Source organism: Rhodococcus sp. 05-2254-5 (assembly GCF_002258575.1).
Taxonomy (GTDB): domain Bacteria; phylum Actinomycetota; class Actinomycetes; order Mycobacteriales; family Mycobacteriaceae; genus Rhodococcoides; species Rhodococcoides fascians.
In genome coordinates this window covers 115,344-173,014 of sequence record NZ_NOZG01000033.1, presented here as the reverse complement: position 1 = coordinate 173,014, position 57,671 = coordinate 115,344, and the positions used below count along the sequence as shown (strand labels likewise).

Sequence of the window (57,671 nt, the reverse complement as noted above, 5' to 3'; positions counted from 1 at the left end):
GCATCGGGCCAGCCGGACCAGGTGGAGTTCGGGTGGTCGGGCACTGCGCGGTTGCGGACGCAGCTATCGAGCACGCCAAGAGTCTTGGCGACAGGGTTCTCGTCGGGTCGGCTGAGGTGTGGGTTCATGACGTCGGGGAATCGCCGCATCGCTCTGCGGTGGCGATGGCTGCCCTGCCACGCCGCGCAGAGAAACAGCAGTCCGAGCGAATCATGTTCGCCTACAGTCAGATCGGTGCCGATTCTAAGATCGTTGCGCTGCACGGTGGCACCGCCGTACTCGACGATTTCTCCGTCGAGGTTGCGGCCACGCAGCCGAAGATCGTGGCCTGCGCGGTCGAGGTGGCCGTTCCACCAATCCAGGTCCACCTCCACACCGTCGTCGAGGACGTGCAGGTCGTAGCTGCGGTGCTGACACCACTGCACACAGGCCGTGGGAGGCGGAAACCCCTCGTCGAGTCGTGACATACCGCCATCGAAGCATCGGGTACCGACAGATCGAAGGCTGCTGTCACTCGGTGCGGGTCCCGGCTGGCTTGTCGTGGTGATCAGTTTCCTTCGGTCCGATCATTGCCAGTAGCGCCAATTTGTCGGCATCGGGGCTGCCGGCAGCGGCGGTATACAGGATCAGGTGTTGGTCGAGTTCGACGAGTTTCAGCGAATCGCAGTCCACCGTGATCTCTCCAACGGGGGTGTTCCGAAAGGTCTTTCGCAGGGCGGGGGAGACTGCGACGTCGTGTCGTTCCCACAGTCGCGCGAAGTCGGGGCTGCCCTCGCGCAGTTCGGTGACGAGGTTGTGCACAGTCTCGTCTGTGGGATATCGGGTGAGTGCGGTGCGGAGTTCGTTGACGGCGCTGTGGCGGAAGTGGACGTCGTCGGAGATGCCGTAGAGCCGCTCGTCCGGCTGCTCGGTGCCGAGGAAAGCTTTGCGAGCAAGGTTGCGATCACGAGGGGCCAGCGCACCGAAATCCTCCATGAGCGCTGCTGCGAGATCGTTCCAGGCGAGTACCTCGAACGCGGCCGACATGACGATGCCGGCGGTCTGCGGTAGCCGTTCCAGAAGCGTGAGAATGCTGGGCCGAACATCGCGCCGGTGCACACCTGATCTCGCGGGTGCGGTGCCCGCCAGCGCGTGCAGATGGTCGGACTCGGTGTCGTCGAGGTACAGGGCAGCCGCGATGCCTGCCAGCACTTCTGCCGACGGGCGTGGTGCGCGGCCTTGTTCGAGGCGCACGTAGTACTCCGTGGAAATATGCGCGAGCACGGCTAGTTCTTCACGGCGAAGACCCGGGGTCCGGCGGCGAGGGCCGGACGGAAGACCCACATCCTGCGGTTGAAGCTTTTCGCGGCGGCTACGGAGAAACGCCCCGAGTTCCTGCTTGTCCATGAGCTCGATTGTGCCCCGATTTGGGCGTCGGACCCTAGTACCGTTTGTGCCTGTATCCGGTGTCGATGCGCCTTGATGCTTGCATCATGACCATCGAAACAGCTTCCAGTACAGCCGGCCTTCTGGCCGGAAAAATCATGTTCATCACCGGTGCAAGTCGAGGAATCGGTGCTGCTGCGGCTCAACTCTTCTCGGCTGAGGGTGCTGCTGTTGTGCTCGCCGCCCGCAACATCGATGCGCTCGATCAGCTCGTGACGACAATCCGAACTGCCGGGGGTACCGCCGACGCGGTCTCCATGGACCTCGCTGACTCTGGCAGCATCCGTGCCGCCGTCGCCCGCGTCGAGCAGCTGCATGGACGACTCGACGGCGCGTTCAACAACGGTGGCGTCAACCAGCAGCAGATAGGTCCGCTCGACACCACCACCGAAGACGACCTCGACGAGCAGTTCACCGTTAACTTCCGCGCTCACTGGACCGCGATGAAGGCCGAAGCCGCCTTTATGCGTCGGAGTGGCGGCGGTGCCATCGTGAACACTTCGAGCATCGGCAGCCGCCGTGCAGTTCCGCCGCTTCCGGCGTACGGGGCGATGAAGCGGGCGCTCAACAGCATCACCGAAACCGCAGCGGTCACCTGGGCCCCTGAGGGGATCCGCGTCAACGGTCTGATGCCCGGAGGCACTGCGACAGAAATGATGGACGAATGGGAGGCAAAGACACCCGGTGTCATCGCAGCCAGTAGCGCTGCGTCACCGATGGGTCGCATGGCCGAAGCCCGCGAAGTTGCAGAGGCCGCCGCGTGGCTGCTCAGTGACAGGGCTTCCGCGGTGACCGGGGCGATCGTGCCCGTCGACTGCGGTTCGGGGGCCTGATCCTGATTGCCACGCTCCGCTGCCGACAGGCCAGTTCGAACGGTAGATGCATCCGCGAGCGCGATCAGCTGTCGTCTATCGAAGCATCTCCGCGACCTGTGCGATAGCGGACTCAAAACGCTCCCGTCCGCCGCCCGTGTTCAACCCCCGTGCTGAACAGTGAGGAATCTTCCCTGGGACGACATAGAAATCCCGGTCGATTCCTGAGCGCGTCCAACCGTCACGAGCTGCGGCACCGAGCAAGAGAACGATCTCTATTCGTGGGCACAACTTAACGAAAGCCTTTGTCCATTGCACGGATCGAGTTCGCTCGGCAGGGGTGGAACCGCCATTCTTGATGCCTGCGACGGGGAAGGGAACTACATTCCAGTGGACCACGTCGGCATGTGAGACACCGTGGCGTTCATATGCTTCACGGCAATTGCGAGCCGTTCGGTCGTTGTTGTCCAGGCTCAGCATGCCCGATCCAGTGCCGCTCTCAGCTTTTGTGGAAGGGTTGTCGAGCAGCACCAACATTCGGGCGTCAATACCGCCCTGGTCTGGATCGACGTAGGGAACGTGGCCGTGCGGGAGACCGACGGAATCTGCGATGACGTCAGCCAGTAAGTTCAGCGGTCGAACGTGCGGATCTCTGATACGAGCAATTTTCTCGGCGACTACATCAGGGTCGGCGTTGCGTCCGTTCGGCATGCGGTAAGGATGACACGCCCATCCGACAGAAGCAGTGTTCTTCAATAGTTGAGAAGTCTGGGGGCTCGGGCAGCGCTCCTTTCGCACTGTTGTACCAAGCCGGTCGGCGTGTGCAGTTATGGTTGCAGCATCCAATTCGGCTGAGCAGCCTACAGGCGGATGTTGCGATCGAAATCGCGCGCAGGTCCGACGGTTCGATCCCGGTGCTTCCAGCGGACTCCGCCTGACCGGCTACCCATCCCTCCAAGTCACATCGCTCGAGGAGTGGAAATCAAACCATGAGCACGCTTCTCCGACCAGAGCCATCTGCTTCGACGGCTGTTGAGAATCGCCACACGACCGCTATGTCGAGAATTGGGGCTGTTTTAATTGATGAATGTGCAGATCAAAGACCTGTAGCCAACAAGCGTGAGGCATCGTGATATGACCAGATTTCGACTGCGCGACGATGCGCTCGACGTGCTCCTACGTGCCAATACGAACAGTTTTTCCTATGCCTTTCTTGATGGTGGGGTTGCCGAGTCCTCACCTGACTTCCTCATACGATGGGCAGAGTTAGGCGACGTCATCAGACGAATCGTCGAGCATCGGCACGACACTTTCGCGCACCACGAAGACATCATGGATGCTCTTTGCGATGGTTCAGGTGGCGGACTCGGGATACCGATAGTCGTGAGCGAGTTCGTGGCACGCGAACTAGTGGTTGCCGAAGAGTGATTGTCACTTTATTTTCTTCGATCTGAGGGTCTGGCCCAATCCATCGACAATGCACAAAGCTGAAGACGCGAACGAATGGTGAGCTTGTAAAGCTCACCGATCACTGTCGCCGAATGACCTCCGGGCAACGGGCGATCCTGAGAGTTCAGCGCGGAGACATTGATGTACCTGCGAACTGTCGGTCCCGTATGGAACTGTTGGGTCTGGTTAGCCATCAGAACGAACAGGGGAGTGCCGGTGACCATTGCCGACAATGCTGTCGACAGGCCACTCGTCGACGTCGTGATCGATGCCATCGACGCGGATGCCGAGCTGTCCGAGGAGGTCAAGTACTTTATTTTGGCCGCACTCGAAGGGCCGACAGCACTACAAGAGCTGCTCGACGGCATCTCGACCCCGCACGTTCCGGAGCCAGCGGGTAGCAAGCTCGTCGAAGAGCCGGTCGGTGCATTTCTGACCTCGATCACTGTCGCGGGGTTCCGCGGTATCGGGCCGAAGGCAGCGCTGGAGCTACACCCCGCGCCGGGGATCACGATCGTCAGTGGCCGCAACGGATCGGGAAAGTCGAGCTTTGCCGAGGCACTCGAATTCGCGATTACCGGTTCGAGTTACCGCTGGGAGAACAAGGCCAAGCTGTGGGCCGATACCTGGCGCAATCTGCATCAGGGAGACCCGTGTGAGGTGCGGGTGGGGCTCACGATCGAAGGGTCCGAACCGACGATTGTCGGTGTCGACTGGACTTCCGATGCCGCGCTGAAGGGATGCTCCACCTGGACTCAGGTCGGAAAACAGAAGCGCAGCAACGGTACCGATGCACTTGGGTGGAAGTCTGCCGTCGAACTACATCGCCCGATCCTGTCTTACGACGAAATCGGTGGACTGTTCGACGCGACGCCGTCCACCCTGCACGACGCCCTGGCCAAACTCCTCGGACTCGACGAGATCACCGATGCCGAGAAGCGACTGGCAGCGGTACTCAAGGAGATCAAGGGGCCCCGGCAACGAGCAGCGGAGAGCCTGCGCCAGCTCAAGAACTCGTTGTCGGATGCGACGGATGATCGTGCGAAAACTGCTGCAGACCTTGTCAAGAAGCGGGTTGCGGATATCGACGCGGTGCTGGCGCTCGCCACCGGATCCGACGCATCGGCATCGCCTGCGCTCATTGGTTTGAAGCGGCTCGCAGCGTTGAGCGCCCCGACACAGCAGCGTGTCGACGAGGTGGTGGCGGAGCTCCGGGCAGCTGCGGCCGATACAGCGGATTCGGCTGATGAGGCACTGTCGGCGGTGGAGCAGCGCAACGATCTGCTCGATGCGGCCCTGCGACTCCACAGCGAGACGGGCACTATCGAGTGCCCGGTCTGCGCGACGGGGACACTCGACGATGCGTGGGCCGAGCACTCGCGGGCACAGCTTGCCGAGCAGAGCCAGAAACTGGCCGCCTACAAGAACAGTCGCCGCCGACTCGACCAAGCACAACGTGCCGCAGTCGAACTGGGGAACGGAATCGCCGACGCCACCGCGGTGGAGGGCGTCGACCTGCCTTCCTTATCCGAGTATCGAAAGTCCGTCGCCGTGGCGCGAGAGCAACCGTCGAGTTCTTCCGGTGTGGCGGACCACTTGGCTACGACGATCCCCGCGGTTATCGAGTCTGCTGAGGCGCTGCGCAACGAGGCCAGGGAGGCGGCGGCTCAGCGTGAGGACACCTGGGCACCGATTGCTGGACGTCTGGCCGCGTGGGCCACCCTCGAATCCGCGGCGCGAGAGGCGGATGAGGCCGTCAAGAACGTCGACGCGGCCAAGAAGTGGATTGCCTCGCATGCCAAGCAATTGAGGGATCAGCGGCTTGCTCCGATTGCCGAGCAGGCACGCGACATCTGGGCGGAGTTGCGGCAGGAAAGCAATGTCGACATCGGTGCCATCAACTTGGTGGGCCACAACACCAGCAGGCGAGTGGTGATGACCGGCTCGGTCGATGGCGTGGAGTCCGAGGCACTGTCGGTCATGAGTCAGGGCGAGCTGCATGCGTTGGCATTGGCACTGTTCATACCGAGAGCGACTACGCCAAACAGTCCGTTTCGATTCATCGTGCTGGACGACCCGATCCAGGCTATGGATCCAGCGAAGATCGACGGCTTCATCAAGGTGCTGTCGACGCTCGCGAAGACCAGGCAGGTCATCGTGTTCTCGCACGACGACCGATTGGCCACTGCGATCAGGCAACTCGCCGTCGACGCTCAGCTCCTCGAGGTGATGCGCGAACCTGGTTCCAACATCAGCGTTTCCGAGACACAGAATCAAGCGACCCGCTATTTCAACGATGTGCGGGCATTGGTGTTGGACGAGAATGTCCCCGAGGACGTCAAGCGGCGAGTTGCGCCGGGCTTGTTCCGGTTGGCGCTGGAATCTGCTGCGCAGCAGGTGTTCTACGCAAAGCAACACCGGGCGGGGGAGTCGCGGATGGTGACCGAAGAGCGGTGGTCGTCAGTGCACAAGACGCGCAACAAGATTGCGCTGGCCGTGCACCAGGATTCCGAACGCGACTTATCGCAGTGGCTGGGTTTCCGCACCGAACGCTTCCCGACGCTCCACATCGCCAACGCCGGCAGCCACAACGGTGCCGATCGACCGATCACCTGGGAAGTGGTGAACGACCTGAAGAAGATGGTCGACGGGATCCTCGCAGAATGACTACGACCACGTCACCGGCAGTAGCGCTGAGAAATGCCGAACTGCTGCTCGACGGAAGTCATGGTGCTGCAGGCGGTTCGGCGCGTCTGGCTGCGTTCCTCGCTCGCCAGGCGTTGGAGGAGTTGGTGATCGAGCGTTGCGTGGCGCTGGGCGTGGACATCGACCGGCCGAGTATGCGATCGCGCTTGGTGATTCTGCGGTCCCTCGACACAGCCGAGAACGCCGACGCTGCTGCGATGGCGTGGAACAGGTTGAGCAACGCATGCCACCACCATGCCTATGAACTTGCACCGACAGTGGATGAGGTGCGGCATCTGTGTGGAGTGGTTGCCGTGCTGTTGAAGGAAACATGATCGAGCACGATCGAAAGGTTGAAATATGGAAATGAAGAAGAGCTTCTTCGTCCTCTGGAACGGAAGCGACGAAGGTCTCGATCCGGACGAGCGCCGTGACATGATTGATGAAACGACCAATGGAATTTCCTACCAGGGTAATTGGAGCTTCGGTCGCGGATATGGGAATCCCCTGAACGGAGATCGGGTCTACATGCTTCGGACCGGGAAGAACCGCGGCGTGGTGGCGAGCGGTGAACTCATCGCCGATGGCGCGCACCCTGACGAGCATTGGGATGAGGGGGGAGGAACTGCAATGTACGTCGACGTCAGCTGGGATGTGATGCTCAACGACGATGATCGCCTGCCCGTCGAGGAAGTGCAGCGGGCATTGACCGACTTCAAGTTTCCTGTTCAGAATTCCGGGCGGTTGGTCAGAGAACCGTCAGCGTCAATTCTGGCGAAGCTGTGGTCCGGTCACCTCGACAACCTCAGACGAAAGAACGCCAACCCATGGCTCGGTGGAGGTGGGAGTGGCGGTGGTGAGCGAGTCGCCCGGCGAATCCCGTTGGAAATGAATCGCATCAAGGAGTACTACGTCGAGTCCTTCGCGTCCTATCGAGCGACGCGGGCAGAGAGCGCGATGGTCCACCGCTTCGCGGACACACTGAAGGCGGATGGCGTGGACGTGAGCAGTTTCCAGATGCCATTGAAGAATGCCAGGCGGACATTGATCGCCGACTTGTTCGACAACACCAACGGCGTTCTGTACGAGGCGAAGGCATCAGCTTCGCGGGAGGCGGTGCGGATGGCTTTGGGGCAGTTGCTCGACTACCGAAGGCACTTTGAGACTCCGCCTGCCCTCTCTGTGCTCTTGCCGGAGCCACCGGTCGGCGACCTCATCGAGTTGTTGAGAGAGCACGGGATCGGATGCGTTCATGATAGCGACGAAGGCTTTATGTATCCGACGCTTCCGGAAGGACGGTAACGATGGGTGCCTTGTGGCTTTGGACGACTGCTGGATGCACGCGAAACGTCGGTTTGAAAGCGCACACCCGCTCCTGGTGTTCGATCAGCGACTCCAAGCGGCTAAGCCCTGGGCAAGAACGCCTTCCAGAACATCGGAGGCGTGGTTCGAGCGATGACTGCCAGGGCGCTGATTTCGACGAAGAACCTACGTGGTTACAGGCCACCGATCTCTTCGATCACGACGTTGTTCGCGTTTGCGCGTGCCGCGAACTCGGGATTCAGGTCGAGGTCGTCGTCGAATTCGCCAGTCAGATTTCTGACAAGAGTGTCGGCTAGTCGGTGTCCCATGGGGCGAAAAGTCACATACGTCAGCCCGCCGGACACTATCCCGCCGACCACGGGTACGGCCTTGGTGATCGTCTTCTCTACGGTCTTCTTCGTGATCTTCTGCCCGATGATCGCGCCGACCTTCTTGACGAGGGGGTACCAGGTGGTTTTCGTCAGTGCCTGCGCTGCGACCTTCTTGCCGATGTTCGCGCCGGCGACTTTCGAAGTGCTCGCCACCAGCGCCGATGCCCCGGCCGCTCCGAACATTGCGCCGAGGTAGCCAATCACTCGAATTTGAGCCGACTCGGACAGTTCGTTGCCGTCGAAGAGGTCATCTTCCCCGAACATGTATGCGATCTGTTGAGCAAGGTTGATGGCGAAGCCGAAATATTGCGCCACGTCCGCTCCACCTGCGGCAACCATGATCGCGGGGTTGCCGGGCAGGCCGCTGGCAAACGATACAGCCGAGGTCTTCGCTGCACTGTTTTTGATAAGTGTGTTGCATTTTTTGCGAAGTGATTCTACTGAGTAAACGACCTGTGGCCCCTCGGCGAGGATGACATCGAGATACGAGGAATCTTTGAACTGCTTCCGGAGAAAAGAGTCTCTGTCCACGTGGACGACGGGTAGCTTCGCGATGGCACCGATTGTCTGCAGTGTGGTCGCGTAGAGCTTGTCCTGGGAAGGTTCTGCCATGTTGGACACCATATCCGGTCGTGTTGACACGAGGCTCTGCGCCCGTCGGATTCAGTCGGGCTGGCTCGTGCTGTGACGGCACCGGGTTTCAATGTTGATCTATGTGCCGTCACCGGAATCTGCTGAACGGTGGACACGAGATCGAAGTCGTGGAACAAACGACGAATACTGCAGCACGACAGCACACTCATCGACCGAAACCCATGCTCCTCTCACGTCGAGTCGGTGAACCCAGGCTAGAAGAGCGTCGGGTCTTCGGGGACGAGTCGGTCGGCGAATCGATAGTTGCAGCCAATGTCGATCTTCTCATTCGGGTCCTGCTTGTCCCGGAACCAGGTGACGCAGGTTTCCGCGGCCAGGCGACGATCCTTGGTGAACAAGTAGCCGTCGGTGCAGTCGTCGAAGTGTTCCTGCAGGTACCACTTGTCGAGAGTGATTGCCGCAGTCGAGTAGTCGGCGAGCAGTAGATGCCCGAGCTCTGTACGGGAGCGGCGAACAAGGAATACCTCGTCCTCCATCACTTGGAGTTGAGCACACGGGACGTCGTCGGACTCGTGCTCGCTGGGGATGTAGTCGTTGGGGCCGAGGTCGATGATGAGTGCCACCGGTTTCGCGAGTAGCGATTCGGCCAACCATTCTCGCGTGTAGACCCATGGATCGACCGCGAGACGGGTGCCCGTAGGTGTGTGAAACGCGGTCAGCAGTGCCCCGCCTTCGACAGGTGCGACCCATCCGTCCACCGAGTTTCCGTGACCGTACAGATTGACGTCGGTCTCGTCGTCACGCCACAGGGTTTTCGACACGACCTGTCCGATCTCTATCTCTCCTTCCTGTTCGATTTCCACCGACCATCCGGTGTAGTCATGATCGAGGTCGGTGATCACGGCATACCGATCTCCATCGATGGTCGATGCGAAATGCCACTCTGGAGCGACGTAGTCGAATTGCTTCATGTATGTCTCCAAGTCTTTTGTCGTGTCGGCCTTAATCGCTGTACGGAGGGCTCGAGGTCGGACGCGAGGGTCTGCCATTCCGTCGCCAGACGTTGGTACCCGTCTTGGGGGCAGGCCGAGTGCACTGTGTTGAGCGTGGGCTACGGCTACGAAGACAGGCGCGAGCGGGGTGTACATGGTGCGCAACCCGTTTCGCTCTCCCCGGGTCTCGGCACTATGCGACTGACTGTATCGAACGGGCCTGACACAGCTCACGGCGACGCGATCGGTCGCGAATGAGCTTGTCGTAGGCGTGTGCGATGATCGAAATGCAAAACGGATCAAGTTCTGCATCTCCCGCGGTGTCGATTTTCCCCGCGACTCTTACCTGACATTGCACCGCGACGGTGCACGACGAAAGGTGCCCGATGGCCAAGAAAATTCTGTACGTAGACCTCGACAACACGCTCGTGAATTTCCAGTCGGGCATCGACCGGGCAGACCCGGCCGATATCGCGAAATACCCCAACGACCTCGACGAGGTACCGCACATCTTTTCGCTGATGGATCCCATCGACGGCGCGCTCGACGCTTACCGCACGTTGGCGGCCGTGTTCGACACCTACATCCTCTCCACCGCCCCCTGGAAGAACCCCAGCGCCTGGCACGACAAGGTGCTGTGGGTGCAGAAGCACCTCGGATTCGACGAGGGATCCGTCGCGTACAAGAGGCTGATCCTGTCCCACCACAAGAACCTGAATCGCGGGGACTTCCTCGTAGATGACCGACGCAATAACGGTGCCAGCGAATTCGAGGGGGAATGGCTGCGGTACGGGGAAGAACCATTCAAGACGTGGGACCAGGTGACAGCCCACCTGCTGGAACGGGCTTAGTTGTCGTAGCGCCGTTCTTGTCGGTACCCCTCGGTATGGTTCGGCAACTATCTTCACCGCGTCCATTCGGCGCACTTTTCATCAGGAGGTTCTTTTGACCAATCCACAGCTCACTCTCGTTGCTGCTCTGCTCGACCGTTCGGGTTCGATGAATGCCATCGCCGACGACACCCGCGGCGGGTTCGATTCGTTCATCGCCAAGGAGCGTGAGTCTGACGGCAATACCGTCGTCACCCTGGCGCAGTTCGACGATCGTTACGAGTCGGTCTACAGCTCGAAGCCGATCGCGGAAGTACCGAACCTCGTGCTAGAGCCACGCGGGATGACTGCCCTTTACGACGCCGTCGGCCGGCTCGTCACCGAGGTTGGTGTCGAGCTCAGTGCTTTACCCGAGGACGACCGCCCTGGCTCGGTCACCGTCCTGGTGATGACCGACGGGCACGAGAACGCGAGCAAGGAGTGGACCAATACTGCTGTGCGCGAACTGATTGCGAAGCAAGAGCGGGATTATCAGTGGGACTTCGTTTTCCTGGGTTCCAACATCGACGCTGTCGAAGTGGGCGCTGATCTCGGCTTCGCGCGGGAGAAGTCGATGACGTACGTATCGACAACGGTCGGCGTCACGGCTGCCTTCGATTCGGTGGCGAGCTACCAGGACCGCAAGCGTGCTCAGGTGCACGGAGCGCCTCTGGCCCAGGGTTTCTCCGAAGCCGACCGGCGCAGGGCGCGCGGCGAATGAGTAAGAAAGGCGGCAGCGGTACGGCAGAAGGTGCAATCGAGCTGATCTTCTTCCTCTGTATCGTTGCCGCAGTCATTGGTTGGGCGTTCAGCTGAGTCCGCACATAGTTACACGTCGAGCCAACTGATTGAGAGGGCGGTCTGATGGTCAATGATGAGACGGCAAGATTTCTAGTCCGTGAGTTGGGATCCGAGGGCGGTTGGGCATCTCCGGAGATGTCGGCGTACGACAATGAGGACCATCTTCAGCGGATCATTGCTGCCGCGCCGGAGCATGTGCCGGGTGTTTCCGACTCTGCACTCACGGTACGGGAGCTGGCCACGTCTGCCGGGCCAGCGGATGTATGCATCGTCGACCGTGATGGTTCGGTCACCGTCGTCGAATGCAAGCTGGCCTCGAACACAGAGCGACGGCGAATGGTGATTGGGCAGGTCTTGGACTATGCCTCTGCGATTTCGTTGGGTGGCGAAGCCTCGTTCAGGAGACAGTGGGCCAGGCGCGGTGGCGTCGACCTAGGTGTTCTCGAGGAGGAGGCGGTTGAGCGGCTTGCCGAGAACATCGCCACCGGGCGTGTACACCTTTGCCTCGCTGTAGATCGCATCGATGCGGATCTCCGGAGACTGGTCGAGTACTTGAATCGAATTACACGCGTCGAGATCCGCGCGACGGCATTGCAACTCGCGTACGCCCGGCACGGTGGTCTCGAAATCTTGGTGCCGTCGACCTACGGGGGTGAGTTGGCCGATGCGAAAGCGCAATCGTCCGGCGGCTCTGCGGGACCTGTTTGGACGAAAGAGTCCTTCCTGGAGGCCGTACTGTCTGACGGCGATCGGGCGTTAGCGGAAGAGTTGTTCGATCTGCAGGAAGCCCTCGACGTCTCCTACGGGACTCACGACGATTTCTGGTTCGGCACTCCACCACGTGGAGCGGTGTTCTTTCATCCTTTCGGGTATCGGTACCCGCCGATATCGCTGTGGATCAATAAGTCCGGTCAGTTGATGGCTTCCGGTTCGTGGACGAAGTATCCGCACATCGCCACGCATGATGGGTTTGCCGAGCTCGCTATCTTTCTGGGTCAGGACCACAGGGCCTCGGCACCCGGTCGCAGGGTATCCGATCTGGACCTCGAACTATTCTGGAGCGTTGTCCTGGATTGCGCCCAGCAAATCAATGCCTAGGTCAGTCGTGCCGCGTTAATGTGCTCCGAACTGCTACCACCGGAACTCCCACGCTCGTTGTGATCGTGTGCGAATGTGATCTTGATTATCGACACTGCGACGGCGTGAAAGGACATTCGGCGTGAGCGATCCGGAGCTGGAGCGTCCTTCAGAGATGTTCGATGCCCTATTTGCGGAGGGTGAAGCAGCAACGCAGGCCGCCGTAAGTTTGCGTGCATCGATCAGGGGCACCGTCTACGCAGTCCTCGACGCGCAAGCCGACGACATCCTCCGTAAGGCGCCTGCAGCCGGTCTGAAACAGTCCTTGCCCAGGGGAACTCGCCTGGGCAGTCTCGAGCAAACGCGGCTACGAACCGTATTGGATCTCGCGAAGTCATCACCGGCTGAGATCGGTGCCGTTCCGGGAATCGGGCCGCAGTCTGCCCAAGCGATCCATGGCGCCGCAGTCGCGCAGCGTAAGCGCATCCGGGCCGGCGAACGGGTGCGTCTCGATCCGCAACGAAAGCCCAAGCTCGAGGCTCAGCTGCTCGAGTCCCTCACAGCGCTGCGACGGGTGGAACGAGAAGTCCAAGGACTGCCAGTTGAAATCGCGCATCTGCGCACGCTGGTGGATCCCTGGCAGTCGGCTGCGTCCAGGTCTGATAGCTGGATTTCACGCATTTTCACCAGTAGAGCCAAGAAGCTCGAGTCGCAGAAAGCTGTGTACCAGCTCAACGCAGTCGCCAAATCGCCGGAGACGCAATCGATCCGCGAACACATCGCGCGGATCGTCGCTGCAGGTAGTCCAGCGGGTAATGTATGGACCGAGTACGAACGGGACGCGGCGTCGCTCAATGCACTGTTGAGCCAGTTCACGTCGCTCGGCGCGGCGGAGGTAGATGCGTCGCATGGCTTCGTCGGCTCCACCATTGCGAGCGAAACGCAGAAGGTGGTGCTGGACCGCACACACCTTCGGTCATATTTGCGGGCGTATCAGGCATTCGGGGCGCAATACATCCTCTCTCGGGGCAAGGCAATTCTTGGCGACGAGATGGGTCTGGGTAAAACCATTCAAGCATTGGCGGTAGCGGCACATCTTGCAGCGAAGGGGGACAAATACTTTCTTGTCGTCTGTCCCGCGAGCGTGCTGATCAACTGGTCCAACGAGACACGAAAGCATACGAAGCTGCGTCCACTTCAGTTGCACGGAGCAGAACGGGAGTCCGCAACCCAGAATTGGATTCGGCAAGGTGGAGTTGCTATCACCACCTTCAACACCCTTCAACGACTCGACATCTCGGTGACCCCAGCGTTGGTTGTCATCGACGAGGCGCACTACATCAAAAACAAAGCAGCGCAACGATCTATCGCGTCACACAAGCTGATCGGAAAGGCCAAGCGAGCAGTTCTTCTCAGTGGAACCCCCATGGAGAACCGCGTGGTCGAGTTTCGCAATCTCGTGGAGTATGTACAACCTGACACCGCTCGCCGAATCAACGCCTCGGACTGTCTCGGTGGCGGTGACCTTTTCCGGAAGGCCGTGGCTCCGGCGTATCTGCGACGCAATCAGGTGGACGTCCTCAAGGAACTACCGGAACTCATCGAAGTCGAGGACTGGTGCAAACCGACGGCCGACGACAACTCGCGGTATCGGGACGCGGTGGCATCACGAAATTTCATGGCGATGCGACAGTCGGCATACGCAGGTTCGGGGCAGACGAAGTCGGCCAAGATGGAACGGTTGCGGGAAATCGTGGAGGAGGCCGAGGACAACGGCGTCAAGATCATCGTGTTCTCGTTTTTCAAGTCAGTGCTCGACGCAGTCCGCCGTGAGGTGCCAGGCGTCGTATTCGGCCCACTGACTGGTGCAACGTCATCGACCCAACGGCAGCAGATGGTCGACGACTTCACGTCGCACAATGGTCGGGCAGTGTTGGTCAGCCAGATTGAAGCCGGCGGCGTGGGCTTGAACATCCAGGCCGCCTCGGTGGTGATCCTGACTGAGCCCCAATGGAAGCCGAGCACTGAGGTCCAGGCGATTGCAAGGGCGCATCGGATGGGCCAGATACGTACCGTGCAGGTGCATCGATTGCTGGCGAAGGACACCGTCGACGAGCGGATGCGCGAAGTGCTCGAGCGAAAGACTCAGCTGTTCGACGAATACGCGCGACGTAGTCAGGCGAAGGAAGCTGATCGAGCATCGGTGGACGACGGGTGGGACCAAGGCGTAGCTCCGGCAGAGAATTCGATCATCGAGTTGGAACGCAAGAGGTTAGGGCTGGCATGACGTGCTGTCTGACTGCTGCGGCGCTCCAAACCTGTCGGTCCGTTCGGTTAGGGTGAGCGTCAACAACCTCAGGAGGGCCCAGTATGACCGAGAGCGCGTATGACGTCCCGGTTTGGACTTTGGCGACCGAAGAAATGGTGTCGCCGTTGGTGATGACCGAAGACGCGTTGACGAGCGCGCGGCTCAACGAGTTGCGAACGGTCCTGGCAGCCTTGGTCGATGCCCCACTGGCCACTCTTGAAGCTCATCCACTTCCGAAAACTGCTGATTTGTCCGGGGGAATACACCTGGAGAGTGCGAGCCCCCTGGCAAGTCATCTTTCCCAGTTGATCAGTCATACGTCAAAGACGGGTGCGGCGAAAGTCGTTCACAATGGTGGTGAGACGCTCTACCGGATGGTGGTGCCGGCAAAGGTAGCTACCCAGATGGGTAGCGGCGTGCTGAAGTCGATGACCTCGAAGGTTGCGACCGGTGGCGTGCATAGTGCGCTTGTGGGTTCATCCGGTATCGCAGCACAGGCCACTTTCGTCCCCGTGGCCGGTTCGGCCGCCAACGCTGCGACTGGTGCTGTCGGTGGATCTGCTGCTACTGCCGGGGCTGCTGTCGTAGGTGCCAGCGCGTTGACTGTTGCGGCACCGTTAGTCCTGATGGCTGTTGCTGTGGGACTGAACGCGCGTGCGGAGCGCAATCGTCAACAGGCTTTGGACACCATTACCGAGATGCTCGGTGAACTCAAGGACAACGCTTTGACGGGTGAGCGTTCAGCGCTGAACGCATGTATTCCGATTATCGACAGTGCTTCGGCCATCCTCTTGGATGAGGGCAAGATCGGAGCCTCGCTGGGGTTGGACACCGCGGTCTTTCACATCAACGTCGGTCTTGCGAACGCCGAAACACGGCTGGCGGCATGGGAGGTATCTCTGAGCAAGTTCGAGGACGGCCGGGTCGAAGTTGCTGCTTTGGAAAAGGCGTTCAAAGGTATCGGCGGTGACGGCGGTGAGTTCCGGACTCATCTCGAGTTGGCGAAACTCTCGATTGACCTACAGCAACGAGTAGCAGTCCTGCAGGCGGTCGAGCACGCTCAGCTCGACCCGACAAGACTCTTCGAGGGATTCACCCAAGCATTGAAGCGGCGGGCTCAGCGTGTGGTGGAGTTGCATCACCGAATCTCCACCGTTCTTGGTCGCCTGTCGAGTCTCGAGATCGACCGCACACACGGTGTCCGTGACTTTGTCTTCAAATCGAGTGAGGTCGATACGCTACTTCGGACCTCCCGCCGCGTGCGCGCGTTGAGCGAATCGATCGAGCTGTCGGGTCCGCAGCCTGACGTTGCCATCGAGATCGCGCGCAAGGCAGATGGGTCACTGGTCGTCCTTCCCGCACAATCTGCATTCGCGCAGAGCTGAAAATTCCATTGATCAGCCCCGAAGAAAGAGACTGAACGTTGTCGATCATCGCTCCGCAGCACAGAGTAGTGCTCATCAGGCTGACGAAGTCTTACCCGATATCTGACGAATCTTCCCCGGAATTCCGTGGGCAGCTGTACGCCGCAACCAGTAAATGGTGGAAAATTGCTGCCAGCCGGACCGTGCAGGGTCCGGGAGCACCGGAATTCGCCTTCGCCGTTCATCGTGGTGTCGTCAAAGCCGTCTACAAGATCGAGAGCTGGCGGCGTTCCCCGGACAATACGCGTTTCGGCTTCTCTGGTACATCTAGCAATGAGCTTGACGGCATCTACGGCGGATTGGATGCGTCGCAATTCTTTCCGAACGGAGCCGCCAACCCGGTTCGGTTCGTCAATTGCAGTCCCGCTGCGGCAACAGCGGTCACGCCTGATGAATTGGTCGGAGCGCCTCAGATGTCAGAGGTCGATCGAGTCGAGCTCATTACCGAACTAGCGCGGAAACTGGATCGAGAACCCCTGGCCCACATCATGCTCGGCGGCCGCGAGCTCTTTCACACCAACCTGCTGGCATGGTTTTGCCGCGAGATGCCACAACAAGCCAGCGACGTATTCGATGCGCTGGTCCCATCCCCGGATTCTGCGGACCCGAAACCTCAGGGCTATATACGCAGGGTCGAACGCGAACGAGGTCACTTGGACTTGTCGATCTGGTGGGACGATCACCGAACTCCGCTGGTGATCGAGAACAAGGTCTTCAGCTTGCCCGATCCCGATCAGCTGGATGGCTACTCAGCGCGCATCCTCAACGACACCGAACTCGATCGGCCCACCCAAATAATTCTGAGCCTGCAAGATCCGCAATGGACCGAGGATACCTTTGACACCACTGAACGCGTACCGGGAGGCGCGTCCTGGGTGAGGGTCTCATATGGCAGGTTGTCTGAGCTGATCTTGCACGCGCTCGACGGTGTGAGCCTGTCCTACGAGGTTGAAATCATCCGTCACTACGCGGAGATGATCAAAATCCTTCAGGAACTCGCCGACGCGGTCACAGTCCGGTCGGACGACGAACCTGTGCTGCTCACCGACAGCCTGGCAGGTGCCCACATCGAACAGCGGCTTCTATGGTCGCTCGCCAAGCTTCGGGCGCGATCGGTATCCCAGATTATTCAGTCAGATCTGGACGCAGGCAGCTTTGATTGCACGGTTGACTCGGGATTCTCCAATGGAACACCAGTAATTACTGCTTTCCACTACCTGCAGCCGAATAGAGCGAAAGGCGCCTCAGTTGGTTGGCAGCTGCAAGGTCGAGAGTTTCGACTGTGTGCCGTGCTACCTGGGCTGGCAGGCGCAAGCGACGCTGATGCCCAGTCTCGGCTCGAATGGGGGAAATCGAACTGTCACTACTTCGACTTCGGAGTTGTTGACCCGGCACTGAACTCGGCTGCTCTTCAGGAATATCCAAAGGGCGACGCTGCCAGCGGAGCGTTCAACAAGTTCAATCCGGACTTCATTTACAGATCGAAGAAACTTGACTCACTGACTGTTGCACAACTGCTCCATGCTGCGCGCTTGGCTGCCCGCTCGAAGTCGAAAGAATGATCAATGTCTGCAGAATGAATCTAGCCAACGGGGAGCGAGCTTCGGCATTCACACTAACTGGCTGATCGCCCACCCATTGGAGCATAACTCTACGACGCACCTCTAACTTCGATCCTGATCGTCGTCAGATCCCAAGGGCAGGGCATTACTCAGTCAAACGGACTTCGACCGAGCGTTGGGCAGTCCAAGAAATGTCAGGTTCAACGTATTCATAGAACTCGCCTCAACGCCGTTAGCAAAGTAGATCGTCTCTATCAAAATCAAGGGAGGCGGCCGGGATGGTCGGTGCTGTTGGAGCCGTGGGCCGAGGTTCTGCCTTTAGTGTGAGGGTCTGACTCGTTCAATCCGGTCTGTGACGAGGCTCAGCGAAATTCCCCAACCGCGCTCACCGAAATTCCCCACTCGTGAGCGGTCTTCACTGTAGTGGTTGGCGGGTTCCGGTGGTGGCTTTGCGGAGCTTCTCCGATCTGGCGTTGTGGTCCCGTAACCGGTAGGAATCGCCGTCGAGGTTGAGCACGACGGAGCGATGCAGGAGCCGGTCGAGCATGGCTGCGGCGACGGTGTTGTCACCGAGCACTTCACCCCAGGATCCGACACCGCGGTTGGTGGTCATCACGATCGATGTCTTCATATACCGTTGCGAGACAACCTGAAACAGCGCCGACGCTGCCTCACCGGGTAGCGGTAGGTAGCCGAGCTCGTCGATCACCAGCAGCGTCGGGCCGGCGTAGAAACGCATTGTGGTCGCCCACCGCCCCTCCAGTGCTGCCCGGTGGCAGCGGGCAGCGAGATCGGCAGCGGTGGTGAAATACGTCCGATACCCGGCATGCGCAGCAGCCCTCGCGAGCCCGACCGACAGATGCGTCTTGCCGACCCCGGGAGGGCCGATGAGCAGCACATTCGTCGCCGTCTCCAAGTAGCGGCAGGTCGCGAGCTCGTCGATGAGCTTGCGGTCGATACCGGCCGCGGCGTCGTAGTCGAAGTCGAAGTCCTCGAGCGATGCCGGCGTCGGCAAACACGCGAACCGCAAGCGTCCGGTCAAACGCCGTGCCTCGGTGGCCTCGACTTCGATCGAAAGCAACCGATCCAACGCCGCGGTCATCGACAGCTCCTCGGCCGCTGCTTGGTCGAGGACCGAAGGCAACGCTTCGGCGGCGTCGTGCAATTTCAGGACCGCCAGATGCCCACGCAGACGTTGATAGAGACTCGCCGCTTCGGCCGTGTTCGGTGCCGGCATCCGGTCACCTGTTTTCTTGTCGACAATCAGAGGGTGTTCCTTCCGTGTGCGGCCCGTTCGTAGACCGACAGGTCGTAGATGACCGCGCCGGTGCCAGTGGATTCGGTTGCATGACTGCCGATTTCGCGCTGACCATCCCCGGAGGACAGTGTCGATTCGGCCGACGCTCGGAGCTTCTCGGCAGCAGCGAGAGCGTCGGGTCCGGGTGGGATCCGTTCTTTCCGGCGGTGCGGGCGGCCGGTGTTCGCACCCGACATCGCTGCTTGTTCGAGAGCGTAGACATGTCCGTGATCGCGGACCATCGCCCCAGTCCCATCGGAAGCGAGATGGTGCCGGGCAATGGTGATGCCCGATGTGGTGACGATGTCGATGACATCGGCGCCCAGAACATGCGTCACTGTCACAGCGGCACAGGCGAGTTCGGGTGGGACCGAATACCGGTTACCGCGATAGGACACCAACGCTTGGCGCGAGACGACCCGGTCGGTGCTCATGATCGCCGGATACGCAGCCGCCGGCAACGGATGCAACCCCTCGGTGGTGGCGATCGTCCCCACCGACGCCCTCCCGTCCTTCGTCGGTCGCAGCCGGGTGTCACCGCGCAGGCTGCAGAACCGGTCGAGGCTTGCTTGGGCTTGTTCGACGGTCAGATCGTCGGCGACTGTGCGCCACCACCGTTGCGCTGCAGTGTGATTGGACTTCTCCACCGCGCCTTTGCGGTTGCCTCGGCGGGGTGGGCAGATGGCGACGGAGACACCGTAATATTTGGCGACGCCGGCGAAGCTGGCCGTGATGCGGCCGGAGTCGGGGTGGCAGACTGTCGCCATCCGATCGAACCGCCACACGCGGCTGACGCCGCCGAGGCCTCGGCAGATGCGGTCGAGTCCGTCGACGACATGGGGTTGGGTCATGTCCGGGGCGAGGATCCCGCGCCATTTGCCCGAGCAGGCCAGCGTTCCGACGAACAGATGTGCCATCGAGCCCCATCCCCAGGAGTCGGGTGGGTTCGGTAGATCGACCCAATCCCATTGTGTCTCTTCACCGGGCGGGTGATCGATGACTGCGTTGGGTCTTTCGGTTGCGGTGAGGCAGGCTTTGCAGATCGGGCGAAGTTTCAGTTCTCGGATCTTGCGGTGCAGCGTTTGATACGACATCGAATATCCGAGGTCTTCGAGCTCGTCGCAGAGGGTGCGGACCCACAGGTGTGGGTCTTCGGACAGGCGTGCGGTGACGTAGGCGAGGAACACCTCGAAGGGGTCCGGGATGCTGCGTTTACGCACTCCGGGTGTGGTGGTCCCGTTGAGGTAGGACCGGATGGTCTTGCGGTCGCGGCCGGTGTGCCGTGCGATGTCGGCGATCTTCCAGCCTCGTTGATGCAGGGCGTGTATTTCCACGTCTTCCTCCCGTGTAAGCATGAGGAGCGGGTCTCCTTCGGGTAGCTGGTGTGTGGTCAGAGACCATCAGCATCCGGGGAGACCCGCCCTCGTTGGCGGTGCCACACGGGTGGGGAATTTCAGTGAGCGTCAGTGGGGAATTTCGATGAGCGCCGTCATCTGCTCCTAGTCGGCAAAAGCGCCTCGAGCTCAGGGGTTCCGTAGGTGAGCAGTGTGATGCCTTCACGGCTGTTGTCGCTGATGTTGCGGTTGAAGGTGACGAGGACTTCGGCGTTCTTTCGTGGACCTTGGAGGTAATCAGTCACGGTGCGCGTTCCCGAGTTTGTGTCAAATGAGTACGACGCCACCGGCACCGGCGGCCTGAGCAAATACACTCCAGGTGTCCCATCTACCGTAGATAGGTGTGGCCCGGTCAGCGGGTTGGCGGTTAGCATCGTTTCTAAGTCGTCGAGATCGATCTCGCCGCGCAGCTCAGGCGGCTGTTCGATGTGCCCGATTATTTCTGGCGAGTCTCCGAGGTCTGCGGCTTTAATAGCGTTGTTGTTAAGGTTCTCGACCTCAACCTTCAGCACGTTGACCTGCTTTTCGATCGCCTCCTCGCTGCTATCGCCGAGAGCGAGTTGCTCGATCGCCTTTTCGAGATTAGCGAGCACGGGGGCGGCTTCACCGACGATGTCGGTGAAGTCGCCATAGTCTTCGGCAATTCCCTCGTAGACGCGCTGCTCGACGGTATCTGCGTAGAAGTAGTTCGTCACTGCGATGTCTTTGTAGGACGCGTTAATGCGGTCGACGCGGCCGATGCGCTGTTCGACGCGCATCAGGTTCCACGGCATGTCGTAGTTAATGAGCCTGCCGGATGTTTGTAGGTTGAGGCCCTCGCTCATGGAGTCCGTGCCGATGAGCACGGTCAGCTCACCGCCGCGGAACTGGTCTTTGATCTCGGCCTTGGTGACTTCGGACCAGGTCTTGTCGGTGTCGTTGTAGATTTGTCCACCGCGGCCGGAGTAGCAGCCGATCTTGGTGATTCCGGCCGCGATCAGGCGTTCGCGGACGTAGTCCATCGTATCGGTGTATTGAGTGAATACGACCAGGGTGTTGTAGGTGAGCAGCGACTTGTTTACGTCGGTTACCAGTTGTGTGGCCTTGGTGTCCTCACCTGTGATCTTGTTCAGGTCGTTGAGGAACAACCGGAGTTCGAAGATCTCGTCTTGTAGGCGGCTAGCCGACCCTTCGAGGGTTTCGGGTTCGAATAGCGAGTCTTCGACATCGATGTTGTCGTCGTCCGAGAGCAGGTCGGTCAGACTCTTTCCCTGTTCTAGGACGTCGAGGCGGCGCGTGAGGGATTTCTTGATTGCTTCGAACGACGAGGTAAGTCGACGCCGGTAGATGGTCATAATGAATCCGAGCGCCTGGCTGGACTGATCCGTCTTGTACGAGTTGTAGTGGCGGCGAATGTATTCTTCGATCCGGTTGTATAGCTTTCGTTCATCCGGTGCGAGCTGGATGAACGCGTCGTTGACATGTCGGGTGGGGATAATGACGTCGTCGTCGATAATTCCCGCGGCCTGGTATTCCCTCAGGGTGGTGCGGGTGTTTCGGAACACCCGGTCCCTCATCGGGTTGTGGCGGCGCAGCCACTTATCCATCCATTCCGAAGTGCTGTTCGGCATCTGTGATCGTGCTTCCGCCGACGGTGGATTCGCGTGCAGTGCGGACACCGCCCAGGCACCGACGAACCCGAGCGCCGTACTGACCTGTTCATCGAGATGCTGGTCCCGTTCCGCGTCCGGGTCCGCGAAGTAGTCGGCCAACATCTCACACTGGAGTTTCCAGCCGCGAGCTCGGGGATCTTGGCGGAACCGCTCGAAGTACTCAAGGAAGTCGGCTGCGGATTCCGCCCATCTCCCGTTCAAGCCGAGCAGTGAGATGAGGTCCCATGCCTCGTGCGGGTTCATCTGCATCGGGGTGGCCGACGCGAGGTACAGCGCCTGCCACATCTCCTTGTCCTGCATTTCCAGGAGCAGGCTTAGCAGCGAGTTTGGGGTATCGCTCGGCTTCGATCCTCTCCTCCGGGCATGGTGTGCCTCGTCGACGAGGACGATGTCCCAAGGGCCCGCGGCGAGAATGTCTCGGCGGCGGTCCTTGCGGCGCGCGAGGTGGCTCGACGCGAGCACGATCGGGAATGCCGACCATGGGTTCACGCTAGCGGGAACCGGTATCAGTTCGTCGTTCCGGTCGAAAAAATCGCCCTTCTCGAGCCGGGGAACATCGAGGTTCATCTTCTCGTGCAGCTCTTCTTGCCACTGCCGAATGACTGACGCCGGGACAAGCAATAGCGCCTTCCGCGCTTTGCCCGCCAGGAACAGCTCCCGGAGCACGAGTCCCGCTTCGACTGTCTTGCCCAGACCCACTTCGTCGGCAAGCAGGTAACCGCGCGGGTACGTAGCTACGACCCGGTCGATCAGGCGGGCTTGGTGTGGCAGCGGGTCGACCTGCGCGGTGCCCACCGCAGTGTATGGCGACAGTGTAGGCCGGGCCGCGAGGTCGACAAGCTCGGCCCACGCGTTCTTCGCGTCCGGAGGCTCGACTTTCGGTTCGCCCCCCTCGTAGCCCGTGGAAGATGTTTCTTTGGGCATTGGCGGCGCTGTGGGTGCGTGCTCTATGAGGTGCTCGCGGACCGCCTGAGGCAGCGGCACCACAGCCCATCCCTCATCTGGCTGGTCATTCCAGTGTCGGTCAAAGTCCCGGACTGCTTCTTGTCCGTTCCATTCCCATACGTCAGACCTCCACGACGGGTATACATCGAAGGTTTCGTGATTCGCCGCCCACGCGCGAACGGAAGCGTTGTTCGATCCGTTGAAGGCGAGCCTGTTGCCGTACCTGTCGGTGAAAATCCCATACTTGGTATGAAAGTACTTCCCAGATTCCTGGTAGGACAGAAGCCTTCCACCGGATTTCGGCACCCCGACTCTGATCTCGAGTCGGTCGTGGGCGACCATCCATGCGAGCACACTCAGGTGCTCGGACGCAACGATCTTCGTTCCCTCAAGAGCGGGCTCTGCCAACATTCGGGCGGCAACAACGTCACTCAGCGGACGACCTGACAACACCGCATGGACGTCAGCGTCGATCAGCTGCGCGCCCACAATGAGGCGCATCCGGCCACCGTTCGCCAAGAACTGCGCAGTCCCCTGCGCTGCGAACTGCAGCTCAGCGGCCGACCAGTAACCGACAGCCCGGTCGTAGGCGATCGCCCTCGACAGCATGGGTACGTAGAACGAGCCCAGCGGGTGATCGTTAGGACTGTAGCGGGGCTTCACCTCGATGCCGACAAACGAGTCGGCGGCCTCGGGGCGTTTAATCAACGCTTCCTGTTGGGCGTGCCTGGCATCGGGCACGCCCAGCAGCAGCGATTTTTGCGGATCCAGATTCATCGGTCAGTCGTCCCCGAATAAGGATTCCTGCACTGTCGGCGCAGCCAGATCTTCTGCCTCCGGCAAAGCGACGGTCGGGAAATACAGCGTGCACAGCGTGTCCAGTAGGCCGGCCTCCGGGACGACCCACGTCCCCTTCGCTCTCGTCCGCGGGATCGCGTTGACGAGCCCCTGCAATGTAGAGATGAACGTGGAGTCGTCGATGAACCCGTGCCGGTCGAGGAACCGCTTAGCGGCCGGCATCCCGTCGACATCGGCGATGTACAGGGCGGTGTCGACTGCGTCGATCGTGAACTCAAACTTCGAGGCTTCCGGTCTTACACCGGGCAGCTCGCTGTCTGCATCGCGCCGTAGCCGCTCACTCGGCTTGAGCAAGCTGACACTGCCGGCCTTCTTTCTCACGATCTTGGCGCGCTCAAGGTTATCCACGTCCAACCCGCCGACGGCGAGCGCGAGTAGTCGTGCTGTGTCGTAGGGGAACTCACGAGCCCCGAAAATGTCCCACGACAGGAGGACGAAGTCAGTCATGTCGTCGATGTGCGCTGCCTTGCCTACTAGCCGAGCGCGGCGCAACTGAACGACCTCTTCACGGGCAAGGTCGAGGGCATCCTCGGGGCGCAGTAGCTGGTCCTTTCCATCCGCGTCCGGGACGGATGAGTACACCGGCCAGTTCTGCGAGATCACCGACAGGGTCGGCCCGTAGGTGGACAGCAGCAGGTCCACACCGTCGATCCCGTCATGCTGGAACCGCTGCGCCGCGGTCCGAGCGGCGTCGCGGATGTCCTGCTCGATGTCGTCGAGATACCTGTGCGTGGGTCCACCATCCGTGTCGTGCTTGCGGCATACCAGCATGATGGTCGATGAGGCGGCATTCATATTCGCCTGGTGCAGGGACTGCTCGGACTCGGTGTTGACCGGCCATGAGGTCTCGATGGTGAAACCTGCTTGCAACAGTCCCATACCAAGGGTGTCCCATGCCTCGGCACGTTTGTGGGTGAACATCACAGAGAGGACACCGTCGTCGCGGAGGACACGGCGAGCCTCGGCGAAGATAGCGGTCATCTTTGCCTGGTAGTCGAGGTCGGCGAGCTCGTTCTTGCGCTTTCCCATCGCCTGGAACCGCGCAACGTTGGCGACCGCCTCGTTCTCCTTGTCGGTTAGATTACCGTCGAAATAGTCCGGGATGAGACGGCCGAGGGTGCGTTTTTCCCAGACGTAAAAGTAGTCGGCGAGCTCCGCGTACATCACGCTGTTGTAATAGGGCGGGTCCATGCAGATGTGCGCCACGGAGCCGTCCTGTATAGATGGCATATCGGCACCGCTGCCCTGCATTACCGCCACCGGTCGACTGAGAGGTGGTTCGCCTGCCATTCCGGGTGATCCGGTCTCATCAAGTAGACGCGCGATTCCCCCGTAGGCGTCAGTCAGCTGATCTAGGCACCACGAGTAGAGGGCAGTCGCGCCCTCGAACTCGGCGAAGGTCCACTTGAATGCGAAGTCGTGCCGATCGAACACGCTCCGCATTTTCTGTCGGGATACATCCCATGAGGAGAGGCGCGAGTTCCAGTTCAGTGCCTTGCCTTGCATGAGCGCCAGCTCGAACAGCACGTCGGCTGCTTTCTCGGCGAGAGCAGCTTCCACCTCGGGGATCAGCTTGGCAAACTCTTCGCCAAATGTCCCGTGCACCAATGCCTGTCGAGGACTGAAAAAATCGACCCAGTGCTCCAAACCGTAGTGCTTCGGCCTCATGTCGTTGCCGTCAGGAAATTCCTCAGTAGGAAGTATGCCCCGCGCCTGCCAAAGATCTTTGACCTCAGTAAACTTCGCTTCGGCAGTCTGGATAGCGGCAAGATCTGTTTCGGTGGGGGCCCTGAAGGTTCGCTCACCCGAGCCCGTACGGATTGCGACCGCGTACAGGACCTGCGACATTCGACCGGCTTGCGCTTCGGCCTTGATATAGGCACCTTCGATGACGAGATCGTCATACGGCGAGATCGCCCTACCTCGCCCCGAAGTGCCTACCGCTGCAGCGCCGCTGTCTACGTCGGGACCGAGCACAACCTCAAATCGTGGCGCGTCCAAGACCGCGCCGCCGGCCTCCGTGTGCATTCTCACAGCGGCCTCTTTCCCCTTAGTCTTGCGGAGCCACTTGTCTGGCATTAGAGGCACCAGGCGGCCTGTACGCGGGCAAGCGACTGCGTTAGCGAACAAATACGTTGCGACTTGTTCACCCGGTCCGTGCGGAAAATACTCAGCAAGGCGTTCGTCGACGCGCCTGACCAAATCCCCACCCCATTTGCTCAGTTCCGCGACGAGCGCCGCGCCGCGCCGCGCCGGGATCTCGACTCCCGCCCGCAGTGTGCTCGCGGCAACGCCATTGAGGTCGTTTGCGAAGACTGGGAGTCCTAGCCGGGTGGCAGCCCAGGGAATACTGCCTCCGCCGGCAGTAGGATCCCCGACGAGCGGCATCTCTCCCCACGTCCGGACAAGAACCTGGTGAAGCAGATCGATGTCGGTACGCGGGATCGCGTTCCGGAATGCCTGTTTGTACGAGTACGGGTTCGGGATGCGAATACCGCTGGCCACAGCGCCGTCGTATGCACGCCTAGCGGTGATCGGATCGCCCCAGATCCCGACGAGGTGGAGAAGCCAGCGCCGGTATGCGGCTTCGTCCTGGAGGTCCGGTGCGTCGGGGAACGCATCGGCGAGATCCTTCGTCCATGCGGGCATGAGCCCGCCGAGGACCACCGCGGTAGACGCAACCACTGGTCGCCGGGCCCACCACACGTGGAGGAATGACAAGGGTGGGAGGGCAGATGCTGCCGCGCGTTCGCGGCGGGACTCGATGCCGAGTTCAGCGACAGGGAGCCAGTCTTCGATCAGGACGCGGGGATGGGTTTTGGTCATGTCCGGCTTTCGGTCAGTCGTCGGCGAGGAGTGTGCGGAGTGCCTTGCGGGCACGGGCGGCTTCGGTACCTATGCATTTGGAGTACCAGTAGTAGGTTTCCTCGACGCTCATGCTGTTGATGCCAGCCACGATTGCGCGCACCCTCAAATGCTTAGAGATGGGCTGGGTGGTGAGGAGGATCAGTGCGAGCCGGACGCCGTCGGCTTCGTTGATCCTGATCGGGGTCTGGCGTGTAAAAGCTAGAACGCTGGGCGAATGCCCCGAACCGCGCGCAGCTGCGAAGACGGCGTCGGTGATCCGCCCGGTTTGAAAGGGTGTGGTTGCGACGACGGGCGAGGCGAGGGTGTAGCCAGTCTCACCGTAGGTTTCCTCAAGGACGAGCCCGTACGAGTCGTTCTTGCCGGGGACGATCGTGATCCGGAAGGCGCGCGTAGCGCCGACTGCGGCCAGGGGCCGAATTCGGGTTGTGGTGTTGGAGCGGGCGCTCATCGGGTCACCTCGGCCATAATGGTGGTCTGCTGGATCTGGAGGTTCTTGACCACGGTGTGGATTTGACCGATATCCGCGGTGTCGATGGTGACAGGTGGTTGGAAGACAATCTCGAGCGTCATTTCGCCAGCAATTTTTGTGGAACCGGAAAGCGCCTTCTTCACGTTGGCGTAGGAGCTCTGGAAGTCGGCTCGCTCTGCAGTTCCGGCGAACCGGAGGCCACCGGTGAGGTTCTTGTATTCTGCGACGATGGTGCTCGTCACGGTGACGGAGTACTTGGGCAACATCCCGAGGGCTGCAACAGCGAGGTCGATGTCTCCGGATCCCTTGGATTCGTCGGCCGTCACCTTGAGGGTCAGTCGAGATACCGTGCGAATGGTGAAATCGGAGACTTGATCGACGACCTTTTGGAATGCGGCCCCGCCCGGCCCGTTCGCGGTGAACGTCTTGTTGTTGACGGTCCGGGTCGGTACCTCGACGCCGACCGCGTCGGCGTCCGCGCGCGGAATGATGCGCAGCGTGTCGAGTCCCTTCTCCTTGATCGCGCTCGGCGTTAGGGCGCGTACTCCCGGCATTGGGTCTGTGTCGAGGACGACGAATAACTTGTAGTCGGTGGCCTGAATCGCCGTGGCGAGAACTTCGAGGACGTCGGTCTTCGACGGTTCCCCGCCACACTCGGTGTCCAGCAAAGCACGAAGCTCGGCACCGGTGATGGTGGCACCGGGAAGGACTGCGCGTAGGTCGGTCTGGGTCGGCTTGCGGACAAGTAGGCCGCGGTTCTGCGCCTCGGCTGCGGTCATAATTTCGGCATCGTTGCTGAATCCGACGTTCATGCCCGCCATTGCCTTTGCGGTGAAGGTCTTACCTGTGGCGCCGTCGTAGTAAACCCAGTTCTCGTTCTTGATGCCGTTTGTGATGGCTTCGCGCAAAAGCGCGGCGTTGCGAACGATTGGGGAGGCGTGGTCCATCCAAAAGAAGTCTACGATCACCGCGGTCGTGGCGGAATTGCCCATTGGCCAGGTCTTCGACTTCAGAAAAGAGGCAGTGAACGAGTCACGCCGGATTTTGCTCTCGTCCTCTAGGAGCGCAATTACCGCGGTCGTCGCATTCTTCGGGTCGCCTTGGACCTGCGGGGGCAGCTCCTTATGCCTTAGATGCCCGTTCGACTTGTCGTTTGTGGGGAAATAGATGTGTTTGTAACACCGGTTTACTGCGATCCGCGCTTCGAGCGACGCCTGCTTCTGGTAGGCCTCGATCTTCTTCCGAACCTCCGCGCTGAACTGGCTCAAACGGGCGGTATCGGCTGCGAGGATGTCCGCAGCGATGAGGGCGCGGGCGCGGTCCTTGAGCGTCTCGATCTGGTCGTCGTCGGGGACCGCGAACACTACGCCGTTGCGATACTTGCGGGGTGAGTCGACGGTGCCGGACTTGTCGAGCATCTCGACCAGCAGGCTGGGGGCGGTGTCGGAGTTTTTAACGTTCACCGACAAGACACGGTAGTCGAGCACCGCGACGCGCAAGCTGGCCGCGTCGGGGATGTCGACGGCGGCGGACGGGAAGTGGACCGCTGTGACCCCACCGTCGTTAGTAAATGCGCGGCGGATCAGGTCGTCGACGATGGCTGTGACACGTGTATTCGCGACGTTGCGCTTTTCGGCCTCGATAATGGCGTTGACGTTCGGTTCGACGTTGAACCGCCACCGCGCGCCGTCGAAGGCCAAATGCCAGAACACCTTTTCGGACTCGATAAGTGCTTTCTCGAAGATCGTGGCATCCTCGCCAGGGCGCAAGGTGCCGACAAGCCAGTCGTTGCGGCCCGCTCCCGCATTGGACTTCATCTCCAGCGAGTGTGTGAACACGGTACGTGCAACCCGGGTCGCGTAGTGCGGCTTGCCGGGGAAGATGTCGGCATCGACGGATACTGCGTGGGAGGTACGGCCGGCGAAGTCGCCGATCGCTACGGAGGAGAATTCTCCTCTGCCGAGTCCATCGGTGAGGTGGTTTAGGACGGGCGCATCGGAGTAGTCGATGTCGCCGACATTGATGATCGCAGTGTCATCGCCATCGCGGTAGATTCCAGCCACAACCTCCGCAAGGAGCTTGAGGGCTCCGCGGGCCCGTTGAAACTGTGGGATGTCTCCGAGTCGCTGATCGAGGACGCGCACCAGTTCGGGGTGGAACGGGTACGACTTGGCCACCTGGTCGCCGTAAGTAACCGGCTGCTCTGGGCCGCCAGCGAGTGTTTCGGTTTTACCGAGGACTTCGTAGAACTCGCGGTAGGCGTCACCAGCCGCGCGAGCCGCACCCTGGTCGACGGTCTTAAAGAGGCGGGTCTTGAGGATCTCGCCGATTTCGGTGTCATCGGCAGGCTTGATCACGGCGGATGGCTGTACCGCGCGGGTGAGTACGTCGGCCGTCTCGGCCACTGCGCCGCTCGCGGCCGAGGCTGCATCGTCGAGTAGGTCTGTAATCTCGGTAGTCTCTTCGCCAAACGCATTGGTGGCGGCGGCAAGTGTAATGATGACGCAGACGTTGTTTGTCGGATCGGATGCGACCTCGAAGAGGTTGCCGAGGAACACAGGAATGGCCTTGGCCATGCGGCGAACGTCCTCGCTGCCCGAGGAGGTCACCTGCCGGATGTACTTGGCGATCTCGTCGATGATGATGATGGTCGGTTGCCCGGCGAATGCCTCTTTGATCGTTGCGGTGCCGGGCGCTGTGCGTTCGCCATCGCTGGCGGCCAGTACGTCGAAAGCAGCGTCGCCGATCTGGGCTGCCATCTCGCCCCAAAGTGTGTACGTTCGTCGACCGTTGGTCTCGACGCCCGCGACTGGGTCGAGCGCGTCACCGACGAGGGCTGCGATTGGCACGGGCCCCTCCGGAAGCAGCGCCAAATCCACGAAGTCTGCGAGGTTGGCTGGACGGGCACCCCTCGCGAGGTGGTAAACGGCAGTGAGGCCGTGGGTCTTTCCGCCACCGAACGAGGTGGTGGGGCGCAGGACGCCATTCTCGGCTGCCACACCCTTCGCTCCGGTCACGCGGCCAAAAGTCTTTGTCAGGAGGGTGCGCAGGCCACTGGTGGCGTAGGTCTGCGCGAAGAACGCATCTGGGTTGCCGTAGACGGGGTAGTGGTCGGCGTCGCGAACAACTTTGTCCAGCTGGGCTGCGAAGTGGTTGTCGGCCAAGCCGCCACTGACGACGTCATCGCGAGGCTCGCAAGCTTCACGCAACGCAACTAGCTCTGCTTCACTCCTGCTATTCGTTGCCATACAAAGTCCTAATCACTCAAATCCGGCACATTAGAATACGTACTTGCAATGGTCCACATGCTCGTCCTAGCAAGCCTCAGACGATTGACTAGGCCGATTAGCCGACCCAGCATGTGCCTTCCTCACTGACTCATGACGTGGGCGAGACACTCTAGAGATGGCTCTACTACAGCGGCGCACTGCAGGCCCGCCGTCGTTGTCCCGTCGGTCTGGAGTCGAAGCGAAGTGTCACCGGACCAACGAATATCGTCGTTGGCGACACGTATCGGCGGTCACTTCATCAACGTGGATCATACGAAAAGCGTACGGGGTGTGCCATTTTCTGTTTGCAATAGTCACGTTTTCGAAGGCTTGTGCTGGGTGATGAGCCGGGCCGGAGCAATCCCAAGTTCGGGTAGCGCGACCAACACGGCCATGTCGAAGGTGCCGACGCGTGCGCCTCTGTCTAGAACGCTGACCAGCTGGTGGCACATTGTCAGCGGATCAGCGGATCAGCGGATCAGAGGTCGAGGGAATCGACGTACCTGCACACAGCTGAGCACTGAAACTTGTTCGTGATCTGATTCGGTCGATCATCGAGCTCGGGTCGCGTCCGGCAGTATCGCACCCTCGACCCTGAGGATCATGGAAAAGCGTTAATTGACAAGCTGTTTGATGAAGCGCAAGAACTTCGTGACGCAACGCTGGCGAACAGACATGAAGAGCTGGCCGACGTCCTCGCCTTCGTGTGAGCCCTGGCCGCGCATCTATGCCTGATCGACGCGGCTCTAAGCAAGCAAGCTAGCTGCGGATGAACTGGCTGCTCGTGGCGGTTTCAAGCAGCGGGTTTGGCTTGAGTAGTCGGTGTTCACCGCGCTGCGTTGGTCAAGCAGCGGACGCGGACGGCGACCGTCGGACATGATGTAAGGGTGGGAAACGATCTGTATGGCCGCCTCGCTGACGCCGTCACTCAAGCGAAAGGGGAACGCCCACTTCGGCTCGTTACGGTGATCGTGCCCAGTCGAGGTGCCATCCGAGACGTTCTGCAGTACCTCGCCCGGCACGGCGGGGTTGCCAACACTCGAGTCCTGACACTCGATCTGGCTGTCGACACGCTGGCTGCCCCTGCACTGGCACCCCGCGTCCCACTGCCGTTCCCGTATCTCGCCGCGTCAGTGCAGAAGGTGCTTGCCTGCGAGCCCGGAGTGTTCGTCGATGTTGCAGATCAGCCCATCACTGCCGAAGCTCTGGCCGCTGCCTCACGCACGCTCGGTGCGGTAGCTGACCCATCACCCGCCGACGCGACTCCTCTCGTGCGAGACATGCTCCGTGTCCACACTGCCGCGACCGCCGCGCAGACCGATACGCACTACCTTCCGCACGAGGCATACGCCGCCGCAACATCGCGTATCCATGAGCTGGGTGAGGTGGTGGTGTTTCTCCCGACAGTTGCGGACGCCGGAGCATCGCAGTTTCTCGAAGCTCTTATTAACCGTGGTCAGCTGGTCGAGAGCGATGTTGAGCCGCTCGGCACCCTCGTGCTTCATGCATCGGACGCCGACGACGAGGTTCGGTCGATCACCAGGCTGGTCCGGGAGCATCTCTCAGCTGGAGTTCCGGGACACCGGATCGGTGTGTTCTTTGCGAACTCCGATCCCTACCTACGTTTGATCCACGAGCACTTCGGCAGCGCAGAAATCGAATTCGCTGGCGAGCAGTGCCACACCATGAGACATCGGCCGGCCGCACGATCACTACGTCGACTACTCAGTATCGACGCAGACACCATGCCTCGACGCGAACTGCTGTCGATCCTGTCCGAACGCGTCGTGACCTGGTATTTCGGAACTCCTGTCGCAGCTCTTCCACTTCGGCGCGTAGAGCGACTGACTCGCGCAAGGATAAAGATTGTCGGCGGCTCCGATTGGGCAAGACTCACAGAGCTGGACCCGGAGGACCGGGACGCCTACGTCGCCACAGCGTTGCACTCCTTGGTGATCACCCTCCGCGATGATCTCAATGCGGTCGCAAGTGCCGCGACATGGTCTGAAGCGTCGCGATGCGTGATCGACGTCTTAGGGCGCTACTTCAACGGCCGGTCGAAACACTCAGATGATCCGACTACCAATGACTTACGTGCTTTGACGACGATCTGCCTCGAGCTCGGCGAGCTGGACGGTGTGGCACCGCCGCCTACCTTGTCGGGAATCGTCAATGCGATCTCCGTGCGAATCGATGCTGTGCCGGAGACAGTCGGAACCACAACATCCGCTGTCACCGTCGGCACACTGGCAGCCGGTGCAGGACGAGACTTCGACGTGTGCATTGTCCTCGGCGCAGCCGAGGGCATTCTTCCCGCCACACGGCGTGAGGATCCGCTGCTGCCGGGCACACTCGTTGGACGCACTCTCGCCGGCGAGATCCAGAACCAGAAGTCGCAGTTCCTAGCCACGTTGGCGTCGGGACAGAAGCACCGCGTCGTGTCCTTCCCTCGCGGGAGTATGCGCGGGGGAGCGGAGAAGGTGCCGTCGCGGTGGCTCATGCCCACGCTCGATGCCCTGTCCGGAAACAAGATCGGCGTCGTCGACTGGCAGAAGCAGACTGCCGACGTCGAGTCGATCGTCACGGTCGAGTCATTCGACATCTCGACGCAGACCGTCGATCCTCGCATCGGCGTCAGTGCCGCCTCTGAGACAGAATGGCGCCTGCGCGCACTGGCAGAACACGCAGCACGTAATCGCCGCGGCGCTCTGGACGACCCGATTGTCGACGCGGGAATGGAACTTCGCAGTGACAGACTGAACGGCAATTTCACCCGCTTCAACGGCAACGTCTCGCACATCGAGAACGCCGTCACGTTCTTCGGCAAACCGGTGTCGGCGAGCAGGCTCGAAGACTGGGTCGCGAGTCCGTACCGCTTCTTCGTCAAGACAGTCCTCGGCGTCGACACACTCGACGATCCAGACGACGCCGCGCAGCTCGACCCGCTGACTCGCGGAAACTTGATCCACCTATCCCTCGAGCGCTACGTCCAAGGAACGATCGACGGTATCGACGCAACGCTTGAGCACCTCATCGAGGTCTCCGAAGAGGTCCTCGCCGACGCCCGCGTAGACGCTCCCGGATGGTTACCGCAGCTGTGGGAGAAGGACAGCAGCATCATCCGTCGCGAACTTGTCGAGTGGTTCGAGCTCGACCGAACTGACCGCGAAGGGGGATGGACACCACTGCACGTCGAAAGGAACTTCGGCGTCGAACCCGATGTCCTGGTTCTCGATCTAGTCGGCGAGAAGATCGCGTTCGCCGGGAAGATCGACCGGATCGATCGGCACTCAGATGGTCGAATTCGGGTGACCGACTACAAGTCCGGTCAGGCGACGTCCTACAAGAAGCTCTCCGAATCCGAGCCAACCGACGACGGTACCAAGTTCCAGCTTCCAGTGTATGGACTGCTGGCGCTGACGATGGGTGACGACGTCACGACGCGCTACTGGTTCGTCAACCACAAAGCGAGGTACGAGACGATCGGCTATCCGCTCACCGATTCCGCGGTCGAGGTGCTGAAAGCAGATATCTTTCGGGTGCACCGGATGATTCGCGCCGGGTACTTCCCGCCGCGTCCACCGGACAGTTTCTGGGCCAACCCGCTGATCGACCTCATCGGGAAAGCCGGACTGGAACGGGCATGGTCGAGCCTACGAGACGTGCCCGAGCTCGCCGACTACCGCGCTAAGTACGGAGACTGACATGGCGAGTGAAGACACCATGCTGGTCGACCGCGTCGACCGAGCACGCATCGCAACCGACACCTCTGCAACGTTGTTCGTCGAGGCCGGCGCAGGAAGCGGCAAGACGCACTCACTCGTCGAGCGCATCTGTCACCTCGTACTCGTCGATGGGATCGAACTCGATCGCATTGCGGCCATCACGTTCACCGAGAAGGCCGCGGCGGAACTCCGCGAACGAGTCCGCACACATCTCGCGTCCTTCTCCGGTGATGCTGCCGAAAAGGCGATGCAGCAGATCGACACTGCCGCGATCGGCACGCTGCATTCGTTTGCCGCACGCATCGTCAGCGAACATCCGCTGGAGGCTGGGGTACCGCCGCGTATGGCCGTCGTGGACGCGATGGGTTCCCAGCTCTCGTTCGAGCGTCGATGGCGGAGAATGCGCGCTGCGCTTTTCGCCGACGAGCACACTGCGCCCAGCGGACTCACCGACGCGATGCGCATCATCCTGGGTGCGGGAGCGTCGCTGGACCAGGTACGAACTCTCGCCGACGCGCTCGACCGGAGCTGGGACCGATTGATCGTCGACGACGTTGCGCCAACGATGGCCGTTGCGGATATCGATTCTCTTCTACGTGTTGCCGATGAGGTTGTCGATTCTGTTAGGGACTGCACCCACCCGTCCGACAATTTGGCTATGCGGTTGTCCTCGATCGCAGAGTGGCGAGTCGCTATGGCAGACGCCAGGTCCTCCACAGCCTGGATCGCAGTCGCGGCGGAATGCCCGACGAAAGGCAGTGGCGGCAGGGGCCCGAACTGGGTCGGCGGCACTGCAATGGTCAAAGAGATCAAGGGCTCGATCGACGAGTTGAACGCGGCCGCCGCTGCCGAGCGGACGAGGTACGTTGCGTCTGCGTTGGCGATCGTCGTGCATCATCTTTCCCGCGTGATTGTCGACGAGTCCGCCGAGCGTCGCCGACGGGGTGAGCTCGAGTTCCACGATCTGCTCGTCTACGCCCGAAACGTGTTGCGTCATGACGACGTTCGTCGGATCGTCCACAACTCCTACCAGCGGATCATGCTGGACGAGTTCCAGGACACCGACCCGCTGCAATTGGAGATTGCCCGGTTGATCGTCGACGGTCCGGACGAGTCGGGCCGGTTGTTCACGGTGGGGGATCCAAAACAGTCGATCTACAGGTTCCGTCGCGCAGACATCGCGTCGTACATGGCGGCGCATGATACCACGGATACCGCTGACGTGGTTCGACTGACCACGAACTTCCGATCCACGAAACTTGTTCTGAAATGGGTGAACTCGGTGTTCGGATCCCTGGTTGTCCCCAACGGCTATGTTCAGCCCGACTACACGCCGCTCGATCCGGCTCCAGGTCGACCGGAATGGTCGGTCGGAACAGATTGGGGTCCGGATCCATTCGTGTTCGGAGATTCCGGCGAGGCCGTCAAGGACGAGCACTTGCTTACCCCGTCCGAAGTGCTGCGCGCCCGGGAATCACGGGATGTCGCGCGCATCATTGCGACCGCGCTCGACCAGGGGTGGCAGAAGGAGGCCGGCGGGTTCGGCGAATACACCCATCGGCCAGTAAACCTCAGCGATATCTGCGTCCTCATCCCGTCGCGCGCTGTTCTGCCCTTTCTCGAGCGCTATCTCGATGACGCCGGTATCGAGTTCCGTTCCGAGGCGTCATCGTTGGTCTATTCGACGCAGGAGGTCCATGATCTGCTCGTGACCTGCCGCGCTCTGGCAGATACTGCGAACGAAGCTGCGGTTGTTGCTGCACTGCGGACGCCGCTGTTCGGTTGCGGGGACGATGATCTGCTGCGGTGGAAGGCAGCGGGAGGACGGTGGGACTTCTTCTCTGACGCACCTGCGGGTCTGGAAGATTCGCCGGTCGCGGCGGGACGTGCGTATCTGAAGTCGGTCTGGTTCGAGTTGGGGTTGCTGAGTCCTGGGGCGCTGCTGAGTCGATTGGCTGCCGACCGAAGGGTGTTCGAGGTGTCGATGGATTCACCGCGGCACCGGGACGTGTGGCGTCGACTGCGGTTCGTCGTCGATCAGGCGCACGCGTGGTACGGCGAGGACGGCGGCGATCTGCGGGATTACCTTGCGTGGGCACAAACCCAGCAGGACGAGAACGCGCGCGTCACCGAAGCGGTGTTGCCCGAGGTCGGGGTCAATGCTGTCCGGATCATGACCATGCATGCCGCGAAGGGACTGCAGTTTCGGATGGTCATCGTTGCGGGAATGAGCGGTGGGTTCCGAACGACGTCCGATCCGGTGGTGTGGGGTGATGACGGAACGATGCATCTCAATGTCTGCGCTGCAGTGCAATCCGTTGACTACACGAGCGTCTCCGCTATCGAGAAGGCGCACACCGAAGCCGAACGCGTTCGTCTCCTCTACGTGGCGTGTACGCGGGCAGAGAGTTTCCTTGCTGTGTCGGGTTATGTCGGAGCAAAGGGGAGTTGGGGCAAGACTCTGGCTGCGGGCACCGCGGGCGTTCCCAATGTCGTTCCCGATCTGATCGAGCCAGTGCGGGTCGAGGACGTCGGTCAGTCGAGTTCGGTTGCGTTGCAGAGCTGGGACGAATGGCAAGCCGAGACTGCGCGAGTGACTGAGACATCTGCGTTGCCGTCGACGGTATCCGCGACGCAGATTGCGCATCCGGTTCTGCCTGTGCACGAGGCAGTGTTGTCGGAGTACCGGTTGGCGGATCTTGTCTTCCCTACGGGCTCGATCGAGGTGGTTGCACCACTGGTCGGGTCTGTCGAGAGCGGCACGACGCTGGGTATCGCATTGCACGCGCTGTTGGAGACGGTGCCGCTCGATGCGGCGATGGATTCCGAGTTTGAGGAGAAGGCACGGAACGCGGGCGCTTTGGCGGGTTTGGTCGATCTCGATCGGTTCGTGCTTCTGGCGAAGTCGGTGTTCAGCTCCGAGCCTGTGCAGCGCGCTGCCGCGCGCGAGCATTGGCAGGAGATGCAGCTTGCGGGTATGTCGCCTAACGAGACCATCGTGGTCGAGGGAATCGCGGACCTGGTGTATCGCGAAGACGACGGGTCGCTGGTGATCGTGGACTACAAGACGGATGTGGGGGTTACGGCAAAGACACTGGAGGCCTATTGGACCCAGCTGTCGGTGTATGCGGACCTGCTTGGCCGGGCGACGGGGGAGCAGGTGAGTCGGGTTGTGTTGGTGTTTGCGAGGACGTCATCGGCTGGCGTACTCGAACGAAGCTTGTAGGCGGGATTTCGATTGTCGTGGTGACTCGTTCGTAGGCGGTAGAATCTTTGAACGCGGACAGGCGCGAGGCGGTGCCGCAGGTGTTGGACGCCCCATTGGCTAGGCTGTAGGGCATGACCGTATCTGCGTGGGTTGTTCGCTCCGGACGTGTCGGAGAACGCGATCAGTGGGCGATCGACAATGGATACTCGGGCGGTGGTTGGCAAGAGATCCCCGATCTATCAGCGTGCACGACGCGTGAGGAAGTCGGGGCAATCGTGTCGCAGGTAATTCCAGACGGATCGAAAGGCTTGGTGCAGAACACGACCGCCCAGTTGTGGGCGTTGCGGGGGCGGATTACTCCTGGTGATTTGCTTGCGATGCCAATGAAGACCACAAAGCAGATAGCACTCGGGCGCGTTAAATCAGGCTATAAATATCTTGCAGAGGGAATCCCTTCCCAGCGGCACGTAGTGGAAGTCGATTGGATTAGAACCGACGTGCCTCGTTCTGCTGTGAAGACGGACTTGCTTTATACGCTGGGTAGCGTTTTGACAATTTTTTCGCCGAGCAAGAACAATGCCGTAAGCCGTCTGGAGAACCTTTCTAAATACGGTGTCGACCCGGGATCTGTATCGCCAATGCAACAGTCCGGGTTGAACAGCGGCAGCGGCCTTTCATCGGGTCCAGTGGACGATACTGCCGTAGATTCTCCGGAGCTGAGTACCGACTTTGAACAAGCCGCTGCCGATCAGATTCTGACCAGGATTGGTGAAGACTTCGCGGGGCACGATCTCGCTACCTTGATCACCGCTGTGCTTGAGTCCGAAGGATTCAGTTGCGTGCAATCACCTCCTGGGCCGGACGGCGGAATTGATATCACCGCGGGAAGAGGACCTCTTGGGCTGGACTCACCTCGAGTGCTGGTCCAGGTGAAGTCTGGGGGTCAGGTCGGCGCTCCGGTTGTGGCTCAACTTCAAGGTGTAATGGCAACACACGGTGCCGAACAAGGACTGCTGGTCGCCTGGGGTGGGTTAACCAAGCCTGCGCGTGATTCGGTCAAACACCAGGCCTTACGGCTGAGGATTTGGGAAGCCTCTGACATCGTAGATGCGGTGCTGCGGAACTACGAACGACTTCCGGCTCCGATACAGGGTGCGCTGCCGTTGAAGCGAGTATGGATGCTCAATGACGGGTCAACATCCGGCTAGGCTGAAGCCGTAACGCTGGCGGTTCTCCTGAGACTTACTCCAACAGCGGGGCTAAAGTGTGATCCGTGATCCGTGATCCGTGATCCGTGATCCGTGATGGGTCGTGGGAAGAAGGTCGCAATTCGGCGAATAAGACCCTAATGTGTTCCCTGAAGTTACGTTATCAGTCTGGTGAGAATGCTATCGAAGTCGGATGCAGTAACTCCCTGGCGGAGCATCGCAACCTCAACCCGCAGCCAGTTCCGGTGTGTCCGCGCGTGCTGGCCCAATAAGTACAGCCTGAATTCAACTTCGTCGGGTGGCACGAATCTACCCGTAAGGTCGCTTGCGGTGTGCGACCACGTGTGTACCGTACGGCTGTAATCGGCGTATCCTTCGGCGGTCATCTTCGGCTCGTCACCGCGAATTATGTTCAAAGCAACTCGAACGCGATCATCGTATATGAAGCATCGCAGTGACTCCGCCTTACGATCCCCAGAAAAGTACAAGAATTTGCTGAAAAATGCGGTACCAAGACGAGGTATTTTCCCATCGTTGTTGAAAGCCACATAGCCGCCAGTCGGATCACCGAGGTAGCTGAACTCTGCAGCGTGTCGCAACGTGCTTGTAAAAGTTGTCGTCTGAGCTACCGCGAAACTTGAAATTCGGCTTACATTTCGCATATCACCGACCGTCCCCCACGCCATCACATTCCAGAATAGGGTATGCCAGTCTTTGGCGCTGTCAGAAATGCGGGCATCCGTTGCCAACGCGAACAGGTCATCCCTGCTAATTTCTATACTCCGAGGTTCGGGCTGACGCGCGGAACCAATCGTAATACCCTCCAAGTAGCTGATGTACTTGTGCCAGTTTAATGGTGTGACGGCGTTGGGCTTGTCGATGCGTCGACAAGCTTCCTCTGCGAGTAGCCGGGAAGTGAGAAAGGAGGTCTCGCCGGCCGCCCAACTGCTGGGAATTAGCTTCTCTAGTCTCGTCATGATTGCTCTGTTGGCTCCGCGGTTCAGTCTTAGCTCGTCTTTGTTTTTCTTGAGCCGCAAATGCATAGCGGGTCATTGGACTGTCGCTTACACCCACCGCATGGTTGGTAATAGAGATGCTCGTCAACTTGCACCTGTGGAGGGTTTTTTGCGCGGCTAAAATAAGTTGAATTATAGATATAGAGCAGATCGCCAGGTACCGATGCATTGTCTTTGGTTGCAGTGATGTTGGCTCGAACGACGACGCTTCCAGGTTGGTACGTTAAGTCAACTTGCTCAGGCGGCCCCGGGTCGTCTGCGACGCCTGTGGACTTTTTAGCGGCCCCCAAAGCAATGCCGAACTCCAGGTCATGTAAAGAGGTAGCGTCCGAGTGCCGCTTCAATCCAGATATCGCAGAGGCGTGTAGCACACCGTCGGCGTCTAGCACGCTCTTCAGCGTGAGGCGTTCAATGAATGGTCTGGCGGCGCTATCTACATCGATGCTGATATTGCCTATGTCATCGCGCGGGTCGGATCGATTGACACCGCCGCCGGGTCGTGTCGGCGTGCAGAACGCAAACTTGGCGTGCCCGTCTCGCGGATCAGCGCAGTACAAATCGAGTACCTCGTTGGGCATCTCCTGGCCCTCGAACGGGACTGGCGTTCCCGCCCGTAACAGGCGGTGATAGGAACTTCGTGCAAGACGGACCTCGACATCCTTGGCCAACTCCAGCTGCTGTCTGTCGTATGCAATCCAGGCAGCGCCTTGCGCGATCAACGACGCGCTGTTCTTCGACACCTCGACCCGGTGCGCACCCAGAAACTCGCGAAGTCGTGATGCGATCGCAGGCATTTGCGACATGCCGCCCGTGACAAGGCAAAGTCCGATCTGCGCTTCGCTGATGTGAGCGGCATCGAGCAGCGACTGAACGTGTTGGATAGCCCGATCGATCATCGGTTCAGCGAGCATTTCGAGCTCAGCACGACTTACCTGGAGTGAGAGCGGTGCTCCAGAGATCGGGTCGAAGTTTCGAACATAAATCGTTGCTTGTTGGTCGTCAGACAGGGCAATTTTTAACTTCTCGCACCGATGCCGTAATAGGCGTCGCCGTTCTGCGTCGACGGTAGTCTGCCCGTTAGTAGCGGTGGTGAGAACCCAGTTGCGGAGGATTTCGTCGAATATGTCGCCGCCGAGCTGATCCGTACCGCTGTTCTGTAGCTGCACGACCCGACCATCGTTTAACTGACATAGCGTCAAGTCCAGCGTGCCACCGCCCCAATCGACGACTAGGATGTTTTGGCGATCGTATCGCCGAACGAAATCCGTACCCAGGTGCGGCCGAAAGTGCCCGTAAAGAGCGGCGAACGGTTCGTGGACGAACTGTACGATGCGAATCCCGCTGCGCGCGTAGGCATCACGCAACGCATTGCGGCGAGACCCATTCATGTCGACAGGGATTGTGGCGACGGCGTCAGTAATTCCAGCCAGGTAGCCGTTGTTCCGCATCGAAGCTAGCGCTTGCTGTGCCACATGCCCGATCACATCACTCGTGACGTCAATGGGACTCCGGTCTACGCCACCAACTGAAATCGTCTCGGCACCGAGGTAGGTTTTGGGCGATTTGACGAAGTCACCATGTACGCCGAGACCGTGCGCATCCAGAGCCTCCTTTGCCTGGCGACCGACGACTGTGCGGAGCCCTTCGTATCGGACCACAGACGGAACAGGTTGTCCGTCGTCTTCAAGTAGGTCGTAAACGCGTTCGTTGTCCACCACAGACACCAGGCTGTTCGTTGTGCCGAAATCGAAACCTACAACGGTCATCCTTTTTCTCCCTGCCCCTCCGACGTGGCTCGCGGTTGGAGCCTTGCAAGACCGCGTCTGAGATTATTCACCGCACGTCTGACAAATTCTTCGGTCACCTGTGCTTGATCGTGCTGTAGGGCATCTAGAGCATCTTCGAGTGATTCCACCTGCTCCGCGATGTTGCGGGCTGTGTCGACGCGCAACGTCTCGAAATCGCTAGTCGCGGCCATCTTTTCACTTCTTCGAGAGTCGACTTCTGCTTGCAATGTGGTTCTGGCGTCGTCTAGCTCATTCTGGAGAAGAGCGGCGGAACTTCTCGAATCGCTAAGATTCGTCGCGAGTGCCTCGTTCTGCTTAGTGACTGCGTCGAGTCTCGATTGTTCCGCACTCAAGTCGTTCTCAAGTTTACGGATTCGGGACCGAAATGTGTCCACGATCGATGCTGCGGTCCTACGAGAAGGCTTGGAGAGTGTCACAAGCTTCTCGTTGTTTATGGTTGTATCGAGCGAGGACCCTGCACCCCAGACATGTTCTGCTAGCGCGTCGATTAGCTGCAGTGTGCTCCATTTCGCTGCAGATGCAGCGATCAGCACAACAGTGTGTGTCGCATTCTCTCGGAGCGTTACAACTGCGGCGGGTGTCTTCAGGTTTGCCTTGCCGTCAAAGTCCCCATCGAGGCGGTTAATCATTCGCGTGATCAGCAACGGCAGCAGGTGTTCACCCCCATCGCTCGACTGCAGTCGTGCTAGACGGTCTTGAATCGCGTCGTCGTCGGTGAAAGCGGGGTGGCGCCCAACAATCTGTGCGCTTAGCGCAGTGACAGTTTGGCGTGCGAATCCGCTGAGTTCAGATTTATCCGCAGTGATCATAAGAGACAGCGCCGTCGAAAGTTTTAGGTCGCGTGCAGCAACATCAGCGATCCGATCGTCGAACTGCGCAATTTCAACGGCGTTAGCTATCGAGTTTCGCGCTGGGGAGCGCTTCATCAAAACAACTGGCTTGAACTCACCATTCGCTTGTGAGAGCAAAGTGATGAAGTCCGCGAAAGTACGAATGCCATCGAGAGTCATGTCCTCAGCAGCCTGATCTACGGTTGAGGCTGCCGGCTCGACGTCGGGATCAGAAGCTGTCGCGATCTCGGTCGTAGATGAATGGTCCTCAACAGTCGCAGCTTCTACTTCGACCGTAGTTACCGTCTCACTTGCCTCCAGAGCGCGATCGGCGGGCTCAGCGATAGGAGCGGAGTTCCGATCCTCGAAGACCTGGGTTGCCTCGACAAAGGCCTGAGACTCATCATCCGGAGAGGCATTCCCCGGACGTACGTCCTCCGTAGAGTTCGTCAACGGTGGGATGCTTTCGCCCGATTGGTAGCCTGTGGAATCGGAACCGCCTTTGACACTGTGCCCATCCTTGGATTCAGCTGGCGAATCATCGGCGAGCGAAGAATCAGGCACGGCACGTCCTACTTTCGCCATGGGAAGTGCCTCAGAATTCGGTGCAGCGATGGACTTCCGTTTGTTTTTTGCGATGCGCTGCTGTCGCGGGGACTGGTATGCGTCTGGGGCATCTGTTCCCGAACCTGTCGCCCCGCTGCCACGCTTCGCTGCCCACTGGCCGGCGTCGCGTGGTTCTTTCGACATGCCGTCGACGGTGTGCTTGGGTGATTGCGAGGAACCTGCTGACCCTCTTGGTCGTCCTCCGGGCTGCAACTCATTGGGGTCACCGTGTCGACGCAATCGGTCCTCGGGACCTGACCAATCGAGGTGTTCTCCCTGGGCGCCGTTTTCTTCGGTGCCGTCTGCCATGTAAATCCTTCGGTGGTGATCAGGTCCAGGCGGTCGTTCACCCAGTGTTCGGGCAAACCATATCGTCCGGCACTTTGAATGAGTGCCTCAGCGCGTTGATCTCTGGTCGCCAGATGGTGCTCAGAGGAGAAGAGGACGATCTTGAATGTATCTGGGGTTGGGCTCCGCCCAAGGTCGATGCTGGCGACGTTCTCTGACGTACTCCGGTCGAGAGGGAGCGAGCATAGCTCTACGAGGGACGCAGTCCTTTCGTCCATCAGGAGCCGCTCGACGTCGACAAAATAGCCCGACAGCTTCGACGGGTCGGTGATGCCCGGAGAGTCGTCCAGCATCGTTTCAAGGCGGTTGGCTACGCGCCGAAAGTGAGAACTCAATGCTCGCTGAGACGCAGCATCAAAATGATTGGAGTGGAAGGAAATCAGCGAAGTTATTGCATCCGCTGCAGGGCGCCGCACGTCGCGAAGCAGATGCGCGGCTTGGTTCAACTTGTTCTTGTGTCGGATCGATACCTCGGACTCGCTCGCTGAGCTGCGCGCCGCCAGCCAGTACAGATACTCAGCGATGCCGCCGGCGTAGTTGTGGGCTGTTGGGAATGACTGCGCGCGAATGAAGAAGTCGTTGATCGTGTTTGGCAGGACCTCTCTGTTTTCGACCAGGTCGGCAAGCAACCCGTCAACCGCTTCCAGATCGGCAGCGTTTGCGATGGCAACGTCGAACTCGTATCGTCGCGTCGACTTCGCATTACCGAGCTCAACGCCGACAATTCCACGTCTCGCCGACAACACTTCGCCGAGTTCGTGCGGCTGCACCTGCGTATCGCCGACGCGTGCCCACGTGCAGTTGACTACGCCCCATTCGGATGGGGCGGTCCGACGTTGAACCAGTAGTCGAGCATCGCCACACTGGACGCCTCGGTGGATGAGAACCGGACGCGAGATGGGGTGCGCGAAGAGCAGATGTTCACGGAGCAACTCAAGGGCGGGGAAGTCAGAACCGCACTCGGAGCAGCGCAGTGTGGGCGGTGCCGCGGGCGCAAGCGGCTCGGAATAGCTCTCTTCGTGAAAATCGAGATAACCAGACGACCAGTGTGCCAATGCGATTCGATCCTTCCATGCGATGAACGGTATTAAACGCTGGCGGGGCTGGCGGTGTCGTGTTGTCCTCGACACCGAGAACCGAGAACCACGGGTAGCGCGGGCAAAAGCTTGAGCTGGTGAGAACGATGACCGCATCGCTTGCAATGGATTCGAGAAGACCGCGAACCACGAGCACGCGTCCATACAGCGTGCTCGCTGTGGGCAGACCGGCAACCGGTGTGGTCACGTAACTCCTTCGTACAGATCAATGCGGGCAGAATAAAGGTATCAACAAGGAAGCGAGATACGTGGAGAATGAATCCGATTGGTGGTCAATGGCTCTGGCTCGGCTCGGCTCGTTCACGTGACCATTCCTGCCCGAAAGGCAGCCAGTGCCGCCTCGACTCGGTTGCGCACACCAAGTTTCACGAAGATCCCGGAGATATGGGTCTTCACCGTCGTCTCGCTGAGGTAGAGCTCGGAGGAGATGTCCGCGTTGGTCGAACCAGTAGCCAAGATACGCAGCACATCTCGCTCGCGCGGACTCAGCACATCCATCGATACCGATGGCCGGGCCACCGGCACCACCGAGGTCGCCACGATTTTCCTGAGCGAATCTTCACTGAACAACGTGTTGCCGGATGCCACTGCTCGAACCGACTGATGGAACGTCTCGGGTGCCTCGCTTTTGCTCAAAAAGCTGTGTGCACCAGCCTCGATCGATCGAACCACCAGATCGTCCACATCCATTGCCGTCATCGCAATGACCTTCGGTGGATGTGTCAGCGTCATCAACTCGCGAGTGGAGTCCAGTCCGCCGACCCGTCGCATCTGAAGATCCATCAGCACCACGTGCGGCCGGAATGCCGCCACCGCAGCAGGCACCTGGTCGCCGTCCTCCACGTCGGCCACCACCGAAATGTCCGTGGTCTTCGCGAAGATGTCCGTCACTCCACGCCGAACGAAGGGGTCGTCGTCGACGATCAGAACGGTGATCACGGCTGGCGCTGTCATAGTCCGCTGAGCTTAGAACGCGACTCCGACACTGCCCGTCAGGAGTACCACGGCAACCAGCACGAGACCACGAATTCACCAGGCTGCGCGCCGGCACTGAACGTGCCGCCTACCCCGCGGACCTGTTCGGCCAACCCTGCCAACCCCGTGCCAGACCCGTGCTCGAACGCCGGTTGACCCATCAGCTGATTGCGCACATCGACGCGCACGCCCGCCTGATCGGACCCGTACACCGCCACCCGAATGGTGGAACCGCCGGCATGCTTCTGCGCGTTGGTGAGCGATTCCTGCACCACCCGATACGCCACATGACTGCTCACAGCGCCAATTTCACCGGGCGTCACGTCGAGCATCAGCGTCGTGTGCAAACCCGCGTCCCGCGCCGAGTGCACCAGATCGGAGATGCCCTCGACACTCTGCCGGCCACCGCTCGAAGCATCGGCTGATCCCCGCAGCACGCCGATGATGCGCTTCAACTCATCGAGCGCATCGTGCGCAGTCTGCCGAATCATCGAAGCCGTTTGGGCGACCTTCTCGGGTCCATCGCCGCTGTTGACCTGCATTCCGCCCGCGAACAACGAGATGCGGCTGAGGCTGGCAGCGAGGGTGTCGTGCATGTCGCGGGCAATGCGGGCACGTTCCGCATTCAGTAGCATCTCCTCACGAAGAGCGTTGGACTCCACCGTCACTTTGTCTCGCGTGACCACGGCCTCCGTCAGGTCGGATCGCGTGCGGCGCAGCATTGCCCCACCCACGACCAACCCGACGAGCACTGCCGCGACGACCCACGGAATCCACGCCGGGACGTCCCATTCTACCGGCATGGACCCGTCGTCGGCCTTCGTCGAGCCGAGGGTCAGCACGGAGTAGTACCGACTGCGATGCGCGTCGTACGTCAACGACACCCCGCACGCGACGTATACCGCGACGGCAGCCATCACCAGCGGCTTGGTTCGTGCGAACGCACAGACGGCAAACAGGGCAATCAACGCTGCCGTCGCATCGGTCGCGAAGAACAGCGGGCCTGCCAACGCCAGTCCCAGCACCACCCATGGCCGTTCGTGCCGCCAGATCAAGGCGACGCCGGCGATCAGGTTGAGCGTGACTCCGATGCCCAGGTTCCACCCCGGCGTCCCGGACGCACCCGCCAATCCGGCGGTCATCATCGAGCAGAACAGGCTGAAGGCCACCGCCGCCGTCGTCCAGGCTTTGCGGCGCAGGGTGCCTGTTCGGTGGGTGCTCACGAGGAGAAGCGTACGGCCGAGCACCGACACCGCGAATCGTCCGAACGGCCCGCATGACCAATCGGACGCGACCGAAAGGAGGAGGCAGACCGACCGGTCAGCCGAGGCGCGGACAGGCCCGACTGCGGTGTGGTTGATGCATCGCCGAACGAGAGGAATTTCGACATGACCAACCACAACCCGAACCCCCAGCAGCAGTACGCCCCGCCCGCTCCCGAGCAGAAGAAGAGTTGGTTTGCCCGACACAAGATCCTGACCGTCATAGTGGCGATCGTCTTGCTGGGCGTCCTCATTCGGCTCATCGGTGGTGGTTCGTCGGAGAGCCCGACAGCTCCCGCGCCGGCCGGATCCTTGGCGTCGGAGGAAGCGGCTTCGGCGGCCCCGGTCGAGCCGAGTAGTCCAGGAATCGGCGTTCCGGTACGCGACGGCAAGTTCGAGTTCGTCGTCACCGCGGTCGCACCACCCGTCGCGACAGTCGGTTCGGAGTATCTGACGCAGACCGCACAGGGCGAGTACGTCCAGGTGACGATGACCGTGCGCAACATCGGCGACCGAGCGCAGAGCTTGGACGCGTCCTCGCAGAAGTTACTCGACGCCGACGGCAAGCAGTATTCGGTCGACAGCCTCGCGACTGCCTACCTCGACGAGGGCATCGGCTACGAGCAAATCAACCCGGGCAACGCGCTGGACACGACCGTCGTGTTCGACGTCCCCGTCGGGACCGTGCCTGCCGAGATCGAGCTGCATGATTCGGCGTTCTCGGGCGGTACGACGGTTGCGCTGCGGTAGCCGTCACCGATCGCTCTTCCGTTATCTCTCAATCCGATTCACTCGGTGCAGTTTCGGCTGCGACCTGAAGGAGGAAACAATGACCAACCCTCAGCTGTCCCTCGTCGCAGCACTGCTCGACAGATCCGGCTCGATGAATTCCATCGCCGACGACACCCGCGGCGGATTCGATTCGTTCATCACCAAGGAGCGTGAAGCAGACGGTCGGACCGTGGTCACGCTCGCACAGTTCGACGACCGGTACGAGCTGGTCTACGACAACACGCTCATCGAGGGCGTCGCTCCGCTCTTGCTCGAGCCGCGGGGCGGCACCGCGTTGTACGACGCGATCGGCCGGCTCGTCAGCGAGGTCGGTGCCGGGCTGGCCGCGATACCGGAGGGCGAGCGTCCCGGCTCGGTGACGGTGCTCGTGATGACCGACGGTCACGAGAATGCGAGTCGGGAGTGGACGAATGCTGCTGTGCGGGAATTGATTAATCGGCAAGAGGCCGACTACAACTGGGACTTCGTGTTTCTGGGATCGAACATCGACGCCGTCGAGGTGGGTGCCGATCTGGGCTTTCAGCGGGACAAGTCGATGACGTACGTGTCGACGTCGGTGGGTGTGACGGCAGCCTTCGATTCGGTGGCGGACTATCAGCACCGGAAGCGATCGGCCGGTGTAGATGCGTGTTCGGTATCCGCTTTCAGTTCGGAGGACCGCAGGCGCGCGCGAGGGGAGTAGGGGGTGGCGCGATGGCCAGGTTCAGTCACTTCGCGTCAGAAAGACTCGCGCGGCGTGACAGCCGGGCCTGCCGCGCTGACGGTCCGCTTGAAGCAATTCACTACGCCGACCCCCCACGCAGTTGCACAGTCCTCAGATTGCAGCACGCCCAGCGCCACGGAAGTCGTCGTGGTGATAGGTGAAGCGAAAATCAGCTGCTCCTGACGCTCACCTTGAATCTCCATGACAGACCAGTCCAGTAGCTCGGAACCGATCGACTCACCAGCCACCAACCGCATGGTCTTCCGAGACGACAGCGAAACGCGCGTAGGCGGCACATTCGCGCATACGGAGAGTGCGATTCTGGTTGGGGTACCTCAGGGGAAGCGTCCTTCACCAGGGGATTTTTGCCCGCGGACACAACGATCGAGGGCACCATCTCTGCCATCTCCATGTAGACAACCTGTCAACGGACGAGGCCAGACGGCATGTCTACCAAGTGACGGCCCCGTCATGGGGAGCTCACGTAGTGCGGCGGTTCGAGTTGCTTCGTTCAGTTCCGGACGTAGGCGTTGTATTCCGGACAGTATGCAAGTACGGCAAGACCGACGAAGTCGTTGGCTTCTGTTCGCGTGTACCCGCCGGACCTCTGTGCAATTTCGGAAGCAGCCAAGATCGCGTTCGCGGGGTTTGACGAGTTGTCGATGGTTCGACACGTTGTTTTCGCAACCGAGACCGCTTGTGCGGGTGAGGAGTAGTCGACCCCAAGGTCTGTGAGACTTTGCGCGAATGCGGCATCGATGGACTCGGCGATGGTAGCCGATTGCCGTGCGGCGCTTGGTGGCGCTGTTTGAGGAGTTGCCGTAGATGTGGGGACGGGCGACATCGTGGTCATAGATGTTTGTGACGGGGCAGCCGTTGCTTGCTGCGGCTCGGACGATTGGCTGGGGTAGAAGATCACGAAAGAGATCACTGCGGCGACAGCGACTGCCAGTGTCGGACCAATCAGGGGTTTTGTCCGGCTTCGGAGTTGACCCGATCTTGTAGAGCGAATTGGGTCGGTTGGGCGTGTATGGACGGTGGGCTTTGCGGTGGCGGACGCGGGCGTGTCGGTGAACGATGGTGTGTCATTCTGTTTCGACACCCAGGATTTCCAGGTCGAATGCGCGTCCGCAGCGCTGAGCTCCCGGTCCAAATCGGGGTCCGGGTTGGCGTTGATCCCGGCCGACTTTTTGTGAAGATGGGGAACGAGAATGCGTGCCTCTGTGAGTCCGTCTGCGGCCGAGACACGCATGACCAATGTGCGGTCGACCCTTCTGCCTGAGCGGTTGTCTGTCGTTGCAACGTCGAACTCTATCGAGCCACGGTCGTGTCCGTCCGGGTACAGGACGACGGAACGTAGTGCAGTGAACTCGACCCAAAAGCTGCCACTATGCGCAGCATCGGAGGCCTCGAAGACTAGGCCAATGGCGTCGTCGTAGATTCGCACGCCGCCATCCACCGTGGCGAATTCCTGCTCGCTGTCGTCGCTGCCGTTTACTTCGGACAAGTGCATCCTTTTCTGGTGGGTCGCTATCGTTGACGAGACGTTGAGCCCGGTTGATCGGAACACCCTCTAGTCGCGTTCACCGCAGACTCTGTTACAGAGCCGACGTAACGATTCGCGACCGATCCGCCGATACACGGGCAACTCGAACAAGAAAGACAAAGTGGCGAATCAACGAATCAGTCGCAAAGCTTCAATAGCTGGTGCAGTTGCCCTAGTGGCTCTGTTGGCCGGCATTGGCATAGGGATCGCGGTCTCAGCAGGTGATAGCGGATCATCGACGACGCCAGCATCTGCATATGGCGAGTGTGTCGAGGAGGCGGCATCCCATCTAAACTCGGTAGCAGGCGTCCCGATGGCGCAGGCCAGAATGCAGGCGTCGACTAGTCCAGAATGCGGGCCGTTGGCTCCGATGCCGGTCGTAGTCAACCCGACGCCTGCATCAGTCGAAGACCGCCTATTCCCACCCGGCACCTCGCGTTCCATCTATGCCAACTTGTACCGAGAGATATGCGAGACCACGTACAACGATATTCCCAAGTACAAAGTGCTGGACAAGCTGGAGGGCACCTACTCATCCGAGGAAGCAGAATTTCTGTACAAAGACGCAACCCGCGACTGCTAATCGGCACCGGGCGGAGCGATGCTCGAAGTTGCACTTCGTCGACCAGCTACCGCGCTTGTGGACCAAAGCTCAATTGAGATCCTGTTCGCCCTAGGTCGAGTAGTGGCACACCGCTACTGACCAACGCCCCGATGCGCGTTCGACGGTGGAGACGACGTCATCGGGTACATCGAAGGTCTCGCGGACGGACTGGGTGTACCAACGTCATGACGGTCACTTTCGTTCGGACAGAGGCAACAGATTGTTAGTTGCCTCGACGAGTTTCGCCAGCCGAATCCTCCGCGCGGTCTGTCCCTCGAAAACTCTCCAACGTTTTCTCGCGCACCCACTGCTATGTGGCAGTAAACCCATCTGGTTGTTGTCTTCGCGCGACCGACGGCACCATTCTGTGTTCACCCACCCGACATGCAACAACCTCGGAGGGGACTCGGCTGTCAGAGATACCGAGCATTCGTTGGAAACTGAGTACCCGCGCCGAATGCCGACCTTGGAACCGAAATCACCGACCGCCGTATTTCGACGTGATGCGAGTTTCCAACCACTGCAGGGCAATCGTGGGCGGTAGTGCCATCACGAGGATCAGCACAACCGTGCCCATGATGTTCTCCATCCGCACCAGGCTGACGTTGCGCAGGAGTTCGTAACCGATGCCGCTGGATGACGAGAACATCTCGGCGAGAAGCAAACCCAGGAACGCCAAGCCGAAGGTCATCCGCATACCCGTCGCCAGTGCCGGCAGCACCGCAGGAATCACAATCTGACGGATCAAGCGAGGCCAGCTCACCTGCAGTGACGCGGCCATCTTCAGGTGAATTCTTTGGACCGATGCTGTGGCCTCGACAGCGACGAGGAACATCGGGATGAAGGCGGCGTAGAAGGAGAATCCGAATCGGCTCAGGGCGCCGATGCCGAGGAACGACAGGAAGATCGGGTACAGCACGATCTTCGGAATGCTGTTGATCGAGTAGACGATCGGGGCGATGGTTCGGGTCCAGAACGGACTCAGTCCCAGCGTCAGTCCGAGCAGCGAACCGACGACGGTGCTGGCCAGAAACGCGAGCACGAGGATGCGCAGTGAGTCACCGACATTGGCGCGGAAGTCTGCTTTGCCCAGGTCTTCGACGAGCGAGGCCATTGCCTCGGCCGGCGTCGGGAAGATGAGACTATCGACCAGAACGGCCGCGACCCACCAGATCAGGACCGCAACGACGGCCACGACCAGCGGAGGGAGGAACCGTCGGGCGTTGGTGCGGCCCGCGGAGGAGGCGGCTTTCGGGGGAGTGGGCGGCGCGGTAACTACTCTGTCCAAGGTGCTGCTCATCAGCGGCGCCTCCAATCGAATCGGTTGAGCGCGAGAGAGATCAGCGAGGTCGAGAGCAGAGCGATCAGCGCCACGATGAGGATCCCGGCGTACATGTCGGCGATGTCGAACCCGTCGTAGGCGATCGAGATGAAGTGCCCGAGCCCTTGAGTCGACAGGATGAACTCACTGGCCAACACCGAGATGACGGCGTACGAGAGTCCCAGCTTGAGTCCGGTCACGATGCTCGGAAGCGCGTACGGCAGCAGTACCGATCGGAAGTACTGCCACCGCGTGAGCATCAGTGTGGTGCCGAGCTTGGTGACGATCGGCGATACCGAGTTGAAACCGGTGCGTGCGTTCAACGCCACCACACCGAATGCGAAGATGGTGGACAGAATGGCGATCGGAGCCACACCAGCACCGAACAGCACCACCATGATGGGGTACAAAGCAAACGTCGGGACGGCGTAGTACACGTTCAGGTACGGCTGAAACGCTCTGTCCCACAACTCGTACCGCCACAGCACGTACGCGGCGGCGACACCGAGTACGGAGCTGAGAACGAAGGCGAGGACAATGATGCCGAGCGTCCTGCCCAACTCGTCGATCAGGAATTCAGGGTCGGTCAGCAAACTCAGCGACGTCGAGATCATGTCGGTCACCGGAACGATGTCCAGCGGTGAGGCGAAGAACCGTGCGGAGATGTCGATGGCCACCAGTGCCGCGACGAGGATGAGCACGGTCCATCCCCATGCGGGGAGACCGAGTTGTCTGGAGGGGGCCGGCCGGATGTACCCGGGAACCACAGAGGCGCGCGTACTCTCGCGCGTGGGGGCACTCATGGCTCGATGCTCATCGTCTTCTTGGCCTCGTCCCGCAGCCGCGACCAGATACGTTCGTGCAGAGCAACAGCCTCAGGACTGGCCAGTACATCTTCGGACCGTGGGCGCGGGAGGTCGATGTCCACCTCGTCGATGAATCGACCGGGCCGCGCACTCATCACCAGCACCCGATCGGAGAGCAGTACCGCTTCCTGGATGCTGTGGGTGATGAACAGGACTCCGCACGTGAGCTTTTCGACGATCTTGAGTAGCTCGTACGACATCACCAGTCGCGTCTGCTCGTCGAGTGCACCGAACGGCTCGTCCGCGAGAATCAGATCGGGCTCCATGGACAGGCAGCGCGCGATGGCCACACGTTGGCGCATACCGCCGGACAACTGGGTGGGGTAGTGGTCGCCGAACTTGCTCAGCCCCACAGTGTTCAGCAACTCGTCGGCGCGGGACCGACGTTCCTTCTTGCCCACGCCCCGGACTTCGAGAGCGAACGCGACGTTGTCACGGACGGTCCGCCAGGGCAGCGTCGCCGATTCCTGGAAGATCACTGCCGTCTTCGACCGAGGGCCGGTCAACGGTTGGCCGTCGACGTGCACGGTGCCGCCGTCGTGATCCTGGAGTCCGGCGAACACCTCGAGCAGAGTGGACTTACCGCAGCCGCTGGGGCCGACGACGGAGACGAATTCGCCTCGGCCGATGGACAAGTCGATCTCGTGGAGGGCGGTCACATCACCGAAGCGCCGCGACACCGACGATGCGACGGCGATGGCGGAGGTGGTGTCGGGGCGGGGTCGAGTCGCTGCTTGGGTCACGTCGCTACCTTCTGGTGGTGGGAGATGCTGTCAGGAGTCGCAGTCGCCGGGAACATCGTTCTCGACTCCCTCGGCGAGGAACTCCGGGTCGAACAGAGTGCAGAAATTGGGTACGCGATCGCTCCCCGACGCTTCCACGCCGTCCTGGGCGGATTCGACGGACGCTGTATCGAAGCCGCCGCCCCACGTGCCGACCGAGGATGCGCGTTCGACCACTGCGGTGGCCGACTCGACGTCGAATCCTGTGTAGTTCGCGTAGATCTCGGCGGCGGCAACAGGATCGGCCTCGATCGACGCGACCGCCTCGGTATAGCCGGCGTTGATGGCTCGTACTACGCCGGGATTGCTCGCGGCGTAGTCCTTGGTGGTGGTAATCGTCGACTGCAGGAACCGCGACATGTAGTCGGGGCTGCTGACGATCAGCTTGAAATCCTCGGGTCGCTGTTCGGCGACGATGGAGGGAACGAGAGCGATATCGACGTTGCCGGCTTCGAGAAGCGCAAAGCCTTCGCCGATTCCGCCGGAGGCGACCCGCTCGATCCGGCTCGGGTCGACGCCCGCGATCGAGGGCAGCAGACGCGTCAGAGCATCGGACGCCGAGTTGGGGCGGGTGTACGCCCAGCGGCGGACGTCCTCGATGGTGTTGATGTTCGGGTTCGAGGCGAGCGCGTAGAAGTTCATCGGGTACGGCCCCTGGGTGCCGCCGCCGACGATGCGCAGCTCGGAACCGGCCGCGTCCGCCTGCACGATCGACGGGTAACTGACCTCGCCGATGGGGATGTTGCCGTCGAGCAGCGTGCGCATGGTCGCGCTGCCGCCCTTACCCGGGACGATGTTCTCCACGATCACGCCATGCTTCTCGAACAGTCCCTGCTGCTGCGCGACAAGCCAAGGGATGCTGTAGATTTCGGCCGCGGCCGAGACGGTGACGTCGATCGTGACCGGGTTGGCGGGGTCCGCGTCGGGACCGGGATCGGATCCACAGGCCACCAATGCGGCGGACAGCGTCAGTGCTGCCATGATGGACGTGGCTCGGCGTAAATGCATCTGCGTCCTCGCTTGCTGATCGGCGTGACGGTGCCGAAGTGGGAGTGTCGGCTGTCGCAGGCCCACCCGTAGTGAGACGTACGTAACAGCTGCTAACCACTTAAACATAAGATGTTTTAGGCGTCAAGGTGAGGTAAATGCGGACAATGCCCGCCGATTGACCGTACGGCGCGGGTTAAAGATCAGATGTATTCGGTGGTGTCGCCCGATGCCAGTCGGTCACCGACTGATAGCGCTCGCCCACGCCGAACAACGCGCCCTCACGGTGCGCCGCAGCGGTGAGTTGCGCTCCCACCGGCATACCCGAGGACGGGTGAAACCCGACCGGCAGAGCCAGCGTCGGGCCGTCGTGCAACGACCACGGGTACGTGAATTGTCCCATCCGGCGTGAGAGCGCAACCACGTCGTCGCCCCCGTCCCTCGGGGGAACATCGACGGGCATGGCCGGGGTCAGCACCGCGTCGACACTCTCGAACGTGGCGGTCATGGCCTGACGGAACCGATCGCGGCCGGTGAGTGCACGGGCACGGTCGGTTTCGGAGATGCTCAGGCCCAACGCTATTCGCTCGTAGGTCGCGGGCTGGAAACGGGAGGGCTCGGTGTCGAGCCGGTGCCGATGGCGGCGAGCGAGGTCGCTGTAGACGATCGTGTAGACGATGTCCTGGGCATCGGCGGCGTGCCCCAGCTCGATGGGGACGATCTCGTACCCGAGTTCGGCGAACGTGCGCACCGCGGCCGCGACGGTCTGCGCAACGCCCGGATCCACGTCGTCAGTCAGGAACACGGTGGGTACACCGATACGTGTCACGGCCGATGGTTCGGACGCAATGGGGGACAAGACGTCGAACAGAGCCTTCACCTCGGCTACCGACCGCGCCATCGGGCCGACGGTGTCGAATTGCTCGCTCACCGGGAACACTCCGTCATTGCTGATCGAGCCCCAGCTAGGGCGTAGACCGGTGATTCCGCACGCCGCGGCGGGGAGGCGCACCGAACCGCCGGTGTCGGTGCCCAGGGACGCGTCGACCAATCCGGCGGCGACGGCAATCCCCGAACCACCACTCGATCCGCCGGGCACCCGGGCGCGATTCCACGGGTTGTACGACGGTCCGGCGGCCGAGTTCTGCGAGGTGACACCAACGGCGAACTCGGCCATGTTCAGTTTCGCGATCACCGACGCACCTGCGCGTCGCAGGCGGGTGACGACCTCGGCATCAGCGTCGGTAACGTTGTGCTCGAGGAACTTCGACGCACAGGTGGTCTCGACGGCGGCCACGTCGATGTTGTCCTTGACGCCGATGCGCAGGCCGGACAGGGGCCCCGGGGTGTCGTTCCGGTCGTCGATCCACCGGACGACACCGCCTAAGGTCCCGTCCTCGATCAGGCCGCGCTCCGGGCGCGCAGCTCGGCCGTCGCGTCCTCGTCGATCGTCCACGAATCGGTGTTCACGACCACACCGTAGTCGCGTCGAGCATCGTCCTCGGTGAGGTATTCGTCCCAGACATCGCTGAGCACCTGGAACGGATCACGCTCGAACGGGTTTCCGAAGCCACCGCCCGAGGGGAGCTTGATCTCCAGCGTCTCGCCGGAACGGATCGTCTCCTGAGTGACCTTGGAGTACAACACTTCCTCGCGATCGGTCCCGGCGTTCCTGGTGAAGGAGCCGGACACTCCGTTGTGTCCACCGAGAGCACCGGCTGGCGGATCCGATCGGTTGTCGGCCTCGGAACCGAGGAACGTATCGGTCTCCATCAACCACTTGCGCACACTGCCGATACCGCCGCGCCACTTCCCTGGCGCGGGTGCCTCGTCGCGCAGCTCGTACCGCAACGCGCGCATAGCGTGGTTGAGCTCGAGCTCCTCGATGGGGTTGTTGCGAGTGTTGGCCATCAGGGCGTCGACGGCGTCCATGCCGTCCTTGCCATTGCGGCCACCGTAGGAGCCCTCGTTAATTTCGATGTAGACCCAATACGATTCGCCGTCCGGAGCGATACCGGAGTAGGCGATGGCGCACAGGGCGGCGGACGATCCCGCGATCGCGTGATCCGGAAGCACCGGGGCCAGAGCGAGATTGATCGAGTCGAACACCCGGTTCACCTGCGAGAACCGCGCGAAGCACGACGCGGGGAAGTCCGGGTTGAAGATCGTCCCCTCGGGGGCATAGGCCTTGACGGGTCGGAAGCACCCGTCGTTCTGAGGAACGAATTCCTCCGTCAGATCCTCGTCGAGCAGAATCGTACGAATGGCCGAGACAGCCACCGGCAGAACCGAACCCTCAAACGGGACGTTGAACGCGGTGGGCACCTGGCTGTTGGAGCCGGTGAGGTCGATGAGAATGTCCTCGCCCTCGACCTGCACCCGCACAGCCACCTTGAGCGGTTCGTCGCGGTTCTTACCGTCGTCGTCGAGGTATCCGATGGGCGCGGTGTAGCTGCCGTCGGGAATCTCACGAATCTTTTTGCGCAGCATGGACTCGGAGTAGTCCATCCAGCGTTCGCCCGCGCTCATCACGGTGTCGAGGCCGTACTTCTCGAGCAGCTCGGTGAATCGCTTCTCGCCGATGCGAGAGCACGCGATCAGTGCTTCGAGGTCGCCGCGGTTCTGCTCGGGCGTACGGACGTTGTCGAGGATGTGCTGAATCAGGTAGTCGTTGCGGACCCCGGCCTCGTAGATCTTCATCGAGTCCATCAGCTTGCCCTCGGCCCACACATCGACGACGTCCATGCACAGGCCGGGGAAGTTGCCGCCGACGTCGGACACGTGACCGGTACACCCGGCGAAGCCGATGTGCTCGCCCTGCCAGAAGATCGGAATGATCACGCCGTAGTCGGGGGAGTGAGCCGCTCCGTGGTACGGATGATTGTGCAGCACCACATCTCCGGGCTTGTACGTTCCGGCGAGGCGACGGTTGACGCCCTTGATGTAGGCGGGAATCGAACCGCAGTGCATCGGAGTCGAATCCGATTCACAGAGTTCGCGTCCGTTGATGTCGAAGATGCCCGCGCCGAGGTCCTCGGACTCTCGAATGAGCGACGAGTACGCCATGCGGTAGAGCACCTGAGCCATCTCTTTGGCCATCGACTGCAGGGCTCCGCCGATGACGCGCAGCGTGATGGGATCGACCTCGACGTCGTTCCAGGTTCGAGTGGATTCGCCCGCCAGTGACACTCCGGTGGTGGGCATCAGCGCCTTGCTCATGCGGGGTTCCTCTCGATGATGATGTGGCCGACGGCGTCGACGGTGGCGTGCTGATTCATGCCGATGATCGTGGTGGAATCGAACTGCTCGACGATCGCAGGACCGTCGATCTCGTTGTTCGCCAGCAGGAGTGACCGCTCGTAGACCGGGGTGTCCACCCACTGCGGCGCGGACGTCTCGTCCTGCCAGAACAGTGCCTGGGTGGTCGTCTTGATCGCGGCCGAGGAGTCGGCGGAGCCCACGGCGATATCGGCGATCTGTACGTGGGGAACCGCACCCACGCCGGTGACGCGGACGTTGATCAGCTGCACGGGCTTGTCGTCG

42 protein-coding genes (2 of these 42 cut by a window edge) are annotated in these 57,671 nt (G+C 60.8%); 16 read left to right on the top strand and 26 right to left on the bottom strand.

Annotated features, from left to right (window positions below):
• Together CH278_RS25885 and CH278_RS25880 are read right to left on the bottom strand one after the other, a co-directional pair.
• Nucleotides 1-467, bottom strand: partial view of an 8-oxoguanine DNA glycosylase OGG fold protein gene (locus CH278_RS25885; protein ID WP_094623239.1) — the 5' portion only. Its footprint begins 307 nt before the window's first position; 467 of the gene's 774 nt are visible here — the first part of the coding sequence; the start codon lies at nucleotides 465-467; its stop codon lies beyond the left edge, outside the window.
• Nucleotides 468-510: 43 nt separating this feature from the next.
• Entirely contained in the window at nucleotides 511-1,386 is an 876-nt protein-coding gene (locus CH278_RS25880) for a helix-turn-helix transcriptional regulator (RefSeq protein WP_094623238.1), read from the bottom strand.
• 86 nt (nucleotides 1,387-1,472) lie between these two features.
• Here CH278_RS25880 and CH278_RS25875 point away from each other — a divergent pair, with 86 nt between their 5' ends.
• Nucleotides 1,473-2,258 (top strand): SDR family NAD(P)-dependent oxidoreductase, encoded by a 786-nt coding sequence (locus tag CH278_RS25875; protein ID WP_094623237.1) that lies wholly within the window; start codon nucleotides 1,473-1,475, stop codon nucleotides 2,256-2,258.
• Between the two features lie 75 nt (nucleotides 2,259-2,333).
• On the opposite strand, the gene CH278_RS25870 is transcribed toward CH278_RS25875, so the two are convergent.
• Nucleotides 2,334-2,948, bottom strand: coding sequence for a uracil-DNA glycosylase (locus CH278_RS25870; protein WP_094623236.1), 615 nt, complete (start codon nucleotides 2,946-2,948; stop codon nucleotides 2,334-2,336).
• A gap of 408 nt (nucleotides 2,949-3,356) precedes the next feature.
• Between CH278_RS25870 and CH278_RS25865 the strand changes: the two genes are divergently transcribed.
• The 4 genes from CH278_RS25865 (at nucleotide 3,357) to CH278_RS25850 (ending at nucleotide 7,673) form a co-directional block, all read left to right on the top strand.
• Complete coding sequence (locus tag CH278_RS25865; protein ID WP_143536316.1) at nucleotides 3,357-3,665, top strand: hypothetical protein; 309 nt, start codon at nucleotides 3,357-3,359, stop codon at nucleotides 3,663-3,665.
• Between the two features lie 237 nt (nucleotides 3,666-3,902).
• The gene (locus CH278_RS25860; RefSeq protein WP_256991826.1) at nucleotides 3,903-6,353 is read left to right on the top strand and encodes an AAA family ATPase; all 2,451 of its coding nucleotides are present in this window, start codon (nucleotides 3,903-3,905) and stop codon (nucleotides 6,351-6,353) included.
• Nucleotides 6,350-6,706, top strand: coding sequence for a hypothetical protein (locus CH278_RS25855; RefSeq protein WP_094623233.1), 357 nt, complete (start codon nucleotides 6,350-6,352; stop codon nucleotides 6,704-6,706). The genes CH278_RS25860 and CH278_RS25855 overlap by 4 nt, the downstream gene beginning before the upstream one ends.
• Before the next feature lie 25 nt (nucleotides 6,707-6,731).
• Nucleotides 6,732-7,673 carry a hypothetical protein gene (locus CH278_RS25850; RefSeq protein WP_094623232.1) on the top strand — a complete coding sequence of 314 codons (942 nt, stop codon included), beginning with the start codon at nucleotides 6,732-6,734 and terminating at the stop codon, nucleotides 7,671-7,673.
• A gap of 194 nt (nucleotides 7,674-7,867) precedes the next feature.
• Here the strand turns inward: CH278_RS25850 and CH278_RS25845 are convergent, their stop codons facing one another.
• Together CH278_RS25845 and CH278_RS28100 are read right to left on the bottom strand one after the other, a co-directional pair.
• Entirely contained in the window at nucleotides 7,868-8,596 is a 729-nt protein-coding gene (locus CH278_RS25845; protein WP_256993740.1) for a hypothetical protein, read from the bottom strand.
• A gap of 317 nt (nucleotides 8,597-8,913) precedes the next feature.
• Nucleotides 8,914-9,630: a hypothetical protein gene (locus CH278_RS28100; RefSeq protein WP_256991825.1), complete on the bottom strand. Its 717-nt coding sequence runs from the start codon at nucleotides 9,628-9,630 to the stop codon at nucleotides 8,914-8,916.
• A 407-nt stretch (nucleotides 9,631-10,037) separates the two neighbouring features.
• Between CH278_RS28100 and CH278_RS25835 the strand changes: the two genes are divergently transcribed.
• From CH278_RS25835 to CH278_RS25810, 6 genes are all read left to right on the top strand, one after another.
• Entirely contained in the window at nucleotides 10,038-10,502 is a 465-nt protein-coding gene (locus CH278_RS25835) for a 5' nucleotidase, NT5C type (protein ID WP_045840843.1), read from the top strand.
• Between the two features lie 94 nt (nucleotides 10,503-10,596).
• Nucleotides 10,597-11,241, top strand: coding sequence for a VWA domain-containing protein (locus CH278_RS25830; RefSeq protein WP_256991824.1), 645 nt, complete (start codon nucleotides 10,597-10,599; stop codon nucleotides 11,239-11,241).
• 215 nt (nucleotides 11,242-11,456) lie between these two features.
• Nucleotides 11,457-12,419 (top strand): hypothetical protein, encoded by a 963-nt coding sequence (locus CH278_RS25825; protein ID WP_143536315.1) that lies wholly within the window; start codon nucleotides 11,457-11,459, stop codon nucleotides 12,417-12,419.
• Between the two features lie 121 nt (nucleotides 12,420-12,540).
• Nucleotides 12,541-14,685 (top strand): DEAD/DEAH box helicase, encoded by a 2,145-nt coding sequence (locus CH278_RS25820; protein ID WP_094623230.1) that lies wholly within the window; start codon nucleotides 12,541-12,543, stop codon nucleotides 14,683-14,685.
• 83 nt (nucleotides 14,686-14,768) lie between these two features.
• Entirely contained in the window at nucleotides 14,769-16,091 is a 1,323-nt protein-coding gene (locus CH278_RS25815) for a hypothetical protein (protein ID WP_094623229.1), read from the top strand.
• 38 nt (nucleotides 16,092-16,129) lie between these two features.
• Nucleotides 16,130-17,692, top strand: coding sequence for a PD-(D/E)XK nuclease family protein (locus tag CH278_RS25810; RefSeq protein WP_143536314.1), 1,563 nt, complete (start codon nucleotides 16,130-16,132; stop codon nucleotides 17,690-17,692).
• A 415-nt stretch (nucleotides 17,693-18,107) separates the two neighbouring features.
• On the opposite strand, the gene istB is transcribed toward CH278_RS25810, so the two are convergent.
• The 6 genes from istB to CH278_RS25780 form a co-directional block, all read right to left on the bottom strand.
• On the bottom strand, nucleotides 18,108-18,929 hold the full coding sequence (gene istB, locus CH278_RS25805; RefSeq protein ID WP_094623227.1) for an IS21-like element helper ATPase IstB: 822 nt from the start codon (nucleotides 18,927-18,929) through the stop codon (nucleotides 18,108-18,110).
• Nucleotides 18,930-18,955: 26 nt separating this feature from the next.
• A complete protein-coding gene (locus tag CH278_RS25800; protein ID WP_094623226.1) occupies nucleotides 18,956-20,344 on the bottom strand; it encodes a Mu transposase domain-containing protein in 1,389 nt (462 codons plus the stop codon).
• A 134-nt stretch (nucleotides 20,345-20,478) separates the two neighbouring features.
• Nucleotides 20,479-23,757, bottom strand: a complete 3,279-nt coding sequence (locus CH278_RS25795) for an SNF2-related protein (RefSeq protein WP_094623225.1) — start codon at nucleotides 23,755-23,757, stop codon at nucleotides 20,479-20,481.
• A gap of 3 nt (nucleotides 23,758-23,760) precedes the next feature.
• Entirely contained in the window at nucleotides 23,761-26,664 is a 2,904-nt protein-coding gene (locus tag CH278_RS25790) for a DUF1156 domain-containing protein (protein WP_094623224.1), read from the bottom strand.
• 13 nt (nucleotides 26,665-26,677) lie between these two features.
• A complete protein-coding gene (locus CH278_RS25785; protein ID WP_094623223.1) occupies nucleotides 26,678-27,154 on the bottom strand; it encodes a DUF7680 family protein in 477 nt (158 codons plus the stop codon).
• A complete protein-coding gene (locus CH278_RS25780; RefSeq protein ID WP_094623222.1) occupies nucleotides 27,151-30,423 on the bottom strand; it encodes an ATP-binding protein in 3,273 nt (1,090 codons plus the stop codon). Before CH278_RS25780 ends, CH278_RS25785 begins: the two co-directional genes overlap by 4 nt.
• A 986-nt stretch (nucleotides 30,424-31,409) precedes the next feature.
• On the opposite strand from CH278_RS25780, the gene CH278_RS25775 reads away from it, so the two are divergent.
• The 3 genes from CH278_RS25775 to CH278_RS25765 all read left to right on the top strand — a co-directional run bounded on the left by CH278_RS25775 (nucleotide 31,410) and on the right by CH278_RS25765 (nucleotide 38,585).
• Nucleotides 31,410-34,148, top strand: a complete 2,739-nt coding sequence (locus CH278_RS25775; RefSeq protein ID WP_256991823.1) for a PD-(D/E)XK nuclease family protein — start codon at nucleotides 31,410-31,412, stop codon at nucleotides 34,146-34,148.
• A 1-nt stretch (nucleotide 34,149) separates the two neighbouring features.
• Nucleotides 34,150-37,395, top strand: a complete 3,246-nt coding sequence (locus CH278_RS25770; RefSeq protein WP_256991822.1) for a UvrD-helicase domain-containing protein — start codon at nucleotides 34,150-34,152, stop codon at nucleotides 37,393-37,395.
• A 113-nt stretch (nucleotides 37,396-37,508) separates the two neighbouring features.
• Nucleotides 37,509-38,585, top strand: a complete 1,077-nt coding sequence (locus CH278_RS25765) for a restriction endonuclease (RefSeq protein WP_094623221.1) — start codon at nucleotides 37,509-37,511, stop codon at nucleotides 38,583-38,585.
• A 155-nt stretch (nucleotides 38,586-38,740) separates the two neighbouring features.
• On the opposite strand, the gene CH278_RS28285 is transcribed toward CH278_RS25765, so the two are convergent.
• The 7 genes from CH278_RS28285 to CH278_RS25735 form a co-directional block, all read right to left on the bottom strand.
• Complete coding sequence (locus CH278_RS28285) at nucleotides 38,741-39,562, bottom strand: 8-oxoguanine DNA glycosylase OGG fold protein (RefSeq protein WP_094623220.1); 822 nt, start codon at nucleotides 39,560-39,562, stop codon at nucleotides 38,741-38,743.
• 29 nt (nucleotides 39,563-39,591) lie between these two features.
• Complete coding sequence (locus CH278_RS25755) at nucleotides 39,592-41,367, bottom strand: Hsp70 family protein (protein ID WP_094623219.1); 1,776 nt, start codon at nucleotides 41,365-41,367, stop codon at nucleotides 39,592-39,594.
• Nucleotides 41,364-42,803 (bottom strand): hypothetical protein, encoded by a 1,440-nt coding sequence (locus tag CH278_RS25750; protein WP_143536313.1) that lies wholly within the window; start codon nucleotides 42,801-42,803, stop codon nucleotides 41,364-41,366. The genes CH278_RS25755 and CH278_RS25750 overlap by 4 nt, the downstream gene beginning before the upstream one ends.
• Before the next feature lie 8 nt (nucleotides 42,804-42,811).
• On the bottom strand, nucleotides 42,812-43,963 hold the full coding sequence (locus tag CH278_RS25745) for a hypothetical protein (protein ID WP_094623217.1): 1,152 nt from the start codon (nucleotides 43,961-43,963) through the stop codon (nucleotides 42,812-42,814).
• A gap of 178 nt (nucleotides 43,964-44,141) precedes the next feature.
• On the bottom strand, nucleotides 44,142-44,477 hold the full coding sequence (locus CH278_RS27255) for a hypothetical protein (protein ID WP_143536312.1): 336 nt from the start codon (nucleotides 44,475-44,477) through the stop codon (nucleotides 44,142-44,144).
• 113 nt (nucleotides 44,478-44,590) lie between these two features.
• Entirely contained in the window at nucleotides 44,591-45,244 is a 654-nt protein-coding gene (locus CH278_RS25740) for a response regulator (protein ID WP_094623216.1), read from the bottom strand.
• Nucleotides 45,245-45,282: 38 nt separating this feature from the next.
• On the bottom strand, nucleotides 45,283-46,518 hold the full coding sequence (locus CH278_RS25735) for a sensor histidine kinase (protein ID WP_143536311.1): 1,236 nt from the start codon (nucleotides 46,516-46,518) through the stop codon (nucleotides 45,283-45,285).
• Nucleotides 46,519-46,653: 135 nt separating this feature from the next.
• Between CH278_RS25735 and CH278_RS25730 the strand changes: the two genes are divergently transcribed.
• Both CH278_RS25730 and CH278_RS25725 read left to right on the top strand, forming a co-directional pair.
• Nucleotides 46,654-47,277, top strand: a complete 624-nt coding sequence (locus tag CH278_RS25730; RefSeq protein WP_094623215.1) for a DUF4352 domain-containing protein — start codon at nucleotides 46,654-46,656, stop codon at nucleotides 47,275-47,277.
• A gap of 79 nt (nucleotides 47,278-47,356) precedes the next feature.
• Nucleotides 47,357-48,001, top strand: coding sequence for a vWA domain-containing protein (locus tag CH278_RS25725; RefSeq protein WP_094623214.1), 645 nt, complete (start codon nucleotides 47,357-47,359; stop codon nucleotides 47,999-48,001).
• 532 nt (nucleotides 48,002-48,533) lie between these two features.
• Here the strand turns inward: CH278_RS25725 and CH278_RS25715 are convergent.
• The 8 genes from CH278_RS25715 to CH278_RS25675 all read right to left on the bottom strand — a co-directional run.
• Nucleotides 48,534-49,529, bottom strand: a complete 996-nt coding sequence (locus tag CH278_RS25715) for a DUF732 domain-containing protein (RefSeq protein WP_179274412.1) — start codon at nucleotides 49,527-49,529, stop codon at nucleotides 48,534-48,536.
• A 1,121-nt stretch (nucleotides 49,530-50,650) separates the two neighbouring features.
• A complete protein-coding gene (locus CH278_RS25705; protein ID WP_094623210.1) occupies nucleotides 50,651-51,472 on the bottom strand; it encodes an ABC transporter permease in 822 nt (273 codons plus the stop codon).
• Entirely contained in the window at nucleotides 51,472-52,296 is an 825-nt protein-coding gene (locus tag CH278_RS25700) for an ABC transporter permease (protein ID WP_094623209.1), read from the bottom strand. The genes CH278_RS25705 and CH278_RS25700 overlap by 1 nt, the downstream gene beginning before the upstream one ends.
• On the bottom strand, nucleotides 52,293-53,102 hold the full coding sequence (locus CH278_RS25695; RefSeq protein ID WP_094623208.1) for an ABC transporter ATP-binding protein: 810 nt from the start codon (nucleotides 53,100-53,102) through the stop codon (nucleotides 52,293-52,295). The genes CH278_RS25700 and CH278_RS25695 overlap by 4 nt, the downstream gene beginning before the upstream one ends.
• 30 nt (nucleotides 53,103-53,132) lie before the next feature.
• Nucleotides 53,133-54,149 (bottom strand): ABC transporter substrate-binding protein, encoded by a 1,017-nt coding sequence (locus CH278_RS25690; RefSeq protein ID WP_094623207.1) that lies wholly within the window; start codon nucleotides 54,147-54,149, stop codon nucleotides 53,133-53,135.
• A 175-nt stretch (nucleotides 54,150-54,324) separates the two neighbouring features.
• Nucleotides 54,325-55,584 carry an amidase gene (locus tag CH278_RS25685; RefSeq protein ID WP_256991821.1) on the bottom strand — a complete coding sequence of 420 codons (1,260 nt, stop codon included), beginning with the start codon at nucleotides 55,582-55,584 and terminating at the stop codon, nucleotides 54,325-54,327.
• The gene (locus CH278_RS25680; protein WP_094623206.1) at nucleotides 55,530-57,347 is read right to left on the bottom strand and encodes a hydantoinase B/oxoprolinase family protein; all 1,818 of its coding nucleotides are present in this window, start codon (nucleotides 57,345-57,347) and stop codon (nucleotides 55,530-55,532) included. The genes CH278_RS25685 and CH278_RS25680 overlap by 55 nt, the downstream gene beginning before the upstream one ends.
• Nucleotides 57,344-57,671, bottom strand: the 3' portion of a protein-coding gene (locus CH278_RS25675) for a hydantoinase/oxoprolinase family protein (RefSeq protein WP_094623205.1). 1,754 nt of this gene lie beyond the right edge of the window; the window shows 328 of its 2,082 coding nt (coding positions 1,755-2,082); its start codon lies beyond the right edge, outside the window; the stop codon is at nucleotides 57,344-57,346. Before CH278_RS25675 ends, CH278_RS25680 begins: the two co-directional genes overlap by 4 nt.

What these genes read in the sequence shown, in the direction of transcription:
- CH278_RS25825 (WP_143536315.1), top strand. Translation starts at nt 11,457, where the DNA reads ATGTCGGCGTACGACAATGAGGACCATCTTCAGCGGATCATTGCTGCC.
- CH278_RS25800 (WP_094623226.1), bottom strand. Translation starts at nt 20,344, where the DNA reads ATGCTTACACGGGAGGAAGACGTGGAAATACACGCCCTGCATCAACGA.
- CH278_RS25730 (WP_094623215.1), top strand. Translation starts at nt 46,654, where the DNA reads ATGACCAACCACAACCCGAACCCCCAGCAGCAGTACGCCCCGCCCGCT.
- CH278_RS25770 (WP_256991822.1), top strand. Translation starts at nt 34,150, where the DNA reads ATGGCGAGTGAAGACACCATGCTGGTCGACCGCGTCGACCGAGCACGC.
- istB (WP_094623227.1), bottom strand. Translation starts at nt 18,929, where the DNA reads ATGCCGGCACCGAACACGGCCGAAGCGGCGAGTCTCTATCAACGTCTG.
- CH278_RS25855 (WP_094623233.1), top strand. Translation starts at nt 6,350, where the DNA reads ATGACTACGACCACGTCACCGGCAGTAGCGCTGAGAAATGCCGAACTG.
- CH278_RS28285 (WP_094623220.1), bottom strand. Translation starts at nt 39,562, where the DNA reads ATGACGAGACTAGAGAAGCTAATTCCCAGCAGTTGGGCGGCCGGCGAG.
- CH278_RS25680 (WP_094623206.1), bottom strand. Translation starts at nt 57,347, where the DNA reads ATGAGCAAGGCGCTGATGCCCACCACCGGAGTGTCACTGGCGGGCGAA.
- CH278_RS25795 (WP_094623225.1), bottom strand. Translation starts at nt 23,757, where the DNA reads ATGAATCTGGATCCGCAAAAATCGCTGCTGCTGGGCGTGCCCGATGCC.
- CH278_RS25880 (WP_094623238.1), bottom strand. Translation starts at nt 1,386, where the DNA reads ATGGACAAGCAGGAACTCGGGGCGTTTCTCCGTAGCCGCCGCGAAAAG.
- CH278_RS25740 (WP_094623216.1), bottom strand. Translation starts at nt 45,244, where the DNA reads ATGACAGCGCCAGCCGTGATCACCGTTCTGATCGTCGACGACGACCCC.
- CH278_RS25875 (WP_094623237.1), top strand. Translation starts at nt 1,473, where the DNA reads ATGACCATCGAAACAGCTTCCAGTACAGCCGGCCTTCTGGCCGGAAAA.
- CH278_RS25765 (WP_094623221.1), top strand. Translation starts at nt 37,509, where the DNA reads ATGACCGTATCTGCGTGGGTTGTTCGCTCCGGACGTGTCGGAGAACGC.
- CH278_RS25780 (WP_094623222.1), bottom strand. Translation starts at nt 30,423, where the DNA reads ATGGCAACGAATAGCAGGAGTGAAGCAGAGCTAGTTGCGTTGCGTGAA.
- CH278_RS25850 (WP_094623232.1), top strand. Translation starts at nt 6,732, where the DNA reads ATGGAAATGAAGAAGAGCTTCTTCGTCCTCTGGAACGGAAGCGACGAA.
- CH278_RS25705 (WP_094623210.1), bottom strand. Translation starts at nt 51,472, where the DNA reads ATGAGCAGCACCTTGGACAGAGTAGTTACCGCGCCGCCCACTCCCCCG.
- CH278_RS28100 (WP_256991825.1), bottom strand. Translation starts at nt 9,630, where the DNA reads ATGAAGCAATTCGACTACGTCGCTCCAGAGTGGCATTTCGCATCGACC.
- CH278_RS25755 (WP_094623219.1), bottom strand. Translation starts at nt 41,367, where the DNA reads ATGACCGTTGTAGGTTTCGATTTCGGCACAACGAACAGCCTGGTGTCT.
- CH278_RS25870 (WP_094623236.1), bottom strand. Translation starts at nt 2,948, where the DNA reads ATGCCGAACGGACGCAACGCCGACCCTGATGTAGTCGCCGAGAAAATT.
- CH278_RS25700 (WP_094623209.1), bottom strand. Translation starts at nt 52,296, where the DNA reads ATGAGTGCCCCCACGCGCGAGAGTACGCGCGCCTCTGTGGTTCCCGGG.
- CH278_RS25690 (WP_094623207.1), bottom strand. Translation starts at nt 54,149, where the DNA reads ATGCATTTACGCCGAGCCACGTCCATCATGGCAGCACTGACGCTGTCC.
- CH278_RS25785 (WP_094623223.1), bottom strand. Translation starts at nt 27,154, where the DNA reads ATGAGCGCCCGCTCCAACACCACAACCCGAATTCGGCCCCTGGCCGCA.
- CH278_RS25725 (WP_094623214.1), top strand. Translation starts at nt 47,357, where the DNA reads ATGACCAACCCTCAGCTGTCCCTCGTCGCAGCACTGCTCGACAGATCC.
- CH278_RS25815 (WP_094623229.1), top strand. Translation starts at nt 14,769, where the DNA reads ATGACCGAGAGCGCGTATGACGTCCCGGTTTGGACTTTGGCGACCGAA.
- CH278_RS25835 (WP_045840843.1), top strand. Translation starts at nt 10,038, where the DNA reads ATGGCCAAGAAAATTCTGTACGTAGACCTCGACAACACGCTCGTGAAT.
- CH278_RS25790 (WP_094623224.1), bottom strand. Translation starts at nt 26,664, where the DNA reads ATGACCAAAACCCATCCCCGCGTCCTGATCGAAGACTGGCTCCCTGTC.